Origin of the sequence: Pseudoalteromonas sp. SG43-8 (assembly GCF_014164245.1) — a bacterium.
GTDB lineage: Bacteria > Pseudomonadota > Gammaproteobacteria > Enterobacterales > Alteromonadaceae > Pseudoalteromonas > Pseudoalteromonas distincta.
The window spans coordinates 18,049-75,719 of record NZ_JACJEX010000009.1 but is presented as its reverse complement, the minus strand read 5'-3'; the positions used below and the strand labels follow the sequence as shown (position 1 = coordinate 75,719).

The 57,671-nt window shown below is 40.5% G+C and carries 43 protein-coding genes (1 of these 43 running past the window's edge); 23 read left to right on the top strand and 20 right to left on the bottom strand.

The features are described 5' to 3' along the window. Both H5122_RS15140 and H5122_RS15135 read left to right on the top strand, forming a co-directional pair. Window positions 1–394 carry the 3' portion of a response regulator transcription factor gene (locus H5122_RS15140; RefSeq protein ID WP_182674490.1) on the top strand. Its footprint begins 332 nt before the window's first position, so only the last 394 of its 726 coding nucleotides appear in the window; its start codon lies off the left edge, out of view; it ends in the stop codon at window positions 392–394. 10 nt (window positions 395–404) lie between these two features. Beyond that, entirely contained in the window at window positions 405–1,892 is a 1,488-nt protein-coding gene (locus H5122_RS15135) for a cell wall metabolism sensor histidine kinase WalK (RefSeq protein WP_182682611.1), read from the top strand. Window positions 1,893–1,935: 43 nt separating this feature from the next. Here the strand turns inward: H5122_RS15135 and H5122_RS15130 are convergent, their stop codons facing one another. Continuing rightward, window positions 1,936–4,110 (bottom strand): S9 family peptidase, encoded by a 2,175-nt coding sequence (locus tag H5122_RS15130; RefSeq protein ID WP_182682610.1) that lies wholly within the window; start codon window positions 4,108–4,110, stop codon window positions 1,936–1,938. A gap of 191 nt (window positions 4,111–4,301) precedes the next feature. On the opposite strand from H5122_RS15130, the gene H5122_RS15125 reads away from it, so the two are divergent. Beyond that, window positions 4,302–4,772, top strand: coding sequence for a DUF2721 domain-containing protein (locus tag H5122_RS15125; RefSeq protein ID WP_007377300.1), 471 nt, complete (start codon window positions 4,302–4,304; stop codon window positions 4,770–4,772). A 74-nt stretch (window positions 4,773–4,846) separates the two neighbouring features. Here the strand turns inward: H5122_RS15125 and H5122_RS15120 are convergent, their stop codons facing one another. Beyond that, window positions 4,847–5,380, bottom strand: coding sequence for a S8 family serine peptidase (locus tag H5122_RS15120; protein ID WP_182682609.1), 534 nt, complete (start codon window positions 5,378–5,380; stop codon window positions 4,847–4,849). A gap of 11 nt (window positions 5,381–5,391) precedes the next feature. Next, entirely contained in the window at window positions 5,392–7,725 is a 2,334-nt protein-coding gene (locus H5122_RS15115) for a S8 family serine peptidase (protein WP_182674496.1), read from the bottom strand. A gap of 225 nt (window positions 7,726–7,950) precedes the next feature. On the opposite strand from H5122_RS15115, the gene H5122_RS15110 reads away from it, so the two are divergent. Next, a complete protein-coding gene (locus H5122_RS15110; RefSeq protein ID WP_024595584.1) occupies window positions 7,951–8,403 on the top strand; it encodes a cytochrome c in 453 nt (150 codons plus the stop codon). A gap of 114 nt (window positions 8,404–8,517) precedes the next feature. Here the strand turns inward: H5122_RS15110 and H5122_RS15105 are convergent, their stop codons facing one another. Beyond that, window positions 8,518–11,673, bottom strand: a complete 3,156-nt coding sequence (locus tag H5122_RS15105) for an efflux RND transporter permease subunit (protein ID WP_182682608.1) — start codon at window positions 11,671–11,673, stop codon at window positions 8,518–8,520. A gap of 14 nt (window positions 11,674–11,687) precedes the next feature. Further along, a complete protein-coding gene (locus H5122_RS15100) occupies window positions 11,688–12,866 on the bottom strand; it encodes an efflux RND transporter periplasmic adaptor subunit (protein ID WP_024595582.1) in 1,179 nt (392 codons plus the stop codon). 288 nt (window positions 12,867–13,154) lie between these two features. Here H5122_RS15100 and H5122_RS15095 point away from each other — a divergent pair, with 288 nt between their 5' ends. Then, window positions 13,155–15,662, top strand: coding sequence for a zinc-dependent metalloprotease (locus H5122_RS15095; protein WP_182682607.1), 2,508 nt, complete (start codon window positions 13,155–13,157; stop codon window positions 15,660–15,662). 69 nt (window positions 15,663–15,731) lie between these two features. Here H5122_RS15095 and H5122_RS15090 read toward each other — a convergent pair whose 3' ends face one another. Then, window positions 15,732–16,520: a PhzF family phenazine biosynthesis protein gene (locus H5122_RS15090; RefSeq protein WP_182682606.1), complete on the bottom strand. Its 789-nt coding sequence runs from the start codon at window positions 16,518–16,520 to the stop codon at window positions 15,732–15,734. 72 nt (window positions 16,521–16,592) lie between these two features. Beyond that, window positions 16,593–17,207, bottom strand: a complete 615-nt coding sequence (locus tag H5122_RS15085; RefSeq protein ID WP_033013459.1) for a PQ-loop repeat-containing protein — start codon at window positions 17,205–17,207, stop codon at window positions 16,593–16,595. Between the two features lie 288 nt (window positions 17,208–17,495). On the opposite strand from H5122_RS15085, the gene H5122_RS15080 reads away from it, so the two are divergent. Beyond that, complete coding sequence (locus H5122_RS15080; protein WP_182682605.1) at window positions 17,496–18,629, top strand: PepSY domain-containing protein; 1,134 nt, start codon at window positions 17,496–17,498, stop codon at window positions 18,627–18,629. A 49-nt stretch (window positions 18,630–18,678) separates the two neighbouring features. After that, window positions 18,679–19,839, top strand: a complete 1,161-nt coding sequence (locus H5122_RS15075; protein WP_182682604.1) for a lipopolysaccharide assembly protein LapB — start codon at window positions 18,679–18,681, stop codon at window positions 19,837–19,839. A gap of 29 nt (window positions 19,840–19,868) precedes the next feature. On the opposite strand, the gene H5122_RS15070 is transcribed toward H5122_RS15075, so the two are convergent. From H5122_RS15070 to H5122_RS15055, 4 genes are all read right to left on the bottom strand, one after another. Continuing rightward, on the bottom strand, window positions 19,869–22,685 hold the full coding sequence (locus H5122_RS15070) for a hypothetical protein (RefSeq protein ID WP_182682603.1): 2,817 nt from the start codon (window positions 22,683–22,685) through the stop codon (window positions 19,869–19,871). Window positions 22,686–22,807: 122 nt separating this feature from the next. Next, window positions 22,808–24,355: a PH domain-containing protein gene (locus H5122_RS15065; protein WP_182682602.1), complete on the bottom strand. Its 1,548-nt coding sequence runs from the start codon at window positions 24,353–24,355 to the stop codon at window positions 22,808–22,810. Next, window positions 24,348–24,881, bottom strand: a complete 534-nt coding sequence (locus tag H5122_RS15060; RefSeq protein WP_182197757.1) for a PH domain-containing protein — start codon at window positions 24,879–24,881, stop codon at window positions 24,348–24,350. Before H5122_RS15060 ends, H5122_RS15065 begins: the two co-directional genes overlap by 8 nt. Before the next feature lie 36 nt (window positions 24,882–24,917). Continuing rightward, entirely contained in the window at window positions 24,918–25,766 is an 849-nt protein-coding gene (locus tag H5122_RS15055; RefSeq protein WP_182682601.1) for a D-hexose-6-phosphate mutarotase, read from the bottom strand. Between the two features lie 427 nt (window positions 25,767–26,193). Between H5122_RS15055 and H5122_RS15050 the strand changes: the two genes are divergently transcribed. The 10 genes from H5122_RS15050 (at window position 26,194) to H5122_RS15005 (ending at window position 39,349) form a co-directional block, all read left to right on the top strand. Beyond that, the gene (locus tag H5122_RS15050) at window positions 26,194–26,676 is read left to right on the top strand and encodes a MarR family winged helix-turn-helix transcriptional regulator (protein ID WP_002960189.1); all 483 of its coding nucleotides are present in this window, start codon (window positions 26,194–26,196) and stop codon (window positions 26,674–26,676) included. A gap of 100 nt (window positions 26,677–26,776) precedes the next feature. Next, the gene (locus H5122_RS15045) at window positions 26,777–28,099 is read left to right on the top strand and encodes a hypothetical protein (protein ID WP_002960190.1); all 1,323 of its coding nucleotides are present in this window, start codon (window positions 26,777–26,779) and stop codon (window positions 28,097–28,099) included. A gap of 129 nt (window positions 28,100–28,228) precedes the next feature. Further along, entirely contained in the window at window positions 28,229–28,624 is a 396-nt protein-coding gene (locus H5122_RS15040; protein WP_024596096.1) for a YbaN family protein, read from the top strand. A gap of 124 nt (window positions 28,625–28,748) precedes the next feature. Beyond that, window positions 28,749–29,381, top strand: a complete 633-nt coding sequence (locus tag H5122_RS15035) for a PepSY-associated TM helix domain-containing protein (RefSeq protein ID WP_024596097.1) — start codon at window positions 28,749–28,751, stop codon at window positions 29,379–29,381. Beyond that, entirely contained in the window at window positions 29,381–29,890 is a 510-nt protein-coding gene (locus H5122_RS15030; protein WP_024589611.1) for a DUF2271 domain-containing protein, read from the top strand. Before H5122_RS15035 ends, H5122_RS15030 begins: the two co-directional genes overlap by 1 nt. A 34-nt stretch (window positions 29,891–29,924) precedes the next feature. After that, window positions 29,925–30,770: a DUF4198 domain-containing protein gene (locus H5122_RS15025; protein WP_002960196.1), complete on the top strand. Its 846-nt coding sequence runs from the start codon at window positions 29,925–29,927 to the stop codon at window positions 30,768–30,770. 280 nt (window positions 30,771–31,050) lie between these two features. Next, on the top strand, window positions 31,051–33,579 hold the full coding sequence (locus tag H5122_RS15020; RefSeq protein WP_220487787.1) for a TonB-dependent receptor: 2,529 nt from the start codon (window positions 31,051–31,053) through the stop codon (window positions 33,577–33,579). 206 nt (window positions 33,580–33,785) lie between these two features. Beyond that, the gene (locus H5122_RS15015) at window positions 33,786–34,679 is read left to right on the top strand and encodes a hypothetical protein (RefSeq protein WP_182682600.1); all 894 of its coding nucleotides are present in this window, start codon (window positions 33,786–33,788) and stop codon (window positions 34,677–34,679) included. 221 nt (window positions 34,680–34,900) lie between these two features. Continuing rightward, the gene (locus tag H5122_RS15010) at window positions 34,901–37,297 is read left to right on the top strand and encodes a PKD domain-containing protein (protein WP_182682599.1); all 2,397 of its coding nucleotides are present in this window, start codon (window positions 34,901–34,903) and stop codon (window positions 37,295–37,297) included. 162 nt (window positions 37,298–37,459) lie between these two features. After that, window positions 37,460–39,349 (top strand): monovalent cation:proton antiporter-2 (CPA2) family protein, encoded by a 1,890-nt coding sequence (locus H5122_RS15005; protein ID WP_182682598.1) that lies wholly within the window; start codon window positions 37,460–37,462, stop codon window positions 39,347–39,349. Window positions 39,350–39,453: 104 nt separating this feature from the next. Here H5122_RS15005 and H5122_RS15000 read toward each other — a convergent pair whose 3' ends face one another. The 9 genes from H5122_RS15000 to H5122_RS14960 form a co-directional block, all read right to left on the bottom strand. Further along, complete coding sequence (locus tag H5122_RS15000) at window positions 39,454–39,762, bottom strand: hypothetical protein (protein ID WP_182682597.1); 309 nt, start codon at window positions 39,760–39,762, stop codon at window positions 39,454–39,456. Between the two features lie 175 nt (window positions 39,763–39,937). Continuing rightward, the gene (locus tag H5122_RS14995; RefSeq protein WP_182682596.1) at window positions 39,938–40,327 is read right to left on the bottom strand and encodes a hypothetical protein; all 390 of its coding nucleotides are present in this window, start codon (window positions 40,325–40,327) and stop codon (window positions 39,938–39,940) included. A 355-nt stretch (window positions 40,328–40,682) separates the two neighbouring features. After that, window positions 40,683–41,396, bottom strand: coding sequence for a hypothetical protein (locus H5122_RS14990; protein ID WP_182682595.1), 714 nt, complete (start codon window positions 41,394–41,396; stop codon window positions 40,683–40,685). A gap of 139 nt (window positions 41,397–41,535) precedes the next feature. Further along, a complete protein-coding gene (locus H5122_RS14985; protein WP_182682594.1) occupies window positions 41,536–43,326 on the bottom strand; it encodes an alkaline phosphatase in 1,791 nt (596 codons plus the stop codon). A gap of 11 nt (window positions 43,327–43,337) precedes the next feature. Further along, window positions 43,338–44,927, bottom strand: coding sequence for an alkaline phosphatase (locus tag H5122_RS14980; RefSeq protein WP_039486975.1), 1,590 nt, complete (start codon window positions 44,925–44,927; stop codon window positions 43,338–43,340). A 209-nt stretch (window positions 44,928–45,136) separates the two neighbouring features. Further along, window positions 45,137–47,572 (bottom strand): TonB-dependent receptor, encoded by a 2,436-nt coding sequence (locus tag H5122_RS14975; RefSeq protein ID WP_182682593.1) that lies wholly within the window; start codon window positions 47,570–47,572, stop codon window positions 45,137–45,139. Window positions 47,573–47,780: 208 nt separating this feature from the next. Further along, window positions 47,781–49,520: a solute:sodium symporter family transporter gene (locus H5122_RS14970; protein ID WP_182682592.1), complete on the bottom strand. Its 1,740-nt coding sequence runs from the start codon at window positions 49,518–49,520 to the stop codon at window positions 47,781–47,783. Window positions 49,521–49,611: 91 nt separating this feature from the next. After that, window positions 49,612–51,672 carry an alpha-xylosidase gene (locus H5122_RS14965; protein WP_182674528.1) on the bottom strand — a complete coding sequence of 687 codons (2,061 nt, stop codon included), beginning with the start codon at window positions 51,670–51,672 and terminating at the stop codon, window positions 49,612–49,614. Between the two features lie 107 nt (window positions 51,673–51,779). Beyond that, entirely contained in the window at window positions 51,780–52,547 is a 768-nt protein-coding gene (locus tag H5122_RS14960) for a sulfite exporter TauE/SafE family protein (protein WP_310735974.1), read from the bottom strand. Between the two features lie 180 nt (window positions 52,548–52,727). On the opposite strand from H5122_RS14960, the gene H5122_RS14955 reads away from it, so the two are divergent. The 6 genes from H5122_RS14955 to H5122_RS14930 form a co-directional block, all read left to right on the top strand. Beyond that, complete coding sequence (locus H5122_RS14955) at window positions 52,728–53,477, top strand: GntR family transcriptional regulator (protein ID WP_182682591.1); 750 nt, start codon at window positions 52,728–52,730, stop codon at window positions 53,475–53,477. Window positions 53,478–53,692: 215 nt separating this feature from the next. Continuing rightward, entirely contained in the window at window positions 53,693–54,655 is a 963-nt protein-coding gene (locus tag H5122_RS14950) for an aldo/keto reductase (protein ID WP_182682590.1), read from the top strand. Window positions 54,656–54,664: 9 nt separating this feature from the next. Further along, complete coding sequence (locus H5122_RS14945; protein WP_182672127.1) at window positions 54,665–55,660, top strand: TauD/TfdA family dioxygenase; 996 nt, start codon at window positions 54,665–54,667, stop codon at window positions 55,658–55,660. Next, complete coding sequence (locus H5122_RS14940; RefSeq protein WP_182672128.1) at window positions 55,660–56,664, top strand: YeiH family protein; 1,005 nt, start codon at window positions 55,660–55,662, stop codon at window positions 56,662–56,664. The genes H5122_RS14945 and H5122_RS14940 overlap by 1 nt, the downstream gene beginning before the upstream one ends. Before the next feature lie 425 nt (window positions 56,665–57,089). Next, the gene (locus H5122_RS14935; RefSeq protein WP_024595869.1) at window positions 57,090–57,299 is read left to right on the top strand and encodes a cold-shock protein; all 210 of its coding nucleotides are present in this window, start codon (window positions 57,090–57,092) and stop codon (window positions 57,297–57,299) included. Window positions 57,300–57,486: 187 nt separating this feature from the next. Next, on the top strand, window positions 57,487–57,671 hold a 185-nt coding region (locus H5122_RS14930), incomplete at its 3' end, for a cold-shock protein (protein ID WP_182712997.1).

Genomic DNA, 57,671 nt, shown 5'->3' with positions numbered 1-57,671 from the left:
ACAAGCCAGAGTAAAAACCCAATTACGCCACAGAGCACAACTACTCGCGAGCCAAAACAACGACAACTCTCCCGTTGATAGCGAACAAACACTAAATATAGGCTCACTCAATATAGAATTTAGTTCGCACCAAGTGTTTTTAGGTAAACAAGCCCTTAACCTTACCGCCACCGAATTTGATTTACTCGTTTACTTTGCACGCCATCCTAATCATGTTTTTAGCCGCCAGCAGTTACTCGATAAAGTATGGGGTTACCAACACAGTGGTTACGAGCACACGGTTAATTCACATATAAACCGCTTACGTGCCAAGCTAGAAGAACACCAACAAGCGCCTATCATCGAAACAGTTTGGGGTGTTGGTTACAAACTAAACCCTAGCCAACTCAATTAAGACACCCATCATGAAATTATCTTTGTATCAAAAATTAGCTATATCGCTAGTCGTGATTTTTTGTTTTATTTGCGCCCTAGTTTACGGCTGGAGCAAGCAATTAGAACTCACCTCAAAACATCATGCTGAGCAAAATTTACATTTGGCGCTTGCCGAGCATTTAGTACAAGATAACCCGCTAATAAAAGAAGGTGTTTACGACTATAAAGCGCTTGAAAACCTCTTTCATACCTTGATGTTATTAGGCCCGGCGTTTGAATTTTATTTTGTAGACGAAACCGGAAAAATTCTTACTTACTCCGCAAAGCCGGGTAAAGTTAAACGCACGCATATTAGTTTAACGCCTTTAAAAAGGCTGATTAACGACCCAAGCGCTGCACCTATTTATGGTGATAATCCTCGTAATAAAGAGCAACAAAAAATATTTTCAGCCGCGCCAGTATTTAATCAAGATAAGCTACAAGGTTATTTATATGTAATTATTGGTGGTGAGGCTTACGATACCTCACTAAGCACTGTAAAAAATAATGATAAGTTATGGCTAGCTGCTTTATGGCTTGGCTCTGCACTCGCATTTTTATTTATTGCGATGCTAATTTTACTACGTTTTTTTACCAACCCAATTCAGCGCTTAGCACGCGATGTTAGTAATATTGAAGCCGCTAACTACAGCCTTACCGACACCAAGCTAAGTAACTATTCAACGCAAAAAAGTAACGAAGTGCATAGTTTAGGGCGAAGTATTCAAGCCATGCTTACCCGTATTAACGAGCAGTTTAAAGCGCTTGAACAAGGCGATAAACAACGCAAAGAGTTACTAACTCACTTATCGCACGACCTACGTACACCACTTGCTTCACTGCAGGGGTTTTTAGAAGTATTAAATCAGTCGGGTGAACAACTAAGTAAAAAAGAGCAGCAAGAATACTTGCAGGTATCGCTTAATAATTGTGGGCAATTAAAGCTACTCATAGAGCAAATATTTGAGCTTGCTCACTTAGAAAATGGCGAAATAAGTATAAATAAAGAAACCTTTAATTTAGGTGAGCTTATTTACGATTGCATGGCAAAATTTAGTTTAGCCGTTGATAAAAAAGGCATTAGTTTGTCGGTAGAACCTGCAATTTGTGATTTTCCTGTGGTTGCCGATATAGCTAAATTAGAGCGCGTGTTAAGTAACTTAATTGACAATGCAATTAGGCACACCCCTCGCGGTGGCAGCATTGCAGTACATGTAAAACGCAGTGACGATAATCAACTATTTGTGCATGTATCAGACACAGGCGTAGGTATAAAAGAAGATGAGCTGAATGCTATTTTTGACTCGCACTACCAAGCAAGTAATTCTAATAAAGAAGGGCGCCAGCAAGGTGGTTTAGGATTGGCCATTTGCAGAGGTTTATTAAAACTGATGGATAGCGAAATTTACGTACAAAGTGAAATTGGTAAAGGCACTATGTTTAGCTTTAATTTGCCACAAAAAAAGGTGCTTTTTTAAAAAGCACCTTATTGAGTTAAATCTATTTAAATATAAAGATTAATTACTTTTTAATACCCGCTAAATCAAGCATAAATGCATAGTTTAGCGCGGTATCTTCTAAGCGCTTAAAGCGACCTGATGCACCACCGTGCCCTGCTTCCATATCTATTTTAAACAATAACTTATTGTCATCAGTTTTATAGTCACGCAGCTTAGCAACCCATTTTGCAGGCTCAAAGTATTGAACTTGTGAATCGTGCAAGCCAGTCGTTACTAACATATTAGGATATGCTTGCTTAGATACTTGGTCGTATGGCGAGTAAGACAGCATGTAATCGTAATACGCTTTTTCGTTCGGATTACCCCACTCGCCGTATTCATTTGTTGTAAGCGGAATACTCGCATCAAGCATCGTGGTTACTACATCTACAAACGGTACCGCTGCAACCATGCCTTTATAAAGTTCAGGCGCTTGGTTTGCTACTGCGCCCATTAATAAGCCACCAGCACTGCCACCTAACGCAAATATTTCATCTTTTGCGCCATACTTTTGAGAAACCAATGCTTTAGTTACATCAACAAAGTCATTAAATGTATTCTTTTTAGTTAGTAGCTTGCCGTCTTCGTACCAAGGACGACCTAGCATTTGCGAGCCACGTACATGGGCAATTGCAAATACAAAGCCACGGTCAAGTAAACTCAAACGCGTGCTTGAAAAAGTAGGGTCCATGGTTGCGCCATAAGAGCCGTAACCATATTGCAGTAGCGGGTTAGTACCATCTTTTTTAAACGCATCTTTTCGGTAAACTAAGCTTACCGGTACTTTTATGCCATCACGTGCTGTTACAAAAATACGCTCTGAGGCGTAATTATCAGCATCAAAATCACCTAATACAGCTTGCTGTTTAAGTAGTTTTTTATCGCCAGTCGCTAAATCTACATCGTACGATGAACCAGGTGTAGTCATGCTTGTGTAGTAAACTCGTAACGTGCTGCTATCTATATCGTTATTACCATAAGTACCAATTGTATAAGCGCTATCGTTAAAGCTCAGTGGTAACTCTTTACCTGTTTTTAAATCACGCGCAATCAACTTTGATTGGCCCATTTCACGCTCTTGGTAAACTAAGTAGTCATTAAATAAATCAATGCCTTCGAGCTTAATATCATCGCGCGCTGGGATCACACTTTGCCAATTTGCTTTGTCACCAGCTTTATCAATATCCACTTTCATCAGCTGAAAATTTACAGCATCTAAGTTAGTGACAATGTAGTAAGTATTCCCTAGTTTAGATATTTCATATTCAAGCCCTGCTTCGCGCTCAATTAAGCGTTTAGGCATTGCCTTAGCATCATCAGCACTTAGTACCGATACGCCTGATGCTGCTGTGCTGCTGTGCCAAATATAAATTTCTGACTCATCTTTGCTTTTACTCATACCCATGTAGTAACTAGTATCAGTTTCTTCGTAAATTAGCTCATCATCAGCTTGTGGTGTACCTAATGTATGACGATAAACTTGATAACCTAATAAAGTTTGTAAATCTTTTTTAATGTAATAACCAGTTTTATTATCGTTTGCCCAAACTATACCGCCGTTGGTGCCCTCAAGTGTATCTTCGAGTAATTTACCGGTAGTTAAATCTTTTATTTTTATACTATAAATACGACGGCTAACAGTATCTTCGCCATAAGCCATTAAATTGCCATTCGGGCTTACATTTAAGCCACTTACTGCATAATAATCATGGCCTTTCGCAAGCTCATTTACATCTAAAATAACTTGCTGATCCGTACCTGCAAAATCGCTGCTGCGTAAGTAAGTAGTGTACTCGTTATCGCCACGTGTTTGCGTTGAGTAAAAATAATCACCGTTTTTAACTGGGACTGAATCATCGTCTTTTTGAATACGCCCTTTTAGCTCTTCAAACAATTCACTTTGCAGCGTTTTAGTATGTGCAAGCATTGCATCTGTGTATGTATTTTCAGCTTCTAAATAGTTAATAACCTCTGGTGCTTTACGTTCGTCATCACGTAACCAATAGTAATTATCTACACGTGTGTCACCATGAATAGTCATCTCATGAGGCACTTTTTTTGCAACAGGGGCAATAGCTTGGGCTACTTGAACCGTTTTAACTTGTGTATTATTTTTTTTGGTTTCTTCAGGGGCTTGATTACAGCCACTTAAAATAGCTAGCGATAATGCAGCAAGTGCGAATGGAGTACGTTTCATCAGTCAAAGTCCTTGTTGTATTTTTATTTTTTATTAAGTAATTAAATATACCTAAAAATAACCTGTGTTGTGATTTACTTTGTGAAGCTATGTAAAGTAAATCAACGTAATTCCTCTTTTCTTAATAAGCCTACATCAGGTACTCTGTAGATATATAAGTCATTTTCAAGCTCAACTGATTAAGGGTAGGAATGAATAACGAAGTAATAAATATTTTAACTATGGCTAAAGTAATTCAAACAGCTGTTGCCCCAGTATTCTTGATCACGGGTATTGCCGCTACTTTGGGTGTTTTATCTAATCGTTTGGCACGTATTACCGATAGGGCACGTCAGCTAGAACGCAGATTAAAAGTAAGTACTGACGAGGACTTTAATAAATCACTCGCTACAGAGCTGCGCGCCCTTTTAAAGCGTTCTCGATGTATACATATTGCTTTTAGTTTAAGTGTATTAAGCGCATTGCTTGTATGCGCTGTGGTTATGTTGTTATTTTTATCGCACATTCAATCTATAAACTTAGGCGTGACTATTGCTTGTTGTTTTGTAGCAGCAATGGCATTACTCATATGTGCATTTATGTCGTTACTTGGTGAGGTATTCTTAGCAACTAGAAGCATGCGTCGCGGGATGATATTTGCAGATATTGATATAAACGATTAATTTTTTATAAAAAAACCCCGAGCAACTAATGTTGCTCGGGGTTTTTATTAAATAAGCTTATTTAATAAAATAACTTATTGCGCAGTATAAATCGTCTCTAGCACTTCAATTCTAGCTTCTTTAGCATAACCTGAAGCATTTAACTGCTCTGCTGCAACTAAAATATCTTGTCCATCATTCACTGCTAAAACGGCAATCTTAGTACCAGGAAATACAGACACCACTTTTAATCCAGCCGCTGCAGCAATGTCGCCAGCAGTAATACCATCTTTTAAAAGTACCGTAATATTACCTGATAAAGAACTTAAGTTATTAGTAAGAATATTACGAACTAATGACCCTTTAGTTACTACATCAGATGTACTTGCAACATTAACAACCGCCATGTCGCCTTTATGCATAACTACATGCTCATCGGCAGCAACACTTGATGGCACTAAGCGTAAATTTTTCTCTACTTTATAAGAACCAAAATCAGCTTTAGTATACTTTAAGCTAGATGCTTGCTTCTTTGGTAGTTGGAGCTCTTTATCAAAGCTTGTGTTTGCCGTAGCGCTTAAAGAAATACACGCAGCAGCACTTAATACGATTAATTTATTAACTTTCATTTTCATAATCCTTACTCTTGACCTGCGTGACCGAATGCGCGTAAAGACACACCCTCTAAAACACTTGCTGAACTATTATTGCTAATACCTACTACACCTAAACCATTGTCATCACCTTTACTAAGTGCATAGCTATCTGCGCTCGTATCTAGTAAACGAACTGTCCAAGTGCCTTTAGTCGACTCACCATAAAACGCATTTGAAAGCATTACTGCATCTTTTAGTATATAGCCAACACTCCAACTGCTAGTGAAACTATATGCTGGGTAGAATAAAGCTTGCTTAGATGACAGTAATACACTTCTTGTACCCGCTGGCGATGTAACTTCTATAGCTAAATCTGTTCCGGCTGAAGTTTGTGTACCATCGCTTAAGCCAAAGCCCATTTCAGCATTACTTACATCAAACTTAAACTGCATTGCTTCAATGCTTAGCTCTTCAGTCACTTCAATTTCTTGTGTAAGACCCGCTGCATTGTTATCTGGAATTTCTAGTGCAAGTGCGTCTTCAGCAACTGCTGAACCAACACCATTCCACTGAGTAATAACTTGTTCACCTAAAGCAACATCGTAAGCCTTTGCCATAGAAACCGCAGCTCCAGCATCAGCACGACCAAAACCATATAAGTTATTGAAGTTATAACCGGCAGAGTTTTCAATCCAACCGTCGTGAGCAACAAATTCGCCTTCACCAACTGTTAATTTAACAGCAGCATTATCTGCATCAATTAAAGTGCTAGTTGATGCAAGGATATGGCGAACGTCACGCCATGTTAAATCTGGATTAGCCGAAAGAATTAACGATACCACACCCGATGCATTTGGCGCAGCAGATGATGTACCATTAAACGTTGAAGTATAGTTACAGCTTGCATTGTCTGCATGGCCTGGGTAGTTAAATGGATATTGACTTGCAGCAAACTCTTCACCATAAGCAGCAGCCCATGCTGCAATAGAACCACCATTGAAACCTGAATAACCATTAATACAAGTCATTTGATCTGTTGTTACCATTGCAGGTGCAAAACGACCATACTCACCCGCTGGAGCCGACACCATTACGTTAGCACCCGCTGTAGAATAGCTAGTATGTTTACCATTAGCATTTACTGCAGCAACACTTAAATAATAAGGGTGGCCTTGGCTTGGCTCAAAAGCGCCATTATAACAAGTTAAACCTAAGTCATTTGCACCATTGTCAGCACATAAAGAACCTTCATCGCCACCGTCTTCAAATGAGTTACCGCTAGATTTCATATTTAGCGCACCTTTACCGTCACGAAGGTTAAGGTTAGGGTAAGACTCAATTGCCTCATCTAGCTCTGAATAACCGATAAACGTAGGGAACGTAATACCGTAACTGCGGTTAAAGGCTGAAATATTTTCAGACGTACTAATACCACTACCAGGGAAGCCATGAGCAAGTAAATCAGTTTGTGCTACTTTATCTCCACCAAGGTAGTTCATACCGATTAAGCCTGCATCAGGTGCAACACCACGGCCGCCTTTGCCATTCCAACCTTTTGCTGCAATTAAGCCGGCAACACTTGTTCCGTGGTCACCACTGTTTGATGTACTTGTAGGGTCTGTACGATCTAGCGCTTCAGCGTTAAGGTTTAAAGAACGATTTGGTAATACGTTATCTACTAAATCTTCGTGGCGAATTTCCATACCTGAGTCAACAACAACAGCAGTTACACCAGCTCCTGTAACGCCTTGAGCATAAGCGGCTGTTACATTCATATCTTCACCAGCAACCAAACCTGTAGCTTCTGCATTAGCAAAACTAGTATCAACACTTGCTTGCGCTTCTTCTTCGGTATCGCCAAATAGATTTACATATAAATTAACTAAGCCCTGCTTCATTTCATCGCTTAATGAGTATGCTTTTTGGCCTGTATTATTTAGGTGCCATTGTTGATTTGCTAATGGGTCACCAACAACTCCTGAAATGTTTATTTGTGCAGAAGCCGTTTTACCATTTGCGTTTACAGTGTAATCAATAACTGCATCATCATCCGTCATTGGAACATAAGTAAATGATGTTCCCTCTACAGTTAGAGTACCGTGACTAAATGTGAATACGCCATCTTCTGCAACCACTTCTTCACCATTTTCCGTGAAGCTAAATGTAAGTGCATCGCCATCGTTATCGCTGGCTTTAAATTCTGCAGTAACAGGGATCCATTGTTTTAAATCTACAACAACTACATCGCTCGCTTTAGGCGCTACGTCAGTAACTAATGGTACGCTACTTTTATTATCGTCATCACTACTTCCACAACCAGAAAGTGATACCACTATTGCAGCAGACAATGCTGACATTTTAAAAATATTATTTTTCATAAACTCTCTTTGTTAGTTATTTTTATGATGGCGTGACGTTACACAACAACAATCAAAATAACAACGAGGCGTTTACAGTCATTAACAATAAAGACAATAGATGTAACGATAGGGTAATCATTGTATGCTTAGTTAAAGAAACAATTATTAAGCACATATATTAACTTGAACATTTAAAGAAGCTAATATAAAACAGGATTAACAATTACTTTAAAAGGGGCAAACATGAAATTAAAAAAAGTATTAGCAACAATAGCACTGGCAACGTGTGCATTTAGCGTATCGGCAAATTCTGCATTTAAAGAGCCAAGTGACGCGATTGAATACCGCCAAGCAGCGTTTTCAATGATCTCAGTACAAATTGGTGACATGGGCGCAATGCTAAAAGGTAAAGTACCTTTTGACGCAGAGCAATTTAAAAAGCGTGCTAACAACGCAGCTGCACTTTCAAAAATGCCATGGGAAGCGTTTTACGAAGGAACAGATAAAGGCGACACAGCTGCACTTGCTGCTGTTTGGTCTGAAAACGATACTTTTATGAAAAAAGCAACTGCATTCCAACAATACGCAGATGAGCTAGCAGTAGCGGCTCAATCAGGCGATAAGGCCGTAATTGGTAAAGCTTTTGGTGCATGGGCTAAAGGCTGTAAAGATTGCCATAAGCAATTTAAAGATTAATTATTGTTGTTTTAATACTTAATGTAGTAATAACAAATGATAAAAAGCACTGAATGGTTAATCATTCAGTGCTTTTTTGTACCCGGCATTTAAGCCCGTATGTTATTTATTGAGCTAAACCTTCTGCGGGCGACGTTTAAATACAGTCCTAATCCCACCCAAAATGCGTGTAATCACCTTACCAATATCACTTAATATAATGTACAAGCATGGCACTAATATAAGTGTTATTAATGTTGCAAACATCACTGCAAAACCAAGCGCTACCGCCATAGGTATTACAAACTTAGCCTGCAGGCTTGTTTCAAACATAATGGGCAATACACCTGCAAATGTAGTAATTGAAGTAAGTAATATAGGTCTGAATCGAGCACAACCGGCATCTATTACAGCATTTTTAATACTAACACCTGTTTTACGGGCTTGATTCACATAATCGGTCATAACGAGTGAGTCGTTTATAACCACCCCTGCTGCTGCAATAATACCAAAGCCAGACATTAAAGTTATATCCAAACCAAACCAGTAATGCCCCCATATTGCTCCCGTTAAGCTAAATGGAATCACCGACATAACAATAAGTGGTTGCGCATAACTCTTAAGGGGTACGGCTAATAAAATATACACCAAAATCATACCGCCGAAGAAAAACATCTTCTGCTGATTAGCCTGATCTTGTTGCTCTTCAATGGCGCCACCTAGTTCTGACTTAACACTTGGATATTCTTCTTTAAGTTGTGGTAGTAGCTTTTCTTTAATTTGATCTACAACTTCGTTTGGCTCAATCACTTCTTCATCTATGTTTCCATAAATATACACAGTACGATAGCCCCCTTCACGGCGGATATAACTAATGCCTGGTGTTTCTGTAAGTTCAACTACATCACCAAGCAGTACTTCACGGCCCTGCGGGGTAGTAACAACCGCATGCTTAAGTGACGAAAATGCCTCTCGAGTCAGTTTAGGGTAACGCACCATTACACGTACTTCCTCGCCTCGGCGAATAACACGTTGAGCCTCACCACCGTAAAAGCTTGCCCCAACTTGATTTGCAATAGAAGCTAAGTCTAAACCTAAGTCGTAAGCGACCGGTTTTAGGCTCATTTGCACTTCTTTACTTGCAGGATCTATTGTTGAGCTAATATCAAACAAACCTTCTTGCTGCTGCAGCAACTCTATAAAACGACGTCCTGCATTATTTAATGTATCAATATCAGAGCCATATAATAAATAACCAAATTCGCCGTCACTGCTCCCTCCATTTACATCATCATAAATGGTTAATGATTTAACACCGGCAATATCGGGCATCGCCTCGCGCCAACGTCGTGATAATTCAAACGCGTTATAAGGCCTTATACTTTCATCAACAAGGGGAACAAGCACTTGTGCTTCAGTTCGACCTTGGTTAAATACTAAAATATCTCTTATGAGTTTTTGACCATATTTGCGTTCGGTATCTTCATCAATCGCAATCACCATCGCTTCTATTTCACGAATAGCATTTATTGTTTGTATGTCTGATACATTGTCGTTCATTTCTAGATTTATTTGCGGGTAGTCATGCGGGATTTTTGGCATAAACCCGGTACGAACTTGATTTGATGAGATTAAAGCAAAGGTTACGATTAATAGAGCAATAAATGAAAATAGCACTGACCAACGCCATTCAACACAACGTATAACAAAGCGTTTATATGGGCCATTTACAAAACCAAAAAATCGCGTATTAAACCGATCTCGCCAGCCCCCCTCTTTTATTGGTGAAAAATGAGTGTGAGCAATATGGGCAGGCAATATCAACTTTGATTCAATCAAACTAAATACCAAGCACAGCATTACCACCACAGCTATACCATAAAAGAAGGCACTTTCTGGGCCTGTAGATAACGTAAATGGAGCAAATACTGCAATGGTAGTTAGTACACCAAAAGTTGCAGGGGTTGCTACGCGTTTTGCGCCATTAATTACATTAACAACACCGCCGCCTTTTTTCTCTATTTCGGTGTAGGCACTTTCGCCTATGACAATGGCATCGTCCACCACAATCCCTAGCACCATAATAAAAGCAAAAAGTGATAAAATATTAATGGTTACACCAAACAGTGGCATCATCATCATTGCGCCCAAAAAGCACACTGGTAAACCAATCATTACCCATAATGCCAACTTAAAGCGTAAAAAGATTGATAGCATAATTGCAACCAAAACAGCACCCTGAATAAGGTTTGTAACCATCATGTCTAAGCGAGCATTTAAGTAGTACGTCATATCCATTAATGGCTCTAAGCGAACCCCCAGTGGTAGCTCTTTATTTTTTAATTCTATAAATGCTTTTACTGAATCAGCAACTGGGATAATACTTTGCTCTTCGGTCGCTTTCACCGATATATAAACCGCATTTTCACCATTGAATTTAAAGTAACGCTCACCTTCAGTGAACTGATCTTTAATCACGGCAATATCTTGCAGTAACACTTTAGCGCCATTAGCCCCTATTTTTACCGGTATTTGTCTAAATTCTTCACCTGAGTAAAACTGATTTTCGACGCGAACAGAAATAACACCTGCGTCTGTTTTTAGCTGCCCCGCCGAAAAGTTAGCTGAGTAACGACGCACTGCATTCATTACATCACTAAGGGTTAGGTTATATTGACGCAGCGTATCGGGTTCGATTTCAATTGCTATTTCATCAAGAGGAACATCGTTTACCACTAACGACACGTTAGATAGCTGTAGTAACTCATCCTCTATTTGGTTTGCTATAGGCTTAAGCTCAGTAAGCGGCAAGTCAGCAACGAGCGTCATACCTATAACATCTTGCCTAAACTCAACCTGACTTATGGTGACCGGTTCCATACCGGCAGGAAACGTTGCTATACCATCAACCCGTAACTTAACTTTATCGAGTATATCGGTCAGCTCTACATCAGTATTAATTTCAAGACTTGCTCTACCGCCATTTCTAAATGCCCTGTACACACCTTTTTTAATTTCGGTCACATCTTTTAGCGACTCTTCAATTTTTATAAGTATGCTTTCTTCTATTTCCTGAGGAGAGGCACCGGGGTAATTAGCCTCAATATTAATGTAGTTAATCTCTACATTAGGAAACATTTGGCGTTGGATATTTAGAAAGCTAATAATTCCCATCACCACAATAAAAATCATCATTAGGTTGGCAGCAACGGAGTTATTAGCGAAGTAAGCAATAATACCGGTTTGTTTTTCAGCGTTAGGCGCTGTATTTGGTAGTTCAGTGTTACTCATAACTCAGCCTACCTTTATAATTTTTCAGTGGAAGCATTTTCAAGTGCCTCTGTATTTTTAGTATTTTGAAGGCCCGCAATTTTTACAGCCATGCCTTTTTGCGGATATTCTGGCAAAGTAATCACCAACTTATCATCTGCTTGCAAACCATCACTGATGTAAAAGTACTCACCCTCTTCACGAATAACTGTGACTTTGCGCGGCTCAAGTTGCTGCTCTTCATTAACGATCCATACGGTTTTGTTATTAACTAACTCTTGCGGTAAGCGGTAAATATTATTAAGCATTGCACCTGCAAAATTTACCTGTACGTAGCTACCAAACTTAATGGCTGGTTGTATATTCTTAAGACCGTATGGGTCTTCTATACGCACTACTAAACTGCTCATACGCGTAGCGTTATCAACAATCCCTAGGTCGCGGTCAATTACACCTTCACGGGTGAAGCTGTTTAGGCCTTTTTGAATAATCGTTGCGGTAATACCTTTAATACGCTCTGGCAAAAAAACGCTATCGAACCCTGCTATAGGAATAATCACTTCAGCGGTCTCAATATTATTGAGTTCAGCAACTTGCGAACCCATAGTGACAAATTGTCCAACACCTATATTTCGACTAATAACCAATGCGTCGTAAGGGGCTGTAACATCACAATTATCCAAATCACGTTGCGCGCGCTTTAATGCAGCTTGCGCCGACTTAACAGATGCTTGTGCACTGAGCACTTGAGGTTTACGTAAAAATAAATCTGTGCGCGCTTTACTTGGAAAGCGCTTGGCTTCGTCTTCGGCTACTTGAGCTTGAGCTTGTTCCTCTATTAAACCCGCTTGTGCGCGAGCAAGCTCGGCCTCTGCAACAAGTACTGCTGCTTCATAGTTGTCTTTTTCGATAGTGAATAAGGTTTCACCGCGAGCAACTATGCCACCGGCTACAAAATTAGGATGCCAACTTAACACCTCGCCCGACACCTGCGCCGAGAGCAGTGTATTTTCAAGAGGCTTTACTTCACCGTAGCTATTAATAATAACTTGATGATCGTTTGCAATCACTGGCTCAACTTGCACTGTTGGACGAGTATCAATTACTTCTTTTTTTTCTGGATCTTTTGCAATGGCATTGATTCCCATAAAGCCAACAACACCAACAATGAGCGCTACAAATGGAAAAACCCATCTAAGTGAATTTGTTTGCATATCCTATTATCCCCAAAATTCTATTAACGCCATAATACCAGAGCCATATGAAACATTAAGATGACATTTGTAAGCAACTGTTGCAAATACATATAAACCGCTGCTATTTAGGGCTATAGAATATAACTTCACATGCAGCTCACCTCATTCGTTATATTTTGTTACAAACTTTTATTCATTAATATCAGTTTATTAGCGTTAAACACTTAAATTTCATCGCGAAGATGTGCGAAATTAAATTAATTTACGTACAGTCCAATTAAATTAACAAATATTAAAAGTCTCAAAATGAAATTAACGACCATCACCCTTGCGCTTAGCTTAGCGTTTGGCAGCCATGCATTTGCAGCCGATAAAAAAGACGAAAAAGAGTCAAAAACACTTAGCGAAATGATCAAAGGACAAACCGAATTTGCCGGTATATTTAGCCTTTATCAAGACGAAAAAACCGGTAAGCACCTTATGGTGATTACCGAATCCCAACTCAATACGCCGTTTGTGTATTTTGCGCACACTGTCGATGGCGTTACAGATGCAGGCCATTATCGTGGTTCGTACCGCGAAACTAAATTAATTGAATTTAGAAAATACTTTGACCGTATCGATATTATTAGCAAAACACCTCGCTACAAATTTGACGAAAGTAGTGCAATTTCAAAAGCAAGTGATGCCAATATTAGTGAAGCGGTACTTGCGAGCATTAAAATAGAAAAAGAAGAAGACGGTAAAATAGCATTTAATGTAAATAAGTTATTTTTAAGCGAAGCACTTCATAAAGTATCACCTACGCCAAATCCAGCAGATAAAAACGCTAAAAAACGCTTTAAAGTAGGTAAACTAGACGATAAAAAATCACGCATTATTAAACAACGTCCATATCCTAATAACTTAGACGTGGTTGTTGATTACGTATTTACTAACCCAAGCCCAACGGTACGTGGCTCAAATGCAGTAAGCGACCCGCGTAGCGTATCGGTAAAAGTTCAGCACTCGTTTGTCGCTCTACCTAGCAATAACTACGCACCACGTATGGATGATGCGCGCATTGGTTATTTTACAAATCAATTCGATCAAATGACATCTACCGATTGGGCACCTTATCAAGATGTTATAAAACGCTGGGACTTACAAAAGAAAGACCCAAGTGCAGCGCTTTCAGAGCCAGTAAAACCAATTACTTGGTGGATAGAAAACACCACACCCATTGAATGGCGCGATACTATTCGTGACGCTGTTTTAACGTGGAATAGCTCTTTTGAAAAAGCCGGCTTTAAAAATGCCTTAGAGGTAAAAGTACAACCAGACGATGCAGACTGGGATGCGGGCGATATCAATTACAACGTACTGCGTTGGACTTCGTCACCTAAGCCTCCATTTGGCGGATACGGGCCAGCACTTGCTAACCCATTAACAGGCGAAATACTGGGCTCAGACATTATGCTTGAGTTTGTATTTATGAAAAACCGCTGGATTTACGACACACTTTTCACACAAGGAACAATGAGCCACGGTGAAACAACAAATACCGGCGAGCTAAATTGCTCTCTTGGGCATGAGATTCAACAAAATCTAATGCTTGCCAAAGGCCTTGCTAGCGGCGACAAAATTGAAGATAAAGAAATGCTTCGCCAAGGTCTAACGCAATTGGTACTTCACGAAGTTGGCCATACTTTAGGTCTTAACCATAATATGAAATCATCAATTTTGTGGGATGAAAAAGAAGTACACGATAAAAACAAAACCCAAGGCATAGTAACCGGTTCTGTTATGGATTATGCACCCGCTAACATTGCCCCAATTGGTGTGCAGCAAGGTGATATTTTTCAAACAAAACCTGGTCCTTACGATGATTGGGCAATTAACTATGGCTACAGCGTAGCGCTTGCAAATGAAGCTGCTGAGCAAGCTCGACTTGAAAAAATACTTGCTCGTTCAAGTGAACATGCCCTTGCCTTTGGTAACGATGCAGACGATATGCGCGCACCAGGTCGCCATATCGATCCACGTGTAATGATTGGTGATTTGTCGTCAAACCCTGCTGCCTATGGCGCAGATCGTATGGCACTAATTAATAAACTATTTACTGAGCTAAAAGATAAAGCAACGGTTAAAGGTGAGTCTTACCAACAGCTTGTTACCTCTGCTAATAGCTTATTTGGTCAGTACCGAGCTCAAGCAGGTGTGGTTTCTCGCCAAATTGGTGGCGTATACGTTGAGCGCGCTGTAGTGGGTGATACAAATGCAGATAAACCATTTACACCGGTATCGCTTGAGCGTCAAACACAAGCAATGGATATACTAGCCAAGTTTGTATTTGCGCCAGACGTACTACAAAACATGCAACCTCTTTATAGCTACTTACAACTGCAACGTCGTGGCTTTAATCACTATGGCAAAAATGAAGACCCTAAAGCACACCAAATGATTTTAGGAATGCAAAAGTCTGTACTTGCACAGCTATTACACCCAGCGGTATTACTGCGTATTTCTGACACAGCTCTGTACGGTAACGAATATAGCCTAACTCAGTTTATGGAAGATTTAACCGCCAGCATTTTCGTGAAAAGCAAAGACGCAAACTCTATTAGTCACAACTTACAAATTGAGTATGTTAACCAGTTAATTGCAATTGCAGGTCTTGGCAAAGCAAGTAAATACGATAACTTAGCTAAAACAGCAGCGTTATATCAGCTAACTCAAATAGCCGATACCAGTGTTGCTTGGGGTGCAGATACAGCAACTAAAGCGCATAAAAAATATATTGATCGTTTAATTGCAAAAGCGCTAGAAGCATAAAATACCTCTACTAATTGAGTAAACCAAGGCCACGATTTACGTGGCCTTTTTTATAACTTAATTCACAGTTTAAATATAAATAGTGCCTTTTAAATACCTTACAGCATGTCCGGTCAAAGTGACGGTTGTATCATCCACTTTGCAAATTAAATGCCCGCCTCTGCTTGAAGCCTGATAAGCACTTAACGTAGTTTTACCCAATTGCTGCGCCCAGTAAGGTGCCAAGCCAGTATGAATTGAGCCCGTTACATAATCTTCGTCGCCACCGCTTGCAGGCCAAAAATAACGAGATATAAAATCGTACTCATCACTAGGTGCTGTAGCCACTACATCAAGTGGATAAAGCGTTTTTAAAAGCTCTGAGTTAGTTTTTAATTCAAGTATTTGATCGGCATTTTCATAAATTGCAAAGTAAGCTTGGCGATTTTTAAGTACTTTGCTCGGTTGTATAGACAAGCCATCAAGCAATTGCTGCGGTACATCTTGTACCTCAATCGGTGCTTGTTTAGGAAAGGTCATTGCAAAGCTGCCATCAGCGTTTTTATTAACGATTAGCGAGCCCACCGCATCAGCAACAAAGCGAATTTTCGATATATTATGCTCTTCACATAAAACATAGGCAGCCGCAAGTGTGGCGTGACCACAAAAGTCGATTTCCATCAAAGGTGAAAACCAGCGAATAACAAAACTTCCATCGTCTTGAATGCAGGTAAAAGCAGTTTCAGATACGTTATTCTCAGCGCCAATCTTTAGCATTAAATCGTCACTTAACCACGATTCTAGTGGGATCACTGCCGCATAGTTACCTTTAAATAACTCATTCGTAAACGCATCAATTTGATGAATAGCTAATTGCATTGTTTAAACTTTGTAATGATTAATAGCTTAAAACTGCCATACTTAAACTAAATTAGCACTTTTATTTTTGCTTTAAGCCATTACAGGTCGCATTCTATAGTATTGCATACAACCAAATTGCACAGCATTGGTAAGCAATAGCATAATAAACATAAGTAAGTGCGCCGTGCTTGGAGCAACTGTCGTAAGCTCAACAACTAAGCCGCAAATACCAGCAATAAACTGCAAGCTAAAGTAGCGCGCGCTTAAATTACTCACATTCCCCGTACGCAATGTTTTATAAGTTTGCGGCATAACACGTACCGAACTCATCACAAGGCCAACATACGTTAAAGCGCTTAATACCGTTGCAGTATCAAGGCTTGAATTTAAAAGCAGTGAAAAAGGCAGTAACGAAAAACCTAGCATAGTAACCAGCTGTACACGTTCTCGTTTAGCTGCGTTGAAACGTGCAAAAAAATATAAAATAAGCCCGCTTAATGCACCGGTTACAATAAATGGTAACGCAATATAATAGCGCTCAAAGAAAATATTGTAGGTTATAAAATAAAGGCTTTGTGCTAATCCAAATGTCATCATTAATAGTGACAAACCAGAGACACTACGATTTTTTCGAATTTTGTTTAGTAATGGTAAAAAACTAAAAACCAAAATAAAAGAAGACAATATAGGCAAATAATGCGCCAAAGCAACCTCGCTCGTTATATAAATGTTAATTAAAAACAGAAATAAAAACATTTAATAAACATCTGTTTTTAAAAGGCTTTTACTATGAGCGCGGCATTGTAGAGCCGCGTAAATTTAACTCAACTAAATAAGACATTCTTATTTTAGGTACTGGCAAGCTAGGTATACAAAAACCGTAGAATTAAGTTCACGGTTTACTTATTTAATAGGAAACCTACTCACAAACTATCAAATGAAAATGATAGTTGTTATCATGCGCAAGTCATTAACTGCAATATAAAACTATCTATGAGAAAAACTCTTTTTAAAATTCACAGTTGGATCGCTCTTATAGCTCTCATTCCCTTGATTGTTATTAGTATTACAGGGAGCGTATTAGTTTTTAAAAGTGAAATAGATGGCTTACTTATGCCAAGCAGTCACTATGTTATAAAAGCACTGCCAGAGCGCATGCCAATCGACAAATTAATCGCAAAAACAGAGCTTGCTTACCCTGAGTATGTAGTAGGTAGTTGGGAAATATTTAACGATGATACTGCTGATCGGGTTTACTTAGTTAAACGCGGGACAGAGCAATGGTATAAGTTTCATTTAAACCAGTATACGGGTGACATTTTGTCAGAGCCTGTTGGTACCAGCCATTATTTTACTGATTGGTTTTTAGAACTGCATTACACCTTTTTACTTAACGACTTTAAAAACCTGCCAGGGCAAACAGGCACAGTACTAGGCTTCTTTTTTGCTCTGTTTTTATTGGTATTAGGTATTACAGGACTTATTATTTATCGTAAATTTTGGCAGCGTCTATTTAGTGTGCGCTGGCGTGCAACACTGCAAATTGTACTTAGCGACATTCATAAAATGACGGGGGTGATAGGGTCGCCCATCATTATTATTTTAGCTATTACAGGTGGCTACTTTAACTGGGCGGTGTGGTATCACGAAGTTATTGAACACGCTGAGGAAGAGCACTTTGTACTAACCAAAAACTTGCACAATAGCGATATTTCGTTTCAACACATACTCGATGACAGTAAAAAGCAAATACCCACTTTTAATGGTACGTTTTTAGTTATGCCACTCGAGCCTGACGAAAATATCACCTTATTCGGCGAAGTCGATACAAATAACCCGCTTGCGAGCGAATACGCTAATACGGTTAGCTACGATAAGCAAACAGGCGAACATTTAACTAACTGGGATATTCGCGAAGTAGGCGTTGGCTGGCAAGTAATTGATAGCTTTAGAAAACTTCATTTTGGCTACTTTGCAGGGCTAGTAAGTAAAATACTGTGGTGCGTAATTGGTTTGAGCCCAGTGTGGCTAGCAGGTACTGGTTTTTACTTGTGGTTTACCCGCCGTAAACGTAAAAAAAAATCACAAAAAAATCGCTCAAGTAAACGCAGTACAGCAAGTGCTTGATTAAAAACCCACCACATTGTAATGTAAAATTTAACAATGGAGTGGGTTTATGATGTTTTATAAAATAGCAGTCTGTATTACTTTTTTATATTTAGTTGGATGTAACACAACCAAGGTTCAGCAAGTAGAACAACAAATAGAGCTTGAACAACTATTAAACCATTCTTTGTTTAATAAACTCGACACTCCTTCTGAGTACAGTATTTTCGAGCTGCCAAATGTTGAAAAAGAAAAATTTTTAGCCTATGCCGAAAAACAAAAACAGTCTGAAATCCGTCATGACCGCATTATTTACAACTACCTCGAAAGCAACTTAGCTAACTTTAAATACCACGGCGATACACTTACTTCAGCCCAAGCCTTAAAACTTTCGCAAGGCAACTGCATTAGCTTAGCTGTTTTAACACAAAGCTATGCACAAGCTCTCGGATTAGAAACAAGCTTTCAAGAAGTAACAAGCCAGCCTGTATACGCAAAAGAAAATAATGTTGTTTATGTAGCAAGCCACTTTAGAACAAGAGTATACGCCCCAAAAGTAGAGAAAAAAGATGATAATATTGTTGAATTTTTCAGAGCGGGCACCTTAATCGACTACTTTCCTACCCGTCGCAGCTTTTATTCAAGCAGTGCAGATTATAACGATTTAGTTTCTAAGTTTTACAGTAATTTAGCTGCAACAGCGCTAGCAGACAAACAGCTGGATATTGCGTACTCACTTATTCTACAAGCAAACAAATACACTCCCAATGATCCTGAATTATTTAATATAGCGGGCATTTTGCATCGTCGGGCTGGTGATTTACAAAGCGCTAAAAACATCTATCAAACAGCACTTAGTAATAATGAAATAAGCATTAATTTAATCAGCAACTATCAGCTTTTAGCTAAAAAATTAGGCGACAAAGAGCTTGTTAAAGAGCTCACTTCACAATTAGTTAATAAAGAAAAAGACCCATATGAATTACTAGTAATCGCTAAAAACGACTTACAAGCTGGCCACGCTCATCAGGCTAAAGCGCACCTTGAGCAAGCTATTACTAAAGCGCCTTACATTGCTGAGTTATACTTGGAACTCGCAAAAGTTCGCTATCAACAAGGTAATATTAAACAAACACAAACCTTACTTGAGAAAGCTATCGAACTAGAACGTGATAACCAAAAAATCGATGTATATCAAGCTAAGTTACTGTCGTTACAAATGGACAAATAACTTAGCCAAACCGTGGTTAACTTTAAACGCTAAAGGGAATAATAAAAGCTTAGCCACGCTCGCATTTCATCTTCAAAACTATCGCCTTCTACTCGCGACAGTCCCATATTAAACGTTAAATCGTTTATACCAGCAGGCCCCATTCCAAAACTAAAATCACCTTGGTGTTTTATCCCGTAACTTTGTGCATATACGGTGCCGTCGAGTTGATGTTGCTTATAATAAAGCCACGGCATGCCTTCTTTAAAGCTAAAGCCGCCACCGTAACCTTGATAGCGCTTTGTAGCTGCGCTATAAAAAGGCAGCTCAGATGAAAGTACATATTCACTATTTTGCTGCTGATTAATAAGATTTGAGCTAAAGCCACCTAATGCAAGGCTGCTGTCATCACGTTGCTTTTGAGAAAAATTTGCATAAAGAGGAATACCAAACGCTTTACCAAAAATTTTGGCGGCTAAATCGTAACCTTGCCAATTATTATTTTTGGTGCTGCCATCGTACCAACTCGCATAAAGGCTTTGGCCTATTACAAAGTCTTGACGATCATATTGCCAATTTTGGGCAACGCCTAAACGCGTCCAATTTTTATGGCTTTGTTTATAATCAGTGTAATTGTAGGCAAGCTCTGGCGTTAAACTTAGCTGCCCAAATTTAACAGGGTAACTTATTGCAGCAAAACCACCACGGGCATCCATATCTGCATTTAGGCTTTGTTGATACTGCCGCGATGTATTTAAATTATAGTCAAACAGTGCAAGTTTCAGTTTTACATCAAGCGCATTATATTTTGCCTGCACATAACCACCGTGCAGTGCTCCATCGTGTAAATCAGTGCTATATCCTGCTTGCAAGTCGAGCTGTTTTAATAAATCGCTACTTTTAATACTTAAATCTAACAAACTGGTAGAAGCCGAATAATACTGCGTCCCTAGTGCAAAAGTAGCGTGCTGGTCGAGCACGTTGTAATTTGTTTGCTGCGTTGTTTGGTGCGTATATACTTTAGCTTTTGGAAGCGTATGTTCGTTTACAATGAGCAGCGGTGCTTTTTTATTAGCCGAAAATTCAGTAACTACAGTGCTGTTTATAGCTTTTGGCAATGTTTTTACATTTGGCCCATCTGCGGTTATCGAAAAATAGAGTAACGAGCCATCAGCCATTTCAATCGGGTGAGCAACGGCTTCCTGCCCCTGAGTTAACTTGCTGAGTGTTTTACTCTCTATGTTGTAGTTATAAATATCAGTAGCGCTATTTAAGCCTGCAACAAAGTAAAGTGACTCACCATTAAGACTAAAGCTCGGCTGACTTAAATATTGATACCCGTTTGGCATAGGTATTAATTGCTGCTTATTACTACCCACATCTTGTATATACAATTGCCAGTTTTCATTTAATGACGTTGATAAATAAGCTAATTTAGTTTCATCAGGACTGAGTATTGGGTAATCGTAAGTTGTCTCAAGGCTTTTTGTAAATAATGGTGTGGTGGTTTGCGTATTGAGATCAACCTTTACTAATTCAGAGTAGCCACCTCTTATTTGCTCGCCATACAAGGTTTCACCGTTACTGGTTACGCTAAATCGTCGTATACCAGCAAGTTTGGTAAGCTGTGTAATATTTCCAGTGTCAGTGTTATAGCTAAATATGTCAGACACTTTGTTATAAATACCCGACTCTTCATTGCTGTACGCATTAAAATACAACGTTGTGTTATTTACCCATTGCGGGTTTGCAATACCGGCTCGATTAATTTGATTAAGCACTTGTTTTTGTTCGCGCTTAAACACACTTGGCGCTGTATCGGGGATGTCCTGTGCATCGTTCTCGAGTAGCTCTTTTTGCGCTTTAGTAAACTCTTCTTGCGCCTTTATGTTGTCACCCGTGCTATAAATTATAAGCTTGGTATTACTCTCTTTATCTCGCTCAACAATCGCAATCTTACTACCATCTTTTGAAAGTGCTGGGTTACTTGCATATAAGTTAAGCTCAAGCCAAAGTTCACTATTAAGTAACACCTCCCCTTGCTCTATTTGCATTGCTTTATAGGTATATTCAGCTATAAATCGGCGATATAGCTTGGCTGCACTTTGCCCAAACACACCGCTAAATGCCTCATCAAAATCCCGCGTTTTTACGCCTTGCATTCGCGTCCAAACACTATCGAGTGTTTGCTCTGAATAGTTTTTCTCTAACCAATTTAAAAAGCGACTACCCATTAAATACGCCATTGAGCCCCCCATAAAGCCCTGCTCGCCATTTAATTGCCCATAGGTTGGCAAAGCACCTTGCTGAGCAAATTCTCGCAGTATTGACTCTGAGTAGTTATCAAATAAACGCCCACGACCCGTCATTTTAGACTCAATCAATGTGGCATAACCTTCGGCTACCCAGCGCGGTGTATCACTGTAAGTTAAGTCGTATAAATCCCATATACCACGTACTTTTTGCTGCCAGTGATTGCGTGTAGGCTGTGCTAAGTGTACTAAGTGAATATATTCATGCAGTACAAGTAACTGCTGCCAGCCAGCGCTGTTTGATATAACGGTGTCGGATTGTGGTGGGGTTGTAAAAAGCGCCATTACAGGGTTATTTGAGGTAGGTAGCGCAAAGCCATTTGCCGCATTTAGGGGATCAAACACCACTACATCAACTGTTTTATCAAGTGCTCGGTTTTGCTGCTCAAGCACTTTGTTGCGTACTATTTCAAGCTCTGCTGCAGTTGATTTAGCAAAATCAGCATGCTCAACACTGTAGTGAATGTTGAAATGTTCGGTATGAATAGTTTGCCAATCGGCTGCAAAGCTCGGTGCTGCTAGTAATAAAGCTGATGCGATAAGTGTTTTTTTCATGAGCGTCCCTAAAAGAATTCCTTAATACCATCTAGGGTATTATTAAATGTCTTTCATGGGCAGTAAGAAAGTGTAATAAAACATGTGAAAATGGGTATTTACACATGCTTTATTAGGGTAATTTACATCCAGCTGCGAGTATCTGACTCAATCTGCTTAATTGTAAAATCAATAATAAAGTCAGCATCCTGCTGCTTTATATAGGGCATAAATGCAAAGCCTGAAGCAAGTTGTATATACAGGCTTTTTAAGCCTGATTTTCTCATTAAGTACGTACTTATACTGCGCGCACTTTGCGCTTTATAAAGCTCAAAAACACGGTAATGAACGCCAATCATACCTTTGCGTACAACCATGTAAAATCGGCCATTATCCTCATGCATGTAATAACCATAACGCTGATACGACAAAGTAACCAAGCCAGAAAACACCACCAAAATACCAAGGCTTATCAAAGTATTAATATCAGCAATAAAACAAAAGCCAAACACGAGTGCACTGGGTAGCAGTGAATAAAAGCCTAAATTTTTATACAAAAGCGCGCGTTCTGCGCGCTTAAAAGCGAGTTTTTTACTATTAAACCACGGGTAAATCCATTGGCATACACTATCAACTTGTTCGCTATTTAATACAGGTAGTACTAACGTTTGTTTATTTTTTTTAGCCGCCACACCGGCTGCTATTCCGCCGCTACTTGCTTGTAAACACTCAACGGTAAATCGCTTTAGTAATCGCCCCATTAGGTTTTGTTTAATAACAATAGATTGCACCTTGTCCATGCTCATTGAAAGCTGATGACGCTCTAACAAGCCAGCAATACGTTTAAACTTTTGACCTTTAAAATAAAGCTCAAAGTTATAAAAGCGAATAAGCGACATAGTCACCGATAGCATTACAGCCACCAAAACTAGCAAAACAATTAAGGTGATCATCGCGAAGGTAGCAGCACTTGCCAGCATACCAAGCTCTTGTTGATAAAAGCCTTCTACTTTCGCAATAATTTGCTTCTCTAAAAAATCAACAATTAGGTTTATAAAAGGGGCCAAAGCAGCCATTGCAAAAATGGCCATATTCGACATCAAACCAAATTTGGCTATTTCTTTATTGCTAATGCTTAGGCTGTTTTCGATAGTGTCTGTTTCGCTTTGTTCAGTATTTGGTACTTCTTGCTGTTGCTGCGCTTTAAAATCAAATATTTGTTTACGCATTTGCTGTGCATAATCTTTAGTGACACCAGGTAAAACAACTTCTTGCGACACACTGCCTGCGGCATCAAAAATACAATTAACTAAGTTTACGGGGGTAAAATAAAACGGCTCGGCAATATTAACGTTTTGCACGCGGCCAAATTTAAGCGTAAGTCGCTCTTTTTTAAATACACCTTTGTTAAGCAATATTTCGTTGTCGCTACTAATACTAAACTTAAAATTTAAATAATATAAAAATGAGTAAACAAGTAGCAAAATTAGTGCAATACCGCCTGCAACCTGCGCCCAAAACAACTTATTTTCTACTTGAGTAACAAACACGACAAGCATGGGCAGTAAGTTTAAAAGGCCATCTTTTACAAAGCGCACACTAAAGTGCACAACAAAGTATAAAAGTGCCCAGGGCGATACTTTCTGCCAGTAAATAGGGCTGGCTTTATCTTCGATAGTTGTATTACTCATCGACTAAAGCTGCCTGAGTAGTTGCGTCGTCTTGGCGGTAGTTTTGTACAAATTGGCGCATATTTTTACAATCATCATGGGTTAGCCCGCTAATTTGTAAATCGGCACTTACACCGCCAGCGCTAAATAATTTAATGCTTGCAAGGCTAAGTTTTCGCTCTATTGGCCCTTGGTGTATTTCCATATGCTGTACACGCGCTAAAGGTAATACCGTCACTTGTTGCCAAATAACGCCTTTTTTAAAAGCAATGTCATGATCTCGCACTGCAAAACCTCGCAACCTCACACTTATCATGTTGTACGCCATAGATACGGCCACCAAAATTGGCATGCCAATTAGTAAATATGTTTGTGCGTTATTAGCAAAGGCTTCATTAAAATAACAAACAGCAATAAGCGCTCCAATTAGCGGTACATAAAACAGAAGCGAGCTAAGTTGTGTATGTAATAAGGCTTTATCAGCCAATGGCTTAAAGCTAATATCACTATGCTTTGGTAAATCCATTATTTGTTGATTGTTAAACACTATTTGTCCCTATTTCTGCTTTTAATTATGACTAGCTTACCAACTAATGGTGGTTATTAAGGTGTGGCTTTGTTTTGGCTCAAGCGTTACTTTATCTGTCAGTACATTAGCGGCCTCTAGGCAGAGCATTGTTTTATATTCATCGTCAGCAAAGTTAGATAAGCGTTTTGATTTTTCTATCCACGGGTTCCAAAGTACACACGAGTTTGAATTTTCACGGCTCACATTAATAACACCTTCTGGCGTGTTAATGGTTTGCATTGTACTTGCTTGTGTATAAACCATGTCGGTTTCGCGATTAAAGCTTACAACATCATTTTGTACAAATGGCCCTTCACTAAACTCAATATATTGCGCGCCTTGCAAACCATCAACATGGGTATTTGTAATATCTGAGGTTGGAAAATAGGTATGCAGTGCTTGAGTAAAGCTAAATGGCACACTTCCTAAGTTAGTGGTCGTTAAGCGAACCTGTAATTTATCGCTTAATATAAACTCAACTTTTAATGCACACTGATGCGGCCAATACGTTGTATTAACAAGTTTCATGGGGAGCTTTAAACTAACTGTAATTTGCTCATCAGATTCGTGTACTTCATCGGCTTGCCATACGCTTGTGCGCGCAAAACCGTGGGCAGGCCACCCATCATTAGCGTGTGTACCAAACCACGGCCAACAAATAGGAATACCACCTCGAATACTCGCCCCTTCTTGATAGGTTTCCTCTTGTGAAACCCAAATAAGTGGCTTGTTATTTTTAGGGATAAACTCGGTAATTTGCCCACCTTGCAAAAATATTTTTGCGTCGCACTTTTCACTAGCTACTTTAATAAACTCAAGTCCGGATTCGCTTTGCTCAATGCTAACTGATGGCGATAATTTCATACCTTCCCCTATAATACTGATACTAAAGATTTTTAATGTTTACATCTAAACAATAATGCATGCTTAAAGTATACGCTATTGATATTAAATATTGATTGCTGAATTTGTTCATTGCCGATTAATACATATACAGTAAACTCACAAACAATTACTTTGTACTAACAGCTGTAAATGAATAATACTAAAGTCTATACAATAAGACTTGCCAATTATTCACAACATACGTACTGTGCGCAACTTAATGCACACAAGGTGCTAAGAAAATTTACCAATATTTAAACAATATAATTTTACATTAGTTACTGCTCTAACTATTAAAAACCAATAAAAGCGGGCTAAAGTACAATATATTATTTGAATTCAATTTATTTGATGTGTAACATTTCGCGATTACGGCAAACTACCGCCCCATCGACGAGATAAGCAAATGCAAAAATATGACGAGTTATTGGTTTCTTTACGTAAAGTTATCCGCGCGATTGACTTACATTCTAAGCAGCTAAATAAAACTTCGGGTTTAACTGGCCCACAATTGCTTATAATGCAAGAAGTGCAAAAAACCGATGGAATAACGGCGAGCCGTATTGCTCAAAATGTAAATTTAAGCCCAGCAACGGTCACCAATATTCTCGACAGAATAGAAAGCAGAAACTTAGTAACACGCGTACGCAGTCAAATGGATAAACGCAGAGTGAGCTTATACCTCACCGATAAAGGAAAAGAGTTACTTGATAAAGCACCTCAGCCATTGCAAGAACACTTTATTGAAAAGTTTTCTGCACTTGCTGAATGGGAACAGAGCCTTTTACTCTCATCAATGCAGCGTGTAGCCGCAATGATGGATGCAGATAAATTAGATGCATCGCCCCTTCTAGAAGTTGGTGCGCTTACTCAAGCCCCTAAAGAATAAATAATAAAAAAAATACATAGTTTTTGTACTTACCCTAAACGTAAGGCGTTTTTTTACGTCTTGAATTTTTTATTTTTTAATCAAAATCTGAGCGGCAATTATGACTAAACTCTCAAAATTAACACTAGCACTAGTTCTAGGTGGTGTTACAAGTACTTCTTATGCGTCTGATGATCTAGACACGTTACAAAGCCAACTTAAGCAGTTAAAGCAACAAATGCAACTGCTTGAAAATAAGTTAGCTGATGAAAAAACAAAACAGCAAAAAATTAATGAGCAACACAAGCAAGAAGTTGCAAAAATTAGTAAAAAAGCTGATAACAAAGAAGTTGTTGTTGCTGCCGCCGAATCTGAGAAAAAAGACGAAGGCGTTAAAATTGGTGGCGCAGTGCGTTTTAATTACAGCACTAATTCATACGATGAAGACACTCAAGATCGTAGCGGCGACTTAGACTTTGAAGTATTTCGCATTAACTTATCTGGCGAAATAAACGATATTTCTGTTAATGGTGATTTTCGCTTTTACGATTACATGACCATTGTTAAGTATGCATACTTAGGTTACGAATTTACTGATGGCTGGGAAGCACAAGCAGGTATTGCACCTGTCCCTTTTGGTAATGGCCCATACAACTCACACAGCTACTTTTTTAGCACTAACTACTATGTTGGCCTAGAAGACGACTTTGATTTGGGTGTAACAGTAAACCGTAAACTAAAAGACAACTGGAAACTAGACCTAGGCTTTTTCAAAAATGATGAAGTGGGTGGCGTTGATGGCAGCTCTGAAGTTAACGAGCGTTACTCTTTTGATATAGTTGGTAGCCGTGCAACAACCGAAGGCACATACGATGCACCTGGCTCTCGCCTTGGTGAATACAATACATTTGCAGCTCGTACAGTGTACCAAATTGAGCATGGCGAAAACGCTAAAACCGATGTGGGTGTATCACTATTAAGCGGTGGCTTACATGATGGTAACGACCGTGCAGGTAACTACGGCGCATGGGCGTTCCACGTAAACAGCCAAATTAATAACTGGAATATTCAATTTCAGCACGGTGAGTACGACTACGATCTAGACGACAACAGCAACCGCTTTGTTGTAGGTGCGTTTGACTACTACGACACCGTATCAAGCGAAGCTACCATGACTAACTTTAACGTAGCTTACGACCTATCGGTTGATTTAGGCCCTATAACAGGCGTGCAGTTCTACAACGATTACGGCATCATTTACGACAAATCTGACGACAGTGCAGATACATGGATGAACGTAACAGGTATGAGCGTATCAGCAGGCCCGTTATTTACCTACTTTGACTTTATTCAAGCACGTAACCAGCCATTTATTGGCGGAACAATTATTGGTGATGGCGATACAGAGCGTCGCTTTAACATCAACGTAGGTTACTACTTCTAGATAAGTAAAACCTATTTTATAAATTTAAAAGGGCAAACTTAGTTTGCCCTTTTTTATGTTTTTACACTTCGATTTTATAACTATTTGGCCTACAATCGAAAGTATCAGCCATTACTAAAAAGAGCCTAAGTGAATATAAAAGCAGTGTTTATTTGTTATAAAAACTTATGGTTTAAAGCACTTGGCTTAATACTTGTAGCCTTGGGTATTATTGGCATTGTGCTGCCGGTCATGCCTACCACTATATTTTTTATTTTAGCGCTCACCTGCTTTACTCGCTCATCACCCGCGCTTGAACAATGGCTGTTAAACCACCCTCGTTACGGTGTAACTTTGCAGCAATGGCAAGCCCATAAAGTAGTGCCCGTAAAAGCCAAATGCTACGCCGCCATTGGCATGTTAATTGGATTTACATTTTTACTGTATTCAGCCGCCCCTATTTGGGTTATTTATCTCGTTGCAGTAATAGAAGTATTGGTAATGATTTACCTTATTTTAAGACCTTCCAGCCCTCCTAAGCGTTAAATATTCATTTTTTACCTACTTACCGCCTTTGTTTTAAAGTTTTTATGTAAAGATAAGTAAGTAAATTTGTAATGGCTAATGCAAATCATTATCATGTTGTAAATTTAATTTATTTACTGTTTTTATGTCGTTTATTAACAAGCGGGCTTTGTATAGCACAAGCCGTGCTCTACATATTTATATTTCTACAGCTTTGTTTTTTTTGCTTATCTTATTTTGCGTTAGCGGCATTGTGCTCAACCATATTGATTGGCTTAAAAACGATAAAAATAATGGCCAAGTAACGGCGGTAATTCCAGCAGAGCTAGTTACCAAAGCGAATGAGCAGCTAAATACGCTGCCAACGCTTTACCCTGAAATAGAAGCTTACCTAGCCGAGCAATATGCACTTACAAAAGTAAAAAGCATTGAGTGGGAAAAAGAAGACGCGCTTGTCATGCTCGACTACCCACTGCCTGCTGGGTTTGCCTACGCAGAGCTTGATTTTACAACTGGCGAGCTAAATCTTGATTACCAAACAGGTGGCTTTTTAAGCCTTATTGGCGACTTACATAAAGGCCGCCACAGCGGTGAAGTATGGAGTTGGGTAATTGATATATCTGCCGTACTAATGATTTTATTTGCCATCACCGGCATGATTATTTTGTTTCAAAATAGAAAAAAACGCTTAGCAGGAATATGGATAACCGTACTAGGAGTGGCAACTCCACTGGTTATTTATTTATGTTGGGTTCCACAAATAAAAGGAGTGTCTTAATGGTTAAATTTAAATTATTTATAAGCGCCGCATTACTGCTCGTAGCTGCGTTTTTTCAAACAACGGCGCATGCGCAAACACCACAGCTAGAGGTTGAATTAACGCTTCCTGACTTAGAAGTACAACCGTATCACCGCCCATACGTTGCAGTTTGGCTTGAAACACCAGAGCGCAAACACGTTACAACGCTTGCACTTTGGGTGCAAAAAGCAGAATGGTTTAAAGACTTACGTCAATGGTGGCGTAAAGCTGGTAAAAGCGATGCCAACTTTGACGGCATTAGCGGCGCAACCAAGCGCGCGGGTACTTACACCATAAATTGGCAAGGTAATGATTTAGACGGTAACCCGGTAAAACCAGGTAAATACTTACTAAATATTGAAGTTGTACGCGAAGAAGGTGGCAGAGACTACACCCGCGTTGAGCTCGATTTAACTAAATCAGGCAAACTAACAATTGATGGTAAAAACGAGTTTTCTAAAAGCTTCGTCACTGTAAGCACTAAGTAGCTGCTACTTAATCATTTGAATTTAAGGAAATACAATGAAAATTAATTTATTAAAAACGGCATTAATCGGCGCATTGAGCTTATCTGCTTTAGTGTCAACTTCAGCAAGTGCACACGGACGTTGGTTACTACCTTCGCATACATCTTTATCAGGAGATAAAGCGCATTACGTAATGATTGACGCTAGTATCTCTAACGAAATGTTTGCACCAGACAAAGCCTTTAAGCCTAAAGAAAAAGGCGCCGAGTACGACGACACATTATTAATGGCACTTGCGCCTAATGGTGAGCCAGTAAGCGACACCATTCGTGCTTATTACTTAAAGCGTAAAAGCTCAGCTGCGGTAAGCTTAACAGAGCAAGGCACTTACCACATTGCAATGACCCAAAAGCCAATGTACATGACCTTCTATAAAAACGAAGAAGGTAAGCGCAAGCGCGTATTTGGTAAAAAAACAGAAGCCGAGTTACCTAGCAATGCAAAAGATGTAACAACAACGAAGGTTGTTTCAACAGTAGATACATTTGTAAGCCGAAATGGCACCTCAAAACCTGCACAGCTAGGTTTAGGCTTAGAGCTTAGCGGTCCAACGCATCCAAACGATTTATTTGTAGGTGAACAAGCACGTTTTCAGTTACTACAAGATGGTAAATCTGCTGGTGAAGGCGTTGAAGTAAGTATTTTAAAAGGCGACACACGCTACCGTAACGAGCGTGGCGAAGTAAAAGTAACGACCGATAAAGACGGTATGTTTACAATTACGTGGAAAGAGCCAGGCCTATACCTAATCGAAACCTCTAACAAGGTTACCGTAAATGAAGAAGGCGTAGATGCAGGACGTTATGCATTATTTACAACGCTTGAAGTTGCCCCTGAATAATTTAAATTACTAAATTTAAAAAATTGAAAGGCCAAGCATTTGCTTGGCCTTTTTACGTCTTACTAACTTTTATCTAAAATCCCCTTGAATTCGCAACCATTCGACACAAGATTGCAACTACAACGATCCAAACGCCTATATCACGCGTAGACAGTGACCTTACTTGTTAATAACTTAGAATATCTTAGATAGTTTTTATCTTTGCACTAGGGTAGTCGCTTCTATATGATGCGCTCCTTTTTAAAATCAATAGTCAGCAGCCCTCAAGGGAATCAACATCATGTTAAAGCCATTATCAGCCAAAAAAGTAGCACTTAGCCTGGCCGTTTCTTCTGCACTTAGTGCACCCTATTCTTCTGTATTTGCTGCAGAACAAGATGTTCAAGCCGAAAAAAGCATTGAAGTGATTTCAGTAACAGGTACTCGCAGAAACTTACGCAGTATTGCCGAAAGCTCAGTACCTGTAGATATTATTACCAGCGGTGATATGCAAAGTACGGGTCAGCTAGAAATAAGCCAAATACTAGCAAACCAAGTACCTAGCTTTAACTACCCAAGTGCCACTATGGGTGATGGTACTGACCATGCAAAACCAGCTGTTCTACGTGGATTAGCACCCGATCACACATTAGTACTTATAAACGGTAAGCGCCGCCATGCCGGTGCGCTATTAAACTTAGCAGGTGTTGTTGGTCGAGGCTCTACCGCTGTTGATTTGAACATGATCCCAACCTCTGCAATTAAACGTGTTGAAGTACTACGTGATGGCGCAGCCGCACAGTACGGTTCTGATGCAATTGCTGGGGTAATTAACATTGTACTTAAAGATGCCTCAGAAGGCGGCAGCGTTAGCGTAACGTACGGTAAATACGATACTCAAATGGCTGGTGTATCTCAGCTAGAAAGCACCTATGCAGACGCAAACGGCGACTTAGCGTTTAATACCGGTGGCGACAGAGAAGTAAACGACGGTGCAACACGCACTGTTAGTGCAAACTCTGGTTTTGCGTTATCTGATAATGGCTTTGTAAACGTATCAATTGAATACCGCGATAACGACTCAACGCAACGCTCAGGCTTTGACCCACGCGAACAATACAGCCGCCTTGATGATGGCAGCCTAGACCCACGCGAATTTACTATCGATCGTTACAATCACCGTTTTGGTAAAGCAGACCTTGAAGATTACGCGTTGTTTTACAACATGGGTTACGATTTAGATAACGGCTTAAACCTTTATTCATTTGGTAGCTACTCAAAGCGTGAAGGTAATTCAGGTGGTTTTTACCGCCGAGCAAAAGACAGCCGTAACGTTTTAGAAGTGTACCAAGATGGCTTTTTGCCGCAAATTGAAACAGACGTACAAGACTACTCATTTGCACTGGGCTTAAAAGGCGAAACTAACGACTGGACATGGGATGTAAGTACCAACTACGGCCGCAACGACTTTGGTTTCGGTGTTGTAAATAGTATTAACACATCACTAGGAGCCGACAGCCCAACCGAATTTGACAACGGCGCACTGGTTTACGATCAGTTTTTAGTAAACGCAACGGCCAACACCACACTCGATTTAGGCTTACCTGATGACGTATTTTTTACCGTAGGTACTGAATACCGCCACGAAAGCTACAAAATTGAAGAAGGCGAAGAAGCGTCTTACATCACCGCACTTGATAGCGATGGTAACCCAATTGCAGCCGGTGGCGCGCAAGTACTTGCTGGTTTTGGACCAGAAAGTGCGACTGACGAAAGCCGTCATAACATCGCTTTATTTGTTGAGTTTGATACCTACTTAACAGAAAAATGGAACGTAGTTTTAGCGGGTCGTTATGAAGATTACAGCGACTTTGGCGACACATTTACTTCTAAGCTTGCTTCGCGTTACAGCATTACTGAAAACCTATCGCTGCGCGGTGCAATTAGCACCGGTTTCCGTGCGCCATCTTTAGCGCAAAGCTCGTACCGCCAAATATCAACCGTACTTGAGAACAACCAACCATTTGAAGTTGGTCTATTCCCAACCGATTCTGCAGCAGCGCAAGCGTTAGGTGCACAGCCGTTAGATGCTGAAGAGTCAGTAAACGTTACTGCGGGCTTTATGTACACTCAAGGCAGCTTTAGCTTAACTGTTGATGCGTACCGTATTGATATTGATGACCGTATTGTATTGTCTGAAAACTTAGAAGGCGATGCAGTTGTTGAAATACTACAAAATGCTGGTGAGCTAAATACCGAAAGCGTACGTTACTTTACCAACGCGATTGACTCACGCACGCAAGGTGTAGATATAGTTGCCACTTATAACCTAGATTTAGACAACTTAGGTGATTTACGCCTAAACGTAGCCGCTAACTTTAACGATACCGAAGTAACACACGTAAACGACAACCCAAGCGAGCTAAACTCACTAGGCGACGACTACGTAGTGTTTGCCCGTCGTGAAGTAGGCCGCTTTGAAGAAGGCACGCCAGATAGCAAATGGAACCTATCAGCAGTGTGGAACTTTAACGAATGGCAAACAACCCTTCGTGCCACACGTTATGGTGAAGTCGCTGATATATCAACCACAGCTGACCGCGATGAATACCTAGACCCTAAATGGATCACCGACCTAGAAGTGGCATACCGTCCAGACGAATATTGGAAATTTGCCGTTGGTGCAAACAACTTATTCGATCAGTACCCACAAGCCACCGTGGATAACATTGGTTACTCTGACTTTGGCCAAATATTCCCGTACACACCGTATGCACCTTACGGATTAGACGGACGCTTTTTATACGGTAATATTACTTACAGCTTTTAATTAGTTCCCTAATAAAAGCTGAGCAATTATAAAAGGATGCATCGCGCATCCTTTTTTATTAATAGTTAGTTATTTTAACCACTTATTAGTATTTCAACTTTCATAAAAAAACACCACCCTATATAAAACAACAGCTTACATTTCGGCCTCATTTTTGCTCTATATTGTTTATATAAATACAAACAATAAATACCAAAGGACTAAACATGAGCTCATCAACACAATTAAGCATTGCAAAACCACTTTCACTTATTGGCGGCATTTTATTATTAAGTGGCTGTGTATTTCATATATCGCCAAGCGTTGCCTCGGTAAAACAAACTAAACAACTATCACTGCCAAGCAATAATCTTGAATATTTAAATGTGTTAAGCGGCGCAGGTAGCCTTGAAATAAAAGGCTCAAAAACGGCCACCAGCATTAGTGTTGATGCCACTATTTACACAGCCGACATTGAAGACGAATACGAGCTAACGCTCGAGCAAGACGGTAAACAGGCAAAGCTTGTTGCCCAAAATAAAAGCCGTAATGGCATTAGCTTTTACAGTGGCCAATCTCCAAGTATTAATTTAGTGGTTACTGTGCCAAGTAATCTAAATTTAGATATTGATGATGGCTCTGGCGACATTTTAATAAGTGCTATGCAAAGCAATATTGATGTAAAAGACGGCTCGGGGGACTTAACTATAAGCGGTGCTAAAAACCTAACTGTTGACGATGGCTCAGGTGAAGTAAACCTTGAAAACATCGCAGGTAATTTAGAATTAACCGACGGCTCTGGCAGTATTCACATTAACAACGTAAGCGGTAATGCAACTATTGACGATGGTTCTGGCGAAATGCACGTGAGCAACATAACCGGTTCGCTAAACGTTGAAGATGGATCGGGTGATTTAGTGATAAGCCATATAAGCGGTGCAGTAAATGTTGATGATAACTCTGGCGACATGATCATTGAGCATATTGGCTCAAGCGTAACAATTGAAGACGGTTCGGGTGATATTCGCGTTAATCATGCAAAGGGGCTGACTATTACTGAGTCGGGCTCGGGCGATGTAAGTATCGATAATATTAGCGGTTCAGTAAAAGTAGCTGACTAACTTTATTTAAGCGTTATTCAACTGCCATTTAATATACTTTATGCCCTATCAATCAGGGCATAAAACACTCCCCCTCAATGTATAAATGATTCAAAAGTAGCACTGTTTCGCGTTAACTATTTCCAAAAATAATATAAAAAGTACTTATTTGATTTATTTTTTGCTTTATAGCTAATTTCGGTACATATTAGTATTCAACTTATTAAAAGGATATTAATACTATGAAATGGAAGCTCTTAATTCTAATCACGACTCTATTCACGCTTGTTGCATGTGGCTCTGGTGGCTCAGACTCCAAAACAGTAACTAAACCGCTCAGCACTAATACAAAGCCTATTGCGGTTATTACCACCGAGCAATCGGAGTTTAAAGTAAATACCGCCCTCGTGTTTAGCGCAGCACAAAGTAGTGACCCCGATGGCGATGCACTCACTTATCAATGGCAATTAGTCAGCAAAAACGAACAAGTAGAAATACCGATTACGGTTAATAATGAAAGTACCGTTGAGTTTTCAGTATATGAAGCACAAGAGTACCAATTAGTATTAACCGTGAGTGACGGCAAGCTTTCAAGCACACCTGCACAAAAACAACTCACCGTTACTGCAAATACCCAACTAATTGCTAACGCAGGTAGCACACAAACCGTTAAACAAGGTGATGTTGTGCTTTTAAATGGCGCGCAAAGTAGCACAACCAGCGGCGCCATTAATCAATACAAATGGCAGTTTATTACTAAGCCTGTAGCAAGTAATGCAACGCTTGAAAATGCGACTCAAGTTAAAAGCCAGTTTGTTGCAGACGAAATAGGCGAGTTTAAAGTTGAGCTTACCGTTACTGATTCACAAGGTGATACAGCAAGCACTGTCGTACTCATAAAAAGTGAATCGCTTAATTCTAACTCATCACCACAAGCGGTTATAAACGTAGAAAATAAAACAATTGCCCCAAATGAAGTTGTTACACTTTATGGTAACCAAAGTACTGATCCCGATAAAAACGATACGCTTAGTTATGCGTGGGCAATTACAGAAAAACCCCAGGGCAGCACACCAGCTCTTTCAAACATGCAAAATCATACCGCTGGATTTTCAGCGTCAACAGCTGGAGATTACGCGCTTTCACTCACTGTTACCGACCAACAAAACAAAAGCGATACCGCATCAGTTACTTTAACTGTTACCACAAGTAATAAAGCCCCCGTTGCAACACTTGAATCCGAACGTGATATTACGTTAAACGAATCAACCACTTTGCAGTGCCAACAATGTAGCGACCCAGACGGAGATACGCTGAGTTATAACTGGCAATTACAAGCCAAGCCTGTAAATAGTGCATCGCAACTGACTAACAACACATCAGCAACGCCCTCTATTGTTGCCGATAAAGAAGGCGATTACGTTGTAGTGCTTACAGTGTCTGATGGGCAATTAAGCTCAAACCAAGCAACCTCAGTACTGCACGCCAGTAGCAATAAAAAGCCTATTGCTTTAGTAACTTATGAAACCTCCATAACGGTTGATGAACAAGTTTTACTTGATGCCTCAACTAGTTACGATCCAGAAGGCCAGCCACTAAGCTACCAATGGGAGATCATTTCGTCGCAAGGCCAAGCAACGCTTAGCAGTAATACAATATCAAAACCAACGTTTAGCGCATCAGTAGAGGGACAAGTAGTTATTTCGTTACGCACTAACGATGGCGTGCAGTTCTCTGACACAAAAACCCTAACAATTGATGTAATACAAAACGCATTGCCAGTAATTAGCTTCACGGGGGAGCAATCACGCTACGATGTAGTGGGCAATGCAGTTAAATTTGATGTAAGCCAAAGTTACGACCCAGAGGGAACCACTCTCGATTACGCATGGACACTATCAGCCCCTTCAGGCTCGAGTACCAGCTTAAGCAATACAAACCAAAATATTACCGAATTTATCGCCGATATGACTGGTAGTTACACGCTAACCGTTGTAGCAACTGATGCTGATGGATTTTCAAAAAGTGTGCAATTTTCAATTATAGTAACTAACTCTGCACAACTTACCGGTCGTATTAAAGGGCAACTCACTAATGTGCAAAAAGCGGCTATAAGCAATGCACAGCTAACAATTAATGGACAGCAGTACAGCACCAACACAAATGGCTTTTTTGATGAAGAGGTTAATTTAGCGCAAGGCGAAAAAATAACGATAACAACAGCAGATCAAAGGCTTGCAGCTGGGGAATATAACTCTGTAGCAATTACGCAAAGCAACTTTACTGTGGATATAGGCCAAAATAGCATGCCCGTTTTACAGGCTGTTGAGGTTTCGGTATTTGTGTGTGCTGAGTTTTCAGGCCCCGACACCGTTAATTTACGTTTTAACATGGTAGATACACTTTTAGCGTCAGATAGCTTTCAATTTAGCTTTGATCAAACAAAACCACTTACTTTGCAAAAAAGCGGAAGTACCTACCTCGATAGCGAATTGGATATCGACCTACCTGCATCAGCCGAATTTGAAGTAACAGTAATTGAAACAAGCGTTGAAAATACAATCAGCTCAAACATTACTATTTACCATTCTGATTCAGGCCAACCAAGCTCAGCAATTATAAGTATTTGTAATATTTAGTCCCCAACAAGCCCTTCAACATAAAGTGCTATTTTTAGCCCAGTAGTTATAACCATTAGTGTTATAGCTACTGATAAATAAGCAACTTTGAGCCATATAATCCATTGTATTTTATAAGCAGCTAAGCCATTCTAAAAGCCTTGATGTTATTAGGATAAACGCGTGTTAGAAATTGCTTTAATTTACTTAGCAGCAGCCATTGTAGCTGTCCCTATTGCAAAACGAGTCGGACTTGGCTCAGTGTTAGGTTATTTAATTGCCGGTATACTCATTGGCCCTTATGCGCTGGGTGTTGTGGGCGATCAAACAGATGTAATGCACTTCGCTGAATTTGGCGTAGTAATGATGCTGTTTTTAGTGGGCCTTGAACTACAACCTTCGCGTTTATGGACATTACGCCACTCTATTTTAGGGCTTGGCGGCTTGCAAGTTGTGTTAACGGCAGCGGCAATTTTTGCATTTTGTTATTGGTTTTTTGCCATGCATTGGCAAACCGCACTCGCCATTGGTTTAATGCTGGCGCTCTCCTCTACCGCTATTGTGCTGCAAAGTCTTGAAGAAAAAGGCTGGCTAAAGCAAGAAGCCGGACAAAACGCTTTTTCGGTATTGCTGTTTCAAGACATCGCAATTATCCCTATTTTAGCCCTATTGCCATTGCTTGCATTTGCCCCGCAAACTAGCACAAAAGAAATCAGCGATTCGATTATTGCAAGCTGGCCTGTATGGCAACAAGTATGTGTATCGGTCGCGGTTATTGCCGCTATTATTGCCGGTGGTAAATATGTATCGGCCCCGTTATTTAGATACATTGCCCAAACACACATGCGTGAAATATTTACTATTTTTGCACTGTTTTTAGTGGTCGCTATCGCGCTGGTTATGCAAAGTATTGGTTTATCGCCTGCTTTGGGCACATTTTTAGCCGGCGTTGTACTTGCCGAGAGTGAATTTAGACACGAATTAGAAGCCGATATAGAACCCTTTAAAGGCTTACTTTTAGGATTGTTTTTTATAACTGTTGGCGCATCAATTAACTTTGAGCTGCTATTTAACGAGTTTAGTACTGTTATTGCCTTAGTGGTTTTACTTATTGTAGTTAAAGCCTGCATTTTATTTGCCCTTGCCGTTACCTTTAAAATTAACAGCAAACAGCAATTATTATTTGCCTTAGCGCTTGCCCAAGGGGGTGAATTTGCCTTTGTACTGTTAAGCGTAACCACAACCTTAAGTATTTTAACGCCCGAGCAAACCAGCCTTGTTACCTTAGTTGTGGCGGTATCAATGCTAATAGCGCCGTTATTACTTATGGTTTATGAGCAAATACAAAAACGCAGCAGCAGTGCTTTACCTGAGTTTGATAAGCCAGAGCAAATTAGCACCGCTAAGCACGTAATTATTGCGGGCTACGGACGTTTTGGTCAAATTATGGGGCGTTTACTGCACGCGCAAGGCTACGAAATTACCGTACTTGATCACAGCCCTAGCCAAATAGAATTACTACGCCGTTTTGGTAACACCGTATTTTATGGCGATGCCGCACGCCAAGAACTCCTTGAAGCCGCAGGCGCGCACACCGCGCAAATGCTGGTAATTGCAATTGATAACCCCGATAAAACCATTGAGATAATTAAGCTCGCCCATAAAAACTACCCGCAGTTAAAAATTGTTGCTCGCGCAATCGACCGCCGCCATGCGTATCAGTTACTTAATTTAAAAGTAGATGCGTTTAACCGCGAAACCGTCGACTCAGCTATTAACCTTGCTGTAGAAGCACTCGAGTTACTAGGTAACACTAAGCAAGATGCAGAACGTGCTGGTAAGCTATTTAGAGACCACGACCGCGCTGCAGTACTGCAACTTGCTGCATTATGGGGAGACGACGCCAGCTACGGCGTAGCAGTTCGCCAACGTATGGAAGATTTAAAACAAGTGCTGCAACAAGATAAACAAGCACAAAGCGATTTAAATACCTGCGACAGCGGCGATTGCGAAGACGGCTTAACAGAAGTAGCGAGTAAACCTAAAAAGCCTGATGATGCTCATTTGGAGTAGCATCAGATAGTTGAGTTTATATTTTCAATGCGATGGTATTGCCTCGTTAGGAGGCAAATAAATAGTTGCTTATATTTACTAGACTCAAGCAAAAAACAGCTATTTTAGATCTGTTTAAGTGGCTCACGGTTTGTTTGTTTTATTAAGAACTCCGCCTTAGGAACAACCCAACTTTCAGTATTATTACTTTCAGCGATAATTAATAGTGCCTTTACCCCTAGATCGTGCTTTAAAATTCTTCGAGCTGAGTTAGTTTTAGTAGTTGCGGAGTTTGCACTATATCTTTCTAGTTTAATAAAGCCTTCAATTAAATCCTCCGACGATATATTTGAGTCACAGAAAATTTCATAATATTTTACGAATGTCCCCATACCAACACGTTGAATAGCTTTAATTAAATCATCATTATTCATTTAGATTCCTAAATACTTTACAAGTTTTTAAAAATTGGAACGAAGCAATATGGTTTGTGTTACACATCTTAGCGAACCTGCGCACGATTCAAAACACTTCTAATGGGCTTTAAACCGAACCCTACATTTTTATATTAATTTTTAATCCTTAAAAATCCATGCGTATAATTAGAATTTATCGCTTACTCATTTGATGAGCAAAATCAGCTAAAATTTCATCATCAAAGCCCTCATCATGGAGAGATTCCATACTTGACCTTATTTCTGGATCTAATGCTTGAGTCATTCCTTCAAGAACAGAGTCTTCCCTACCTGCCACAGCACGACTTAACCATGTATCAAAATAGGAATCTATGACTTCTTCTTTAACCCTCTCCCACCAATTTTCACCTGACACAGAATGAATACCTTTATATAAATAGCCCACACGTTCGCCATTATCATAGGTGATTAAGTGTACATTCCCAATAGTGGGGCTAGGATAATTACTATCCATAAAAGACTTCCAAGCTTCAAGGTTACCTTTTATCCCAAGCGGAGCACTAATCCAATTTACTTTTCTCATTTTGCCTCTTTCTATCCTTTGTTACACTGATAACCATACACTTCCCGAATACTCGCAACATTAATGATATTGAACTCAGGTTAAGCATATCAAAGACCCTCAAAGAACATTTCCTTATCTCACAAAAAACGTCCCTATTATGTGAACTTCTATTAATATCAAATAGTGTAAATTATTACCAACTATAAATATTATGCGGCGGGTAGTTATTTTGGAAATGAGGGGGGGGAGAGTTACTTTAATAGCTGTTATTTAATCTTAAATACTTAATTGTAGCCCATAGTCGCCTATCTGCTGAAGTATAAGCTTAATCTTCAAAACAGTAAGGTTAACTATGAGCTACAGCATTTAAAACCTAGTGGTGATGTCCACCTTGAATAGCCTCACCCTGCTGGTTATAAAAGCCAGTTGCGCTGTGCTCAATAAAACCTAGGTTTATCATTTTAGCTAAAAACGGGTCGCCTTCGTTATCGCCAATATCGGCGTAGTCGGTGGTTTGAAAACGATCCCACTGTGCAAATTGAGCACTAATTAATGGCTCATCAGTGCTTACCTTATTAAGGCTAAGTAAGGTAGTTGCTTGGCTTTTTTTATTACTAATACTAAATGTTTTAACTAATTTTGAATGCGTATAAAAGGCGAGGTTAAAGTCGTTGCCATTTTCGCTCAGTGTATAGTTTTTTACTTCATCGCAACCTTTGCCTTGTGTGCTTACTAAGGTCATTTTTTCGATTAGGTGGTTATCCACCAGCTGGCTTTTAGCACTCCAGTTTTGTACGCCGCGTACCTCAGATGGTTGGTATTCAATACCGCGTTGCTGGGCGTTAAAATAACGTATTGGTCGTATTTGATTATTAGCTAAGTGCTGCCAAAGCTCGGTTATTACTTCACTTTGATGCGCTACTTGCTGGTTGTTTCGCCAAAGGGTAAGTGACTCGCTACTTTGCTGCGCTTTATGGCTGTTGGTAATTTTATAATCCGCTTTTAATTGCTTGGCATCAATATCACATTGCGAGGCAAAGCTACTTGTACTTACAAGCGTGGCAATTATTAATAACGCTTTTTTCATTTAGCTATCTCTTATTTATATTTCAAGTTTATGGCAATAACATAACGATTATAAATGTCAGTTTAATGACAAAAACCCCGCACAGTATGCGGGGTTTTTTATTTAGATATATTTAACTAAATTTATAACTAGCCGGTATTTATTGCGCTAGTTTTTCGTCTGCGGTTTTTACAAAGTCAGCGGCAAAGTCCATTACATGGAATAAAAAGCTTTGCTCGTTTGTGCCTGTTACCAAGTGTGCACCAGGTCCCATTGCATAAACGCCTACGTCTTCACCGGCATGTGTTTCAGAGCCCATTGGTACCAGTGCTTCTTGATGAAAACCAGGTGTTGTTGTATCAACATCTGTTAAATCAACACGCCCTGTAACCGGTGCAAAGGCGTAACCTGCATCGGCATCAGTCTCGCTACCTAGATTTCTAAAGCCACCACCATTGGTGTAACCAACCGTTGTATAAGGCATATCGTCGGCAGCTAAGCTTGGCTCAGTTGCACCTACTGCAACCACTTTACCTAAAATTGGGTTACCGCGTTTAGGGTAACCGGCAATGGTGAATACATGGCTGTGATCGGCAGTTACAACTATTAATGTTTCTTCTGGGTTGGTGTTTTCCATCGCCACTTTAACGGCTTTGGCAAGCTCAATAGTGTCGTTTAACGCGTTATAAGCGTTACCCGCATGATGCGCGTGGTCAATTCGACCCGACTCAACCGTTAAGAAAAAACCTTGCTCGTTGTTATCAAGTACGTTTATTGCTTTTCCGGTCATTTGTGAAAGCGAAGGCTCGCCTGCAACATCGTTTACGCGGTCAGCTTCGTACTGCATGTGGGATTCGTTAAATAAGCCAAACACTTTAGTGGCGTCGTCACTTATTGCATCAAAACCGGTTTGATCCATTACGTACGTGCCATTTGGATATTGCGTTTTCCACTCTGCGGTTAAGTCGCGGTTATCTGTTCGATCCCCTTCAACAGCACTTACTGCATCGGCTGAATTAAACGCGGCATCTTTTGGTAAAAAGTGACGACGACCGCCGCCCATTACTACGTCAATACCGTCTACATCAACACCACTAAAGCGTGCTTCTAGGTTGGCTTCAAAATTAACCAGTTGCGATGCAATGTCTTCACATGTTGCGGCACTTTCTGGCATATCGGAGATATCTTCCCAGTTACGCTCTGCCGATTTAGCATACGTTGCAGCGGGTGTTGCGTGAGTAATACGCGCTGTAGAAATAATCCCTGTTGCTTTGCCTGCAATTTCAGCAAGCTCTAACGAGGTAACAAGTTCGTGCCCTTTGCCTGATGCACAATTACCACGCTCAACCGCTTCATCAATACCAATAACGCCTGCGTCGGTTTTAACGCCCGATGCCATTGCGGTCATAGTGCCTGCCGAATCTGGCGTTTGCGCATCTACGTTGTATGTTTTTACAAAGCCCGAAAAAGGCATAGTTTCAAAGCTTAACTGGTGATCTTCACCCATTTCGCCCTCTAACTGACCCGCTAAAATACGTGCTGCGGTTATGGTAGAAATACCCATACCATCGCCCACAAATAAAATTACGTTTTTAGCTTTGCCTGATTCTGTAACAATGTTGCTACTGGCTGTTTGTGCAGCGCCTAATTTTGTTTGTGCTTCACTAAACCACGTATTACTAGTGAGTGAGGCTAACTGCTCGGTAGTTAACGACGTTGCAGGTGCATTACACACTAAATTAGTTGAATTAACTTCGTCGCTGTCTAGCACGTCGTTATTATTGATATCTGCGCCTACTTGCGTCTCTACACCGCCATTAATACACTGCTCAGAGCCTACTGCAATAGCGTTATCTACTGCGATAATATTATTTTCATTTTTGTTATCGTCACTCGAGCAACCTGCAAGCGCGACCATTACTGCCAAAGAAAGTACCGTTAATTTGTTCATGTTAGCCGCCATTATTGCTGAGTTAGTTCAAGAGCTTGATTAATTAAATGAAATACAACGTTTTGTTCAATTACGCCCTGTGCTAGCTGAGCACCAGGACCTTTTGCATGTAAAGATATGTCTTCACCTGCGTGTGTTTCTGACCCCATTGGTACAGTTGCTTCTTGGTGAAAACCTGGGGTTGTTGTATCAACGCCATTTAGCTCAACACGCCCTGCTACAGCAGCACTTGTGTAGCTTGCATCAGCATCAGTCTCGTCGCCTAGATTTCTAAAACCTAAGCCATTTGCGTAACCGACTGTGGTGTACGGCATATCGTCGGCGGCTAAGCTTGGAGTAGTTTCGCCTACTGCAACTACTTGACCTAAAATTGGATTACCACGCTTAGGGTAGCCTGCAATAGTAAATACATGGCTGTGATCGGCGGTTACTAAAATAAGGGTTTCTTCTGGGTTGGTGTTATCTACTGCTGCTTGCACGGCTTTAGCAAACTCAATGGTGTCGTTAAGCGCGTTGTATGCATTACCCGCGTGGTGCGCGTGGTCAATTCGACCCGACTCAACCGTTAAGAAAAATCCGTTATCGTTTTTACCAAGCACTTCAATTGCTTTAGTGGTCATATCGGTAAGTGAAGGCTCGCCCGCTACATCGTTTGCGCGGTCAGCTTCGTATTGCATGTGGGATTCGTTAAATAAACCAAATACTTTAGTGGCGTCGTCTGCTATTGCATCAAAGCCTGTTTGATCCATTACGTACGTAGCATCTGGGTATTGTGTTTGCCACTCAGTTACTAAGTTGCGCTCGTCAGTACGGTCGCCTTCTATAGCGCTTACTGCATCTGTTGAGTTAGCCGTTTCGTCTTTTGGTAAAAAGTGACGACGACCGCCACCCATTACAAAATCAAGGCCGTCTACGTCGGTACCTACAAATCGTGCTTCTAGGTTTTTTTCAAAGTTAACCAGTTGCGATGCAATGTCTTCACAGCCACCCGTTACGGCATCTTCTGGCATATCTGATACGTCTTCCCAGTTACGGTCAGCCGATTTAGCATACGTGGCAGCAGGAGTTGCATGCGTAATACGTGCTGTAGAAATAATACCGGTAGATAGCCCTTTAATTTCAGCCAATTCAGTCGCGGTAATTAGCTCGTTACCTGCCACTGTTGAACACACGCCGCGTTCAATATCTTCGTCTACACCAATAACGCCCACATCGGTTTTTACACCCGAAATAATAGCCGTCATCGTGCCTGCTGAATCGGGAGTTTGCGCATCTACGTTATACGTTTTAACTTGTGCAGAGTATGGGAACTCTTCAAAGCTTAAATAACCTTCTTCGCCAGATTGGTTATTACGCTGCCCTTGCAAAATACGCGCGGCGGTAAGAGTAGATATACCCATGCCATCGCCCACAAATAAAATAACGTTTTTAGCTTTAGTGGCTTGTGTAGCCTGCGCTTGTGCTGTTTTTGTTGTTAGTTTAGTTTGCGCAGCGCTATACCAGCTGCTGTCTTTTTGGCTTTGCGGTAGTACGTCAGCATGGCTAACTGCGCTAAACGCAAATGTTAGCGCGATTGCCGCAGCGACTTTTTTAATTTTCATCCGTAATTCCCATTGTTTAGTGGTTATTTTTTGAAATGTGTAAACACAAAAAAGATCAACCGCTGCACTATAGAAAACAGATGTGACTGATAAAGGTAATTTTGATGAAAGTAAGATGACTAAACTATTACAAAAATAAGTCACAAAAAAAGCGCAACGCGTTAAACGTTGCGCTTTTAAGGGAAATTATTGAGGGAGTTATTTAAATATTAAAAACGTGCTTTAAACGATACCCCAAAATAGCGCTCTGCATCGCGCGGTATTTGATAACGGAAGTTATCGCCACTGTAGGTAGTTACGTAGCTTTCGTCGGTTAAGTTTTTAGCAATAAGCGATACTCTAAACGCGTCATCTTTAAACGATAAACCCACACTTGCGTTTAATATACCGTAATCTGGTAATAAAGCAGCTGGATTAAATTCGCCTACGTTGTCTGGTAGGTCTGAGTATTGCTCATCGGTGTAAATGTATGAGCTGTTTATGTGTACGTTAAAACCATGGTCGGTTTCAATAAAGTAATCAGCCGTTAGTGAGTATTTAAGATCTGGCGAAAATGGGACATCTAAACCTGAGCGGTCAGTACACGAGCCAGCAGCTACCTCTGCCGGACAATTAAACTCGTCAATTTCAGCTTTAATATAAGCAACACCACCGGTAAGCGTTAGCGACTCTGTTGCAGCCCACATAAAGTCAACTTCAACACCTTGTGTACTTACGTCGCCCGCATTGGTTAAGCGCGTAATACAGGTGCCGTCTGAACAGTCAAAATTGTTAGCTTGAAAGCCTTCAATTTCGGTTCTAAAAAGAGCCATGTTAAATACAAATTCGCGGCTTGCGTATTTGTAGCCTATTTCATAAGCGTCTGACTCTTCAGGTGCTATTTCACGGCTGTCGTTATCTGGATTAAAGTTATAATAAATATTAAAACCAGGGCCTTTGTAACCTTGCGAGTAAGTACCGTATACCATTTGGCCATCGCCTAAATCGTATTGCATACCTAAACGACCCGATACGTTGGTTTCTTCGGCTTTGCCTTCATCATCTGTATTAAGTGTAGCTGGGCGCACGCCTACACCGGTGCGGCCATATACATCATTACTTACACGGCGATGCGTGTAAGACACTTCATCGTCGGTGTAACGAATACCAAATAAAACACGTAAATCTTCAGATAAATCGTAGGTACCATCGGCAAAGGCTGCCCAGTTATTAAATTCTGTGCTCATAAAAGCAGTGGCCGATACAATATCGTTTGCGTTACAGCTAACGCCTAGGCTTTGTGTGTAACCTTCTAAGTCAGCAAGTGCTGTATCAAGCTCAGCGCCCGATAAGTTATTTTGCGCGTAAAAAGCCATTGCGCTATCAAGCTGGCCACCATTATTTTGACAACTTGCATCGCGGGTAAAGTTACGTTGTGAATCCATGTTCCAATAAAATAAGCCGGCAACATAATTAAATGGCCCAGCTAGGTTTGATGTAACTCTAAACTCTTGTGAAAACTGATCCCATTGCTGTGCACCAATATCATGTAACTGAAACGGCGCACCAAATACCGGCTCGCTGCTGTCGCCTGCAATTGAGGTAAAGTCGCCTTCGCGGTATTCTGTGTTATCCCACGAACGCTGCGCTGTAATTGAAGTATACGTATAGTCGCCAATTGTTTTATCAACTTGCACCGAAAATGCGCTATGTTCGTCAATTGTGCGCGACTCGTAGTCATGGTCAACTTTGCGCTGGTCTAGGTCAATATCGGCTACGCCATCCACAATGCCGTTACTGTTTGGCGCTGCTTTTGAATCAGGATTACGGCCACTTGGCAGGGCTTCTAAGTCGGCACAACAGTCATCATCTGCGTTATAAAACTCAGCTATAAACTTTACGCTTAAGTCGTCCTCTGGCTCGTATTTAAATACAGCACGTGCACCTTCACGGTCGTAACCATTTACTTTTTCGTTGTTGTAAACGTTATCAATGTAACCGTCAAACTTGCCTTTAAATACCGTTAGGCTAGCGGCTAAATCGTCGGTTAAACCGCCGCTTATAACGCCTTTAAAACGGTATTCGTTATCTTGATAAAACGAAGTTTCTACGCTGCCGGTTGTGTCGTACGACGGATCTTTAGTGGTAATATTTACCACACCTGCTGAGGCGTTTTTGCCAAATAACGTACCTTGTGGCCCGCGTAATACTTCAATGCGGTCTACGTCGTATAAATCGGCAAATGCTTGACCCGAGCGGCCAAGTACCACACCATCAACAACAGTTGCCACACTTGGCTCGGCAGCAATACTAAATGAAATAGTACCAATACCGCGCACTGTTAGCGCTGAGTTACGGGTTGTGGTGCCTTTTCTAAAGCTAACCGAAGGAACAAGCGACTGTAAGCCTTCCATGTTATTAGCAAAAGCTGAATTAATTTGATCGCTATTAAGTACCGATACCGCAACAGGTACTTCGTTTAAACTTTGCGTTCTTTTTTGTGAAGTAACGACTATTTTTTCAAATGTATCATTTTTAGCTGTTTCTGTTTTTTGTTGTTCTTGCTCGGTTTGCTCTTGCTGTGCATGTACCTGCGCGCTAAGCGCTAAACCGGTTGTCATTGCTAACGTGACTGCCAAGCTTAAGACGGACTTTTTAGCTCTCATGTCATTCTCCATATTGTGCGTGTGTGCTGTGTGGTACCGCGCTAGCAATTGTGTGGGTTGCTAAAAAGCGGTGTCAGTGTGTGATACTTTCCTTAAAGCTCTTATATCTTATATAAGAGCTTTAAATTTAAACAAACTATCTTACTAATGCAATCATTATGTGAATAAAATGTAATTTTAAATTAAGTAATGAGGATTCAGCCGCATGTTATACGGCCTTTGGAATCCCAATATGCGCTAAGCTATTTTCGTAACGAACCTGCCAACGACGTACACTCCACCAGCTAAGCACTAAAACAGTAGACCAAACAACAACTAAACTTGGTACAAAGTACACACTGGTTCCACCAACCAATCCGAGCGGCGAAAACAATATATACAAGCTAACAATCAAGCCTACTAATACAATTGCGCAAGGTAATGCGTATTTCCAAGGATTAAGGTCTACCTCGGCTTTGCGTGTAAATTGCCATGGTGTTTTAAGGGGTTTGTAGTAACCAATACCCAACATTATTGCCAATTCAATTAAGAACAAAATGGCGTAAATATGAATAAAGTTAATGTCTACATCCCATACAAATTTAAGCAAGGTATAGGCAATAATATGGAATATAATCGCGACTTTAGCGCCCAGTGCAGGCACTTTTCGAGTAAACAAACCAACCAATACAATTGTGATGACCGGAATGTTGTAAAAACCTGTAAACACACGAATAATGTGCCATAAACCTTCAGGTGCAAACATCAATAATGGCGCAGTTATAAACGACAATATGGCAATAACAATACTGGTAATTTTGGCTACTTTTATAAGTTGGCTGTCTGTTACCTTATTTTTTTTCATTGGCTTATAAACATCTAAGCAAAATAAGGTCGCCGCGCTGTTGAGCAATGAATTAAATGAGCTAAATACAGCACCTAGCAATACGGCCAAAAAGAAGCCAGATAAATACTGTGGAAGCACTTCTTTTACCAAATGTGGGTAAGCTAAGTCGATAGTTGGCAGGCTTTCGTGTTTATAAAGATGGTAAGCAATAACGCCAGGGATCATCATCATAAACGGTACTAGCACTTTAAAGTACCCTGAAAACAACACCCCTTTTTGACCTTCAACTAAGTTTTTAGCGCCCAATGTGCGCTGGATCACATACTGATTAGTGCCCCAATAAAACAAATTAGCTAAGATCATCCCTGTAAAAATAGTGCCAAATGGCACGGGATCATCGCTACTACCAATAGCATTGAGCTTTTCTGTGTCGGTGTTTACTAGGGTGCTTAACCCTTCTGAAAAACTACCATCACCCAATGCAATTAAGCCCAGTGTTGGCACTAAAATACCAATGATAAGTAACCCAACACCATTAATGGTATCTGAGACCGCAACCGCCTTTAAACCACCAAATACAGCATAAATAGCCCCAACTGAGCCCACTGTAATAATGGTCACAATTAGGCTTGCTTGGTAGCTCATATTTAATAAGGTGGGTACATCAAAAAGTCTAAGTACGGCAATTGATCCTGAGTACAAAACAGAAGGGATCGTTATAAAACAATACCCTACCATAAATAAGATCACCGTCATGCGTCGTACGGTATCGTCAAAACGATCCCGTAAAAATTCAGGTAAGGTAGAAAACGCGCCCGCTAGATAACGAGGCAAAAAGATCAACGCCATAATAATGGTTGATACTCCTGCGGTTACTTCCCACGCCATTGAGCTTAGGTTGTAACCATAGGCTGAGCCATTAAGGCCAATTAGTTGCTCGGCCGATAAGTTAGTGAGGATCATTGACCCTGCTATAAATGTACCTGTTAACCCACGACCCGCTAAAAAGTAGCCATCTTGGGTGTTAACTTCCCCTTTGGTTTTTTGGTACGAGATATATCCCACCAGCGCCATAAACGCCAAGCACGATAGCAGTGTTATGGTAATGTTCATACCTTCCATCTTGCGCCCCTTTTAGCTTACTTTACTCGGTAAAAAGTAAGCTAATATCTTTATTATTGTGTGTGTTGTGTGTGTTTTATTAAGCCGAGTTTTATTTAGGCCATGCTGTTAATTGGCTCATGTCTTGCTCTGTGTGTTGAACCTCTGGGCCAAGCATTAGGCTGTCGCCTTCGCGTACAAATACTGCCATCTCTTCAAGTGCGAGTGTGTGCTCGTAGTACTTACTCCCTTCGTAAACTTGTTTATCGGGGAAGCGAATCCAATTACCTTGCGGTAAGTAAAACTTAACTTTACCGTTTGGTACTACACACGGCACAACCAGTAATTTTTCACCGCACATAAATTGCTGATCAAAACTATGCGCCAGTACATCATCAGGAAATGCCAATGCCATGGCACGCTGAACCGGCAAGCCTGTTTGCTGCGCTTGCTCTGCACATGTTTGTAAGTACGGAATTAACTGGTAGCGTAATTTAAGTGCTGCAAATACCGCATCACTTGCTTGCTCGGTGTAAGACCACGGTTCGCGAGGACCAATACCGTGTAAGCGCATATGTGCGCTAAATACTGAAGCTTGTGCCCAGCGCACGTAAAGTTCTGCGTCGCGGGTGTCTTTGTAAAAACCACCAATGTCGGTTGCAAAAAATGGCCCACCCGACATACCCCACGCTAAACTGCCACGAATGCTTGCCGCTAAACCCTGCCAATCGGCTTGCGGGTCGCCGCCCCACTGTGCAGGAAAACATTGGCTGCCCGTCCATGCTGAACGGCTGAACAAAAATGGCCCAGTTTTACAGTATTTTTCGGCGGCCTCAAAAACGCAGCGGTTGTACAACATGCTGTAAACGTTGTGCAGCCTAATACCGCTGTCACCACTGTGAGATATCATATTGTCGTCTTCTAGCTGCTCGCCAAAATCCGCTTTTATCATATCTACGCCAAGCTCAAACAAAGGCTTATGCGATTCGAGCCAATATTCGTAAGCATCAGGGTGCGTAAAATCTAAAATACCCGACTCAGGCAGTGGCGTAAGTACTTCGCCAAACGGGCTTAAATCCCACTCGTATTGATACGCTTTACCTGTGCGTTTGTCTTTTATTAGCCAACCGTTTTCGGCCGCTTTAGCAAATAATGGGTTGTTTACCGAGATCATGGGGTATTCCCACACACAAATTTTAAAATCCATCGCTTTTAGTTCATCAAGCACAGGTTTTGGGTCTGCGTAGCGTGTTGGGTCCCATTCAAATGCAAAGCGGGTGTCGGTGTCTTGCCATGCACGGCCATCAAGGGTAATTACATCGCATGGCATGTTTTTCGCGCGTACTTCGCGGGCTACACTAAGTAATTCGTCAGCATCTTTGTAATACGCTTTTGATAAAATAACACCAAAACTCCACTGCGGTGGTACCGGTGCAAAACCTGTTAGCTCGCAGTAACGGTTGATGCTTTGGGCAGGTGTTTGCTCTTGGTATAAAAATACATCTAGCGCGTCGTCTTCAACTAAACATACATATGCGCGTTGCGACCATAACGCATAACCTACACCATGTGTAACAGGCGCGGCTGTATGTACAAATAAATTCCAGCCTTCTGGGCTCCATGCATACGGGGTATTTTTATAAGACTTTTCGGCGTTAACACCTAGCGCATCGTGGTTGTATGAACGAATAAGTTGGCCGCGTTTATCAAGCTTGCCCCATTTTTCGCCAAGACCATACACGGCTTCGTCGTAGTTAAGCTCAAGACTTAAAATCCAGCCGTTATCGGTTTTAGCCAGTGGCGGTAAACGATGCTGGCGTACAAAGTGACCATCAGTTGCTGATTGCTGTACTAGCTCATCGTTTTTATAAAGTTTGAAATGAAAAGGGTCACTGTAAAACTCTAGGCGGTATTCGCCACCACTTACACTGTAATCATTATTGTTTTTGCTAAGTGTAAGGGGGCATTCTGATGGGGTTGTGGTTAATATTTTAAACTGCTCGTCATGCGTGGTGCCTGCATTTAAACGTAAGCCAAACTGGCTAATCGTTACGCTAATATCACCAAACTGAGTGGGCAAAACCAGCACATTACCTTGTAACTTTGGCTGTGCGGTTAAGCGTGCTGGCTCTATTGCGTTCCAGTCTGGCTCACGTAATTCAAATGCATTCATGGGAGTTCCTTAACCAATTATTAGTCTTGTATAAGACACAAGTTAAATAATTGTAATCCCCATGTCAACGTAAATAAACTCAAGATGAATTATTTACGTCGCGATTTTTAAAATATACCCGGCGCCGATGTTGCCACCAGCGATATACCACTTAGGCCAAGCAATACAATTGCTATAATACGTACCCATTTAGCGTCAACGTAGGGCGTTAATTTACGAGCAAAATGCGTAACTAGCAACACTAAAGGAATAGCCGCTGCAATTAAAAACATAATGTCGAGCCCAGGCAAAGTACCAAATAAAGCGATACCTACACGTACTAGTCCACCAATAGTAAATACCGCTAATAACGTACTGCGAATAGCTTCAATAGACCAACTTTGCTTATAACACTGAAACACAAGCGGCGGCCCTGAGGTTGAAAACAACCCACCAAGTAACCCACTTACTCCACCGGCTATTAAAAATGAACGAGGACGACTTTGTTTATTTGCACGCTCGCGGCCAATCAGCATTAAAGCGCAGCAAAGCAAAATGCTTACACCTAAAGCAAAATTTAAATAGTGTGTTAAATGCGACGACATATACTCAAGTAGCACAAAACCTAACAGCATTAGTGGAATACCGGTATACAACATAAGTTTTAGCTCGGGTACTTTTACCGAACTGCGGTTTTTAACGACCACGGTTGTTGAATTAACTAACCCCAGCAAACTCACTAAAAATGTAGTTGCCGTAAGTGGTAATACATCAAGCAACGTAAAGCTTGCAACCACCAGCAACCCAAAGCCAAACCCGCTAAGAGTTTGCATTACAGTGGCAAGGCTTAGGCACAGCGCCATAAGCAAAATGAGTTCAAAAGATATACTGAGCACTTTTAATTCCCTAAGGGTGAGCTATTGTAGTGTAACGATTTGTTTTTAGGCATAATGTATATTTTGCGCCTATTAAACACTACAGCAGTAGTTCACGTTTAATTGAGCTAGCGCAAATATGCGTAAAAGGTTTCACCTATGCTATAACTACAGGTGGATTAAATTTAATGGTAAATAATAATGAGTAACTCTATGTTTGATCACAAATTAAGTGGACCAAGCTTGGCTTTTCAACCACTTTACTTACAAGTGGCTGATTATATTAAACAGCTCATTGTTGAAAGACGTTGGCTACCTGGCGAAGCACTACCAAGCGAATTTCGCCTTGCTGAAGAATTTAACGTAAGCCAAGGTACAGTTCGTAAAGCACTAAACTTATTAACCGACAATAAAATAGTAACTCGTCGCCAAGGCGTTGGTACGTTTGTATCAGAGCATACTGCGCAAGATGCCTTATTTAGGTTTTTTCCGTTACAAGCAGACGGTAAAGGTGCCGATTTACCAAAGGCTGAACTGCTATCGGTTGAGCTTTGTGCAGCGCCAGTTGAAGTAATAGAAGCGTTACAACTCAATAAAAAAGACAAAGTTACCAAGCTTGTTCGTAGGCGCATTCTTAATAACGAATTTTGCATGAGCGAAACTATATACCTACCGCAAAGCTACTTTCCTGATATACATCAAAGCAGTGATATTCCGCATACATTGTACCATTACTATCAGACCAAATTTAACCAAACTGTACACAAAACCCAAGACAGTATTAAGGCCGTACTTGCTACAATGGATGATGCCAAAATGCTTGCTATAAAAGCTGGCGATCCACTGCTGTTGGTATCACGCATTACCGAATCAATCGAAGGTAAACGTATTGAATACCGCCAAAGCAAATGCCGTAGCGATCATTACCACTATCAAATTGAACTTGATTAATTAAAAGCGTGTTTAGTGCTAAAAACCCACTTTAGCGCATAATAATTAAATATTTTTTAAAGGCAGCAAACGCTGCCTTTTTGCTGCCTGTAGGTTTTTTAACTGAACCATTTACTGCTTTGCTGTTAACACAGTATTGACACTGTTTGATTCGTATAATAACTTATGTCTTATACAAGACCTAAGTCATTATGCATTTTTAACAGGAATTCCCAATGAGTTCATTAAATAATATCCCTCCAGTAGGGTTCGGTTTATGGAAAGTCGCGCAAGAAGATTGTGCACAAACGGTATACCAAGCCATTAAGGCGGGTTACCGCCATCTTGATTGCGCATCAGACTACGGTAACGAAGAACAAGTAGGCGATGGCATCGCCCAAGCATTAAACGATGGCTTATGTACCCGTGAAGAATTATGGGTAACATCAAAACTGTGGAATACCTTTCATGCACCAGAGCATGTTGGCCTCGCGATTGATAAAACACTGAGTGATTTAAAGCTAGATTACCTAGACTTATACCTAATTCATTTTCCGATTGCGCAAACATTTGTGCCAATAGAAACCCGCTATCCACCAGAGTGGTTTGTTGACCCTACAGCGCAAAACCCACAAATGGAGCTTTCAAAAGTACCATTGTATTTAACGTGGCAAGCAATGGAAGAACAAGTACACAACAACAAAGCAAAACGCATTGGGGTATGTAATTACTCAAGCGCACTGCTTCACGATTTAATGACCTACGCAAATATCAAACCCGCTATGTTGCAAATTGAGTCGCACCCTTATTTAACGCAAGAGCGATTAGTAAGACTCGCAAAGCAGTACGATATTCCGGTTACTGCGTTTTCACCACTGGGTGCGCTTTCATACCTTGAGCTAGAAATGGCTGATAAAGCTGAATCAGTTCTTGAGCAAAGCGTTGTTAACGCGGCTGCACGCAATCATGGCAAAACGCCAGCACAAGTAGTTCTTCGCTGGGGCGTGCAACGCGGCACTGCCATTATTCCAAAAACATCAAAACTTGAACGCATGAAAGAAAATCTCGCACTGTTTGATTTTGAATTAACAGAGCAAGAAATGGCGCAAATTTCTGCGCTTAACAGTAATCGCCGGTTTAACGACCCTGGGCACTTTTGTGAAGCTGCCTTTAACCGTTTTCACCCAATTTACGATTAGGATAATAAAATGTCAGCTACCGAAATTAACTACGCCTCAGTGCCAACTCAATTAACGTTTGATGACTCGGTTTTTCCGTGCATTGTGGTTAATAACAATAACGCCAGCACCGTTGAAGAAGCGGTAGCTTTCATTCGCGCAAATAAAAGTGAATTGGCTAAAAAACTTCGCAGCTCAGGTGCTGTGTTGTTTCGCGGCTTTCCTATAAATAGTGCCGAAACCTTTGATACTTTTTCAGCCGGGTTTGACTACACAAACTTTACCTATAAAGAGTCACTCTCTAACGCGGTACGAATTAATTTTACCGAACGTGTATTTACAGCTAACGAAGCGCCAAAAGATGTAGAAATATACTTGCATCACGAAATGGCGCAAACGCCTATTTCGCCAAGTAAGTTGTTCTTTTTTTGTAAATCGGCCGCTGAAGAAGGCGGTGCTACACCTCTTTGCCGATCAGATAAATTATTTAGTGCGTTAAAAGAATACGACAGCAAGCTTGCCCATGACTTTGAACACAAAGGCCTAAAATATACCACCTATATGCCAGCCGCTGACGACGCAACATCAGGCCAAGGCCGAAGCTGGAAAAGTACGCTAAGTGTAGAAACCAAAGACGAAGCACACAATAAATTAACCGAACTTGGTTACGAGTGGGAATGGCTTGAAGACGGCTCACTAAAAGCCGTTACACCGGTACTGCCTGCTGTAGTAACTCTTGAAAATAACGTACAGGTTTTTTATAACCAACTGATTGCCGCTTACATGGGCTGGAAAGGTGTACGCGAAAATCCATCAATCGCCATTACTTTTGGCGATGGTAGTGCAATACCTAAAGCAGGACTTGATAAAATTGTTGAGCTTTCTAAAGTATTTACCTTTGATCTTGCATGGCAAGACGGTGACGTTGCTTTAGTTGATAACGAAATGGCTATGCATGGTCGTCGCCCTTTTACAGGTGAACGTAAACGCCAAGTGTTAGTAGCACTTACCGCAGCTAAAGCGTAATGCAGCGCTTAAGTGGTAAATTAAGCAGTAAAATATCACCTTTATGGCAAGGCGCCAGCATTGCTGCAATGACTGGCCTTGCCGCTTTATTTTTGAGTGAGCATTACGGCGCGCCAGCCATGCTGTTTGCTTTGTTACTGGGTATGGCAGTCTCATTTTTGTATCAAAGCGATAGCCCTTGCGCCAAAGGTATCGACTTTACTGGTACCACGGTTTTGCGCGTCGGTATAGTACTGCTAGGCACACGCATAGCACTGGGAGATTTAGTAACACTGGGTTGGCAAACAGCACTTATGTTAGCGGGCGCCATATTTACCACTATTATTTTAGGTGTAGTGCTAGCGCGCGTATTTGGCTTACAAAAACGCTTTGGTGCACTAACAGGTGGCTCGGTTGCTATTTGTGGAGCGTCTGCTGCGCTGGCTATCTCGTCTATTATGCCAAACAGCGAACATAAAGAACGCGATACCCTATTAACCGTTATTGGCGTAACAGCTATGTCGACTCTCGCTATGATCCTCTACCCTATTGTGGTTAATTATCTTGAGTTTGACGCCCATAATGCAGGCGTATTTTTAGGTGGCACAATACATGATGTAGCCCAGGTAGTGGGTGCAGGTTATTCGGTATCACCCGAGACAGGCGATATAGCAACTCTAACTAAGCTAGTACGTGTTGCAATGCTACTACCCGTTGTACTTATTATGATGGTCGTTATTAATCGCTCAAATAAAGAAAAACACGGAGAGTTACCTAAAGTACCTGGGTTTTTAATTGGCTTTGTAATACTTATGGTAATAAATAGCTGCTTTTCAGTTCCTACAATAGTACTTGAAACCGCTAACGAACTTTCGCAGTTCTTTTTAATTGCTGCTATTTCAGCCATAGGTATGAAAACTAATTTAGGAAAACTAACCGAAGTAGGTATGAAACCCATTATTTTAATTGTGGCTGAAACACTTTGGATTGCGTTATTAATACTTGGATTTGTAATTTGGAGCTAAAGAATTACATTATTTAGGGTATATCTAAAAAAATTTAGTAGGTAATTAGGTCATGTTTCAACCAATTAAAAGCTGTATTTTGCCTACTCTAAAACTACGCACAAAAACAAGCTTAACGCATTGATTAAACAAAGCTTACCTTTATTTTAAAAGTATAAAATATCATCTTAATCATAACTAGTTAGTTAAAAAAACAACAAACAAATAAAGTACTTACTCTAAAATAAATTTACAATAGGGCTTGGTATATACTTTAATTTACTGTTATCCTGCCTCGCATCGGGTTGACAGAAAACCCTATTTATTTGTAAGTACCACGTTGTTTTAGTAATAATCCTTCGCGTTATCCTCAGTTAAATGTATGTTTTCTTCCTGTTAAATTGCCTAATTTAAGGCGCACTTTTATTAATCCTTAGGATACTATTATGTCTACAACTACAACTGGTACAGTTAAATTTTTCAACGAAGCAAAAGGTTTTGGTTTCATCGAGCAAGAATCTGGTCCTGATGTTTTCGCACATTTCAGCGCAATCTCTGGCGACGGTTTCAAAACTTTAGCTGAAGGCCAACGTGTACAGTTTACTGTTACTCAAGGTCAAAAAGGCCCACAAGCCGAGAACATTGTTAGCATCTAATTGCTACACAATTTAATGGGTTAGCAATAACCCATTTTGAATACTAGTTTGAAAGAAGTTTTGTTTTATTTGTTAGTACCGAGTTGTTTTAGTAATAATCCTACGCGATATCCTCAAATTAACTATTTTTTCCGGCTCAATCGCCTCTTTTCAGGCACACTTATATTAATTTTTTAGGATACATATTATGTCTAATACAACTACTGGTTCAGTAAAATGGTTTAACGAAGCAAAAGGTTTTGGTTTTATCGAGCAAGAATCTGGTCCTGATGTTTTCGCACATTTCAGCGCAATCTCTGGCGACGGTTTCAAAACTTTAGCTGAAGGCCAACGTGTACAGTTTACTGTTACTCAAGGTCAAAAAGGCCCACA

Coding starts and splice junctions, on each gene's coding strand:
- H5122_RS15135 (WP_182682611.1), top strand. CDS start 405: ATGAAATTATCTTTGTATCAAAAATTAGCTATATCGCTAGTCGTGATT.
- H5122_RS15130 (WP_182682610.1), bottom strand. CDS start 4,110: ATGAAACGTACTCCATTCGCACTTGCTGCATTATCGCTAGCTATTTTA.
- H5122_RS15125 (WP_007377300.1), top strand. CDS start 4,302: ATGAATAACGAAGTAATAAATATTTTAACTATGGCTAAAGTAATTCAA.
- H5122_RS15120 (WP_182682609.1), bottom strand. CDS start 5,380: ATGAAAGTTAATAAATTAATCGTATTAAGTGCTGCTGCGTGTATTTCT.
- H5122_RS15115 (WP_182674496.1), bottom strand. CDS start 7,725: ATGAAAAATAATATTTTTAAAATGTCAGCATTGTCTGCTGCAATAGTG.
- H5122_RS15110 (WP_024595584.1), top strand. CDS start 7,951: ATGAAATTAAAAAAAGTATTAGCAACAATAGCACTGGCAACGTGTGCA.
- H5122_RS15105 (WP_182682608.1), bottom strand. CDS start 11,673: ATGAGTAACACTGAACTACCAAATACAGCGCCTAACGCTGAAAAACAA.
- H5122_RS15100 (WP_024595582.1), bottom strand. CDS start 12,866: ATGCAAACAAATTCACTTAGATGGGTTTTTCCATTTGTAGCGCTCATT.
- H5122_RS15095 (WP_182682607.1), top strand. CDS start 13,155: ATGAAATTAACGACCATCACCCTTGCGCTTAGCTTAGCGTTTGGCAGC.
- H5122_RS15090 (WP_182682606.1), bottom strand. CDS start 16,520: ATGCAATTAGCTATTCATCAAATTGATGCGTTTACGAATGAGTTATTT.
- H5122_RS15080 (WP_182682605.1), top strand. CDS start 17,496: ATGAGAAAAACTCTTTTTAAAATTCACAGTTGGATCGCTCTTATAGCT.
- H5122_RS15075 (WP_182682604.1), top strand. CDS start 18,679: ATGATGTTTTATAAAATAGCAGTCTGTATTACTTTTTTATATTTAGTT.
- H5122_RS15070 (WP_182682603.1), bottom strand. CDS start 22,685: ATGAAAAAAACACTTATCGCATCAGCTTTATTACTAGCAGCACCGAGC.
- H5122_RS15065 (WP_182682602.1), bottom strand. CDS start 24,355: ATGAGTAATACAACTATCGAAGATAAAGCCAGCCCTATTTACTGGCAG.
- H5122_RS15055 (WP_182682601.1), bottom strand. CDS start 25,766: ATGAAATTATCGCCATCAGTTAGCATTGAGCAAAGCGAATCCGGACTT.
- H5122_RS15050 (WP_002960189.1), top strand. CDS start 26,194: ATGCAAAAATATGACGAGTTATTGGTTTCTTTACGTAAAGTTATCCGC.
- H5122_RS15045 (WP_002960190.1), top strand. CDS start 26,777: ATGACTAAACTCTCAAAATTAACACTAGCACTAGTTCTAGGTGGTGTT.
- H5122_RS15035 (WP_024596097.1), top strand. CDS start 28,749: ATGTCGTTTATTAACAAGCGGGCTTTGTATAGCACAAGCCGTGCTCTA.
- H5122_RS15030 (WP_024589611.1), top strand. CDS start 29,381: ATGGTTAAATTTAAATTATTTATAAGCGCCGCATTACTGCTCGTAGCT.
- H5122_RS15025 (WP_002960196.1), top strand. CDS start 29,925: ATGAAAATTAATTTATTAAAAACGGCATTAATCGGCGCATTGAGCTTA.
- H5122_RS15020 (WP_220487787.1), top strand. CDS start 31,051: ATGTTAAAGCCATTATCAGCCAAAAAAGTAGCACTTAGCCTGGCCGTT.
- H5122_RS15015 (WP_182682600.1), top strand. CDS start 33,786: ATGAGCTCATCAACACAATTAAGCATTGCAAAACCACTTTCACTTATT.
- H5122_RS15010 (WP_182682599.1), top strand. CDS start 34,901: ATGAAATGGAAGCTCTTAATTCTAATCACGACTCTATTCACGCTTGTT.
- H5122_RS15000 (WP_182682597.1), bottom strand. CDS start 39,762: ATGAATAATGATGATTTAATTAAAGCTATTCAACGTGTTGGTATGGGG.
- H5122_RS14995 (WP_182682596.1), bottom strand. CDS start 40,327: ATGAGAAAAGTAAATTGGATTAGTGCTCCGCTTGGGATAAAAGGTAAC.
- H5122_RS14990 (WP_182682595.1), bottom strand. CDS start 41,396: ATGAAAAAAGCGTTATTAATAATTGCCACGCTTGTAAGTACAAGTAGC.
- H5122_RS14985 (WP_182682594.1), bottom strand. CDS start 43,326: ATGAACAAATTAACGGTACTTTCTTTGGCAGTAATGGTCGCGCTTGCA.
- H5122_RS14980 (WP_039486975.1), bottom strand. CDS start 44,927: ATGAAAATTAAAAAAGTCGCTGCGGCAATCGCGCTAACATTTGCGTTT.
- H5122_RS14975 (WP_182682593.1), bottom strand. CDS start 47,572: ATGAGAGCTAAAAAGTCCGTCTTAAGCTTGGCAGTCACGTTAGCAATG.
- H5122_RS14970 (WP_182682592.1), bottom strand. CDS start 49,520: ATGGAAGGTATGAACATTACCATAACACTGCTATCGTGCTTGGCGTTT.
- H5122_RS14965 (WP_182674528.1), bottom strand. CDS start 51,672: ATGAATGCATTTGAATTACGTGAGCCAGACTGGAACGCAATAGAGCCA.
- H5122_RS14955 (WP_182682591.1), top strand. CDS start 52,728: ATGAGTAACTCTATGTTTGATCACAAATTAAGTGGACCAAGCTTGGCT.
- H5122_RS14950 (WP_182682590.1), top strand. CDS start 53,693: ATGAGTTCATTAAATAATATCCCTCCAGTAGGGTTCGGTTTATGGAAA.
- H5122_RS14945 (WP_182672127.1), top strand. CDS start 54,665: ATGTCAGCTACCGAAATTAACTACGCCTCAGTGCCAACTCAATTAACG.
- H5122_RS14940 (WP_182672128.1), top strand. CDS start 55,660: ATGCAGCGCTTAAGTGGTAAATTAAGCAGTAAAATATCACCTTTATGG.
- H5122_RS14935 (WP_024595869.1), top strand. CDS start 57,090: ATGTCTACAACTACAACTGGTACAGTTAAATTTTTCAACGAAGCAAAA.